The following is a 56,229-nucleotide window of genomic DNA, read 5'->3' as shown; positions in this document are numbered from 1 at the left end:
GAGGGAATCGGACTCCCCCTAATTCGAATACGTGATGTGAACACGGGACTCTCCGACACTTTCTTCTCCGGCGAATACGATGCACGGTGGCTTGTCGAGCCGGGCGACATTCTCATCGGGATGGATGGAGACTTTCGCGCCAACCGCTGGAAGCACTCTCGCGCTCTGTTGAACCAGCGAGTTTGCCGCCTCCAGGACTTCTCCGAAGAATTACTACCCGCCTTTGCCTTCTACCAAATACAAGGCGAACTTGACCGGATTCAATCTTCGATCGGGAGCTCGACCGTAAAGCACCTTTCGTCGCGAGAACTTGAGCGCACGCCAGTTCCGGTGCCGCCGGTCGAGGTGCAGCGGGAGATCGTGCGGATCCTGGACCAGTTCACGGAGCTGGAAGTGGAGCTGGAAGCGGAGCTGGAAGCACGACGACGTCAATATTATCACTACCAGACAGTAGTATTCTCACTTTCCGATCAAGCGCCCTACGTTCCACTGGGGGACGTTATTTCCGGCCTCCGGACTGGCCTAAACCCCCGGCAGAACTTTCGACTGAACACTCCAGACGCTAGGAACTACTACATCACGGTCCGCGAACTTGGCGGCTTCGATGTAGTCCCTACAGCAAAAACCGATCGGGTAAATGACGACGCGCTAGCGACCATTCAGAATCGGTCAAGACTCAAAGCGGGTGATGTACTGTTCTCCGGAACAGGGACAATCGGGCGGACGGCTCTTGTGCCGGACGGGGAGATCGGTTGGAACGTGAAGGAAGGCGTATACGTTTTGACACCCGTTCCCGATAAAATCAGTGCCCGCTTCTTGATTCATCTTCTGCGTACGCCCTCGAACAGAGAGCGGATCATGGCCGCCGCCGATGGATCGACTGTAGCGAGCGTCTCTATGGCGTCTCTCCGGAACATTTCCATCCCCTTGCCGGAACTGAGCGTGCAGGCCCATATTGTCGCCGTCCTCGACAAGTTCGAAGCGCTTGTGAATGGCCTGAACGTCGGCCTCCCCGCCGAGCTCGCCGCCCGCCGGAAGCAGTACGAGTACTACCGCGACAAGCTCCTGACGTTCGAGGAGGCCCCGGCGTGAGTGACGCGGCGGCGCAGAAGTATGACCCGATCGCTGTCTCGGCCGAAAGCACGGTTGTTGCTGAGTACCTGGCGGATGCGAAGCAGGCGGCGGCGTACCAGTCGGAGGCCGCGCTCGAGGCGGAGCTGGTCTGCCTGTTGCAGTCGCAGGCATACGAGTACCTGCCGATCACGTCGGAAGAGCAGCTCATCGACAACCTCCGTACCCAGTTGGAGGCGTTAAACGGGATTGTGTTCTCGGATGGCGAGTGGTCGCGGTTCTTTGACACGTGTGTCGCGGGGAAGACCGACGGGATCGTGGAGAAGACGGTCCGTGTGCAGGAAGATCATGTGCAGGTGTTGCGGCGGGACGATGGTTCGACGAAGAACGTGATGCTGCTGGATAAGCAGCACATCCACAACAACCGCCTGCAGGTCATCAACCAGTATGAGGTCGACCAGGCCGACTCGGCCTTCGAGGGCGGTGCGGGGGCGCGCTACGCCAACCGGTACGACGTCACTGTCCTGGTGAACGGGTTGCCGATGGTGCACATCGAGCTGAAGCGCCGCGGTGTCGATATCCGGGAGGCGTTCAACCAGATCGACCGGTACCAGCGGGACAGCTTCTGGGCCGGCAGTGGGCTGTTTGAGTACGTGCAGCTGTTCGTGATCAGTAACGGGACGCTGACGAAGTACTACTCGAACACCACCCGCAGTCAGCACCTCAAGGACGGGCAGAAGCCGGGGCGAGGTCGGAAGACGTCGAACTCGTTCGAGTTCACGTCCTGGTGGGCCGACGCGCAGAACAAGCCCATCCAGGACCTGACCTCCTTCGCGCGAACCTTCTTCGCCAAGCACACCCTGCTGAACATCCTGACCCGATACTGCGTCCTGACCGCTGACCGGCTGCTGCTGGTGATGCGGCCGTACCAGATCGTCGCCACGGAACGGATCCTGCAACGCATCGGCATCGCCACCACCTACAAGCAGCTCGGCACCACCGCTGCCGGCGGGTACGTGTGGCACACGACGGGGTCAGGGAAGACGTTGACGTCGTTCAAAACCGCGCAGCTTGCCTCGCAGTTGCCGGGGGTGGATCGGGTGGTGTTCGTGGTGGACAGGAAGGACCTCGACTACCAGACGATGCGGGAGTACGACCGGTTCCAGAAGGGCGCCGCGAACTCCAACACCTCCACCGCTGTCTTGAAGTCCCAGCTTGAGGACCCGGCCGCGCGGATCATCATCACCACGATCCAGAAGCTGTCGAACTTCATCGTCGGCAACAAGACCCACCCGGTGTATGACTCGCACACGGTGCTGATCTTCGACGAGTGCCACCGGTCCCAGTTCGGGGACATGCACACCCAGATCACGAAGGCGTTCAAGAAGTACAACCTGTTCGGGTTCACCGGCACCCCGATCTTCGCCGCGAACTCCGGTAGCGGTGGGAACCCGCTGCTGAAGACCACGGAGCAGGCGTTCGGGGAGAAGCTGCACACGTACACGATCGTCGACGCGATCACCGACCGGAACGTGCTGCCGTTCCGCATCGACTACGTCAACACCCTCCGCGTCGGTTCGGTGGTCGACAAGCAGGTGTCCTCCATTGACACTGAACGGGTTCTCCTCGCTCCGGAGCGAGTGTCCGACGTCGTCGGGTACACGCTGGAGCACTTCGACCAGAAGACCCGCCGCGAAGCCGGGTACGAGCACTCCGTCGTCACGAACGTCGCTGACGCGACCCGCACCCGCCGGCAAGCGGAAGCAGTGCGCCAGCGTAAGCGCGTCCGGGGGTTCAACGCGCTGTTCGCGACCGCGTCGATCGACGCCGCCCGCAGCTACTACGCGGAGTTCCAACGCCAACAGCAGGACCTGCTGCCGGCGAAGCGGTTGAAGATCGGGCTGATCTACTCCTACGGCGCGAACGACGCCGTCGGCGACAGCGCTGATGACGGGCTACTGGATGATGAGGCGTTCGACACGGATGCGCTCTCCGGCGACGCGCGGGGCTTCCTTGAGGACGCGGTCCGGGACTACAACAGGTTGTTCGGCACCAGCTACGACACCAGCGCGGACAAGTTCCAGAACTACTACAAGGACCTCTCCCAGCGGTTGAAGAACCGGGACCTGGACCTCGTGATCGTGGTCAACATGTTCCTCACCGGCTTCGACGCCACCACCCTCAATACTCTCTTCGTTGACAAGAACCTCCGCGCCCACGGCCTCATCCAGGCGTACTCCCGCACGAACCGGATCCTGAACTCGGTGAAGACGTACGGCAATGTCGTCGCGTTCCGGGACCTCGAGGACGCCACCAACGAGGCGTTGGAACTGTTCGGCAACAAGGACGCCCGTGGCGTCGTGCTCCTCAAGCCCTACGCGGACTACTACGGCCAGTACGCCGAGCAGACGCAGGAGCTCCTGACAGGGTTCCCGCTCGGGCGGCCGATCGTTGGGGAGGGTGCGGAGAAGGCGTTCATTCAGCTGTTCGGGCAGATCCTCCGGCTGGAAAACATCCTGGCCTCGTTCGACGACTTCGCCGGGCATCAGATCCTCACCGACCGGCAACGGCAGGACTACCGCAGCGTCTACCTCGACCTGCACGCCCAGTACCGGCAGACCGCCGCGGCGGACAAGGAGATCATCAACGACGACGTCGTGTTCGAGATCGAGCTGATCAAGCAGGTTGAGATCAACGTCGACTACATCCTGATGCTCGTTGGGAAGTTCCGGCAGGAACACGGGGACGGCGACGACCGTGAGCTCCGCGCCGAGATCACCCGCGCCATCGACGCCAGCCCGACCCTGCGGAACAAGAAGGACCTCATCGAGGACTTCGTTGATTCCGTCTCCGTCGACGGCGCCATCGACGACGAGTGGCAGCGCTACGTCGCCGCGAAACGCGACGCCGAACTCACCCAGATCATCGACGAGGAACGACTCCGTCCCGATGCTGCTCACGCGTTCGTCGATCAGGCGCTACGCGAAGGAGCCCTCCGCACCGCGGGAACCGCGATCACGACCGTGCTCCCGCCGGTATCCCGGTTCGCCGGCAGCAACGGCCACGGGGCGACCAAGCAACGCGTGATCAACAAGCTGACAGCCTTCTTCGACCGGTTTTTCGGACTCAGCACCGACACGTGATCAGAGCCGCTTCTCGTCGCGAGGCGCCGTCCATTTCAGACGACCCGGTCGTGCGGTATCACCGCCGCCTAGTTTCGCCAATTAGCAGACAGCCGATCTCGTCTCAGACGCTCGGGTCCGGAAAATCTCGACTCTTGACGAGTATCGGCTTCTTGCATCATCTCGCCGATTACCGTTGTCTACTGCACGATAGTTAGAATTTGCCTGCTGCAGCGGCGCGCACGTTCGACAAATCTGCTGTAGCGTGAAGCCAATGGCGCTAGAGAATCCATGCCCCTTTCACTTTTGTCAAGTTTGATCTGCCATTGATGCCGGGGCCCTTCAGCCAGCCGAATCATCGCGCTGTTGCTTAAACTCGAGGAACGATCGATCCACTTTCACCCGACTGGTTAGCGCCCAGCTCCGTTTCACCTTCTCGAGCACCCCCGACACGACGAAAGGCAGCTGCTGACGGTGAGCAGCAATTGCGTCGTCATAGTCCGCGCCAGACAGCTCAACCGTCACGCGCTTCCAGGATCCGTCGACATCAGCGCGAACGACAATCTCGCCTCTCTCCGCGTCATCGCCCCCGACTCGTTCCCCTCGCCGTAGCTCGACGACAGGGCCGGTGAGGGTGACTTCTCGCGGTGGCTCCTCACGAACCAGGCGGTCTTCGACTTTGTCAAGGAGCAGCACGGTCTCCCTCGAAAGCTTGATCTCGCTGTCTAAGTTCTCGCGCTGCGGCTCGATAGGCGCCCACTCGAAGGAGAGGTCGATCGACCGCAGACCCTCATTATTCCCCATAGAACGCAGCGCCTTAACCATGGGCAGCCGCATTCCGGCGCTGATAGCGTCATCTAAAGCGGGCGCGTCAGGCGCAGACTCGGCAATTTGTTTAGTGACATTGAGGCTGCGGGCAAGGGTGGTCATAACTTGTCGAGTGAAGCTAACAGGAAGACTATTGTTTTCTGATTGTTCGCCCGATTTCTGCAGCGCTTCAACTTCAGCACCCACATCATCGAGTCGAGCGGCAACGGTGATAATGAAACTTCCGTGCTTCGTGTGCCCCATGCGTACGTCGTCGTTGAGAAAATCGTTCACCGTCGCTGACGTGCGGCCACGGCCGGAAGCGAAAGGATTGTCAGCCGTGATCGCGGCTGAGCGAATCATGTCATCAATACTGTCGAGGAGCCCGGTCGCTTGTCGAAGCGGTATCGTCCCGTCTGCCATGTGTTGGTCGATGCGAACGAAAAAAAGGTCGGCACGGACCGCTGCAATTTGCTCGGCAAGGTCCGATACTCGCCAATCGTATGTGTCGCTGATTCGACTTATTGCTTGCTGCAATCGCAGGGTGTAATCTTCGAGTTGAGAGTTCCGTGGCAAAAGAACATGGGCGACTTGCTGACCCTCCGCACCGGGTTCACTCCACACTTGGGCGTATCCGAGGTTGGATTGAATAGTCCAGTTTTTGCTCGCAAGGAATTGAGCAACGCGTGAGTCGTCTAGGACTGCAGCGTATTCACCGAGCTCATCGGTCAGTGAGCGCGCCACTTGCTGGCCTCCTCCATCAGCTCGAGCAGAGTCGCAGGGGTCAACTTATTCACCTTCGGGACGTGCACGGTCTGGCTCTCCTGCGCTGCAATCGGGGCTGGCAGGTCGTGTCCCCAGAGGTAGTACATGTGGCTTCGAGCAAGGAGCCCGTCCATCGTCGCTTCGAGCCAGTAGCCGGCGTCTGCGTCCGTCACCAGGACGCAAAACAGGAACGGCGTGGCGCGCATGGTCTTGCGCATCTTCGAGATGTGGTGCGTGCTTAGCGACCAAGCAACCGTGTCTGCACGGTCCACCGCCTGTTGGCCGGTGCATTTGAGCTGGACGTCAATGCCGGTGTCAGACAGGTCGGGGTATTCAACCCGAGATTTGAGTGTTACATCCCGCACGTCGTAGTCCTGCCCCCAAGTTCCGACGTCCAGTCCCGTAGAGCTGGCGAGGAGGTGCAGGAACGCCTTACTGAGCTCTTCCTTCATCCCACCGAGTGGCATCGAACCGGGAGGGAGCTCATGCGATCGCACTCGCTCCGTCGCTGCCCCAACCCCCGCGTTGCCCATTGGATCATCCAACCATGGTCTTCGCCGTTCGCAGCGGTAATCAGCGTTGAGCGCTGAAATCAACGTCACGTTCCCGCGCGGCGCGGACTGCACTTCCGGTCCGTGCGGGTGCGTTGAAGACCAGTCGCGCTCGCACCTCGAGGTTGCAGGCTCCACGTCCACACAACACACACACCTCGTGCCACGGACGTGGTCGCCGGCCTTCGAAGGCAGAGATTGGCCGCGATCCGACTGCGTAACCTCCAGGCGGCATTGGCGGCGCTGCGCTCGGGTGTGCCTGGGGTACGGACTTCGCAGCGGTCGCGGTGTGGTTCCAGGGTCCCTCTGGGGCCGAGCCGCAGATCTCACCGCTGCTCCAGGTATGGTGCGGCGCCGATAGAGCAGCGCCGGTCGTGGAGCACTTTTAGACCGCAATCCGCTACGGGTCAGTGTCAAACCGGCACCGCAGCGTGGCCGAACACTACCCCCGGCACAGTCCAACGCAGTTCTGCCGCCGGCCTCGGAGGGAATCGGGTCAGGTACTTCGCTGCGGAGAAAAGCCCGGCCGCGTCAGCCGCAGTGGCGAGCGGTCTTCGCCAGATCTGCACCAGATCTGCACCAGAGCGGCTCCGGTAAACAAGAAAACCCCCGCCTGAACGGGGGTTTTCTGTGGCGGTACCGGTGGGATTTGAACCCACGGTGGAGTTGCCCCCACACATGTTTTCGAGACATGATCCTTCGGCCGCTCGGACACGGTACCGGGGAAGAGTTTACACGATCCGGGAGGCCCCCGGCGACACCCTGCACGCCTCCCCCTCCACAGGCGCGCACCTCCGGCGCCTCGTCCCCAGACCGCCACGACGGTGACCTCGATCCGAGGGTCCGCGCGTACCGTCTCCGGCATGAGAACGCGCACCCTCGTCGCCCTACTGTCCTCCGTCGCCGGCGCCGCCGTCGTCAGCGGAGCGGCGGGCTTCGGTGCGCGGGCAGGGATCCGCGGGCAGCGGGCCGCGTCGCAGCGCGTGGTCGACATGCTCCCGGTGCACGCCGACTGGTGGCGCGAACGACTGCACCACGAGGGCCAGCTGACGTACGTGGCGATCGGCGATTCGGCGGCGCAGGGCGTCGGCGCGACGGCTCCCGGCCGCGGGTACGTGGGGCTGCTCGCTCGTCGGATCCGGCACCGCTCCCGGATGACCGTGCGGGTCGTCAACCTCAGCGTGTCCGGGTCCACGACGTGGGGCGCGAAGAAGGACCAGCTCCCCAAGCTCCAGCACTTCACGCCCGACGTCTGCACGGTGTCGATCGGCGCGAACGACATCTCCGACTTCCACCCGGACAAGTTCGAGCGGAACATCCGGGCGATCTACGGCGCGGTCCCCTCGCACGCCATCGTCGCGGAGCTGCCGTGCATGTTCGTGCCCGACCGAGAGCGCAAGGTCGCGGTCGCGAACGAGATCGTGCACCGCGTCGCCGGCGAACTGGGGCTGACCGTGGCACCGCTGCACGAGATCACCAAGCGCGTCGGGCTCCGTCGGACCTTCTTCAACACGTACGGCGACCTCTTCCACCCGAACGACCGCGGGTACGAGATCTGGGCGAGCGCCTTCGAGCCCGCCGTCGATGCCCGGGTGGACACGGTCGCGGCGATCCGCCGGTACCTCTCCGCCCGTGAAGCCGAAGACCTCGGTCGTCAGGCCGGCGACGTCGCCCACGCCCGAGCCGAACAGGACACCGACGGCGCGGAGGCACTCGACACGGCGAACCGTCCGAGCTCGCTCGACCGGCTGCGCCACCGCGTCACCGGCTCGCTCCCGCTGCCCGGGCGGACCGGCGACGGTGAGCCGACCGATGTCGGCGGAGCGGCCTAACCTCGTCCCATGGCCCGCCCCCAGTCGTCCTACCGCTGCACCGAGTGCGGCTGGACCAGCATCAAGTGGGTCGGTCGCTGCGGTGAGTGCCAGTCGTGGGGAACGGTGGAGGACGCCTCCGCCGCGACGGCGAGCACCCGTGGCACCGCGTCGATCGCCGTCACCGGCAACCGCATCGCACGTCCGATCACCGAAGCCCGCAGCGGGTCCTTCCAGCGCTGGCAGACCGGCATCGGCGAGTTCGACCGGGTCCTCGGCGGCGGCATCGTCCCGGGTGCCGCGGTCCTGCTGAGCGGCGAGCCCGGTGTGGGCAAGTCGACGCTACTGCTCGAGGTGGCCTCCCGCGCTGCGGCGATGGGCAAGCGTGTCCTGTACGTCAGCGCGGAAGAGTCGGTCGACCAGGTCCGGCTCCGAGCCGAACGCACCGGGGCCATGCACGACGACCTGTTCCTGGCGAGCGAGGTCGACCTCGGCGTCATCCTCGGGCAGATCGAGCAGGTGCAACCGGACCTGCTCATCGCCGACTCCGTGCAGACGATCTCCTCCGCCTCGATCGACGGCATCGCGGGCGGCACGTCCCAGGTCCGCGAAGTCGCCTCCACGCTCATCCGGGTGGCCAAGCAGAAGGCGCTCCCGGTCCTCATCGTCGGCCACGTCACGAAGGACGGCACGATCGCCGGCCCGCGACTGCTCGAACACCTGGTCGACGTCGTCTGCCACTTCGAGGGCGACCGGCAGACCGCACTCCGCTTCGTCCGGGCGCTGAAGAACCGGTTCGGCCCCACCGACGAGGTGGGCTGCTTCGACATGGCCGGCGACGGCATCCACGAGGTCCCGGACCCCAGCGGCCTGTTCATGTCCCGCAACGCAGCCCCGGTGTCGGGCACGTGCATCACCGTCGCGATGGAAGGGCGCCGAGCCCTCCCGGTGGAGATCCAGGCGCTCGTCGTGCCGAGCTCCGCGCCGCAGCCGCGCCGGGTGGTCAACGGGGTGGACGCGTCGCGGGTGGCGATGCTCCTCGCGGTGTTGGAACGCCGCGCAGGCATCAAGCTGTCGGACGCCGACGTCTACGTCTCGACGGTCGGCGGCATGAAGCTCACGGAGCCGGGCGCGGACCTGGCCATCGTGCTCGCCCTCGCCAGTGCCGCACGTGACCGCCCCTACCCGCACACCCTCGCCGCGATCGGGGAGATCAGCCTGGCGGGCGAGATCCGTGCGGCGACCGGGGCGAAGCAGCGGGCGAACGAGGCCGGACGCCTCGGCTTCACGACCGTCCTCGGCGCCGACGCCGAGCACCTGCGCGAAGCGCTGCGGGTCGCGTTCTCGATGACGCAGTCACCACGAGAGCGTGAGCTCGACGCCGCGTTCTGAGAGCGGCGACCGTGTCCAGGGACCTGGACACAGCCTCCTGGCCGGTCAGGCGCGCAGCGCGGCCAACAGGTCCGCCGGCTCCGACTGCATCGTGTGGGGTCCGGCGATGTCGAAGAACACGCCCTCGAGCGAGTCGAGGTGTGCCGCCAGGAACTCCTCGAGTCGGGCGGCGTCGTAGACCATGACCTGCCGGAGCTTCTCGCCCGGCACCATCGCGGTGTACGCGTCAGCCGACGAGAACAGCAGCAGGATGCGCTTGTCCGAGTCCTCACGACCGAACACCCGGACCTGCATGTCCTTCTTTCCGGTGACGAGCCGCGGGACGATCACGATGTCGTTGCGCAGCGCGTACGCCACCGCAGCGACGTCCTGCTTCGCGAGGGCTTCCTCGAGCTGTTCACTCCGGAAGCGCTGTTCCTTCTCTGCCATCGCCCCTAGTCAAGCAGCACGCGAGTGCGCGCGGATCCGGTCAGGCCGTCGGGCGGCGGAGGACGGGACCGCTTCAGTGCACCCGGCCGGCCTGCACGGCATGCGTGCGGATGCGGAGGTCGGCGGCGAACTGGGTGGTCTCCGGACCGAGTTCGTCGTCGGGTGCCGACTGCACGAGGACGCCGATCGCCGGGGCGAGGATGAAGCTCGACGTCGCCGCCATGCCGTAGTCGTCGACCGAGGGGACGTCCACCCGGTCAGCGAGTCCGGACTGCGCCAGCGCGGTTGCGTAGTCGAGAACGGCGTACGCCGCCTCGTCGCTCGTCATGACCGAGGCGACCCCGTAGATGAGGTACTTCATGGCCCAGCCTTCCGTCGATGTCCTGGACGCTACGCCGCGGTCGCCGTGCCCGAGTCGCATGTCGTCCTGTAGACGCACTCAGCGGGCGCGCTTCGGGGCGATGTCCCAGGCAACATCACTACTTTCTCCCCAATCGCAGTCGCGGGAACTTCCGTTGCACGGCCGAAGGGCTGTTCCTGATGGGAAGCAGCTCTCATGCCAGCACCATCGCCCACCCTCTACCGCCCGACCGCTCCCCGGACTCCCGGAGCACCGACCCCGACGTCGACGTACAAGGACCTGCTCGAACGGGTCCGGACCGAAGGCCTGCTCGAACGCCGGACCGGCTTCTACTGGGCGGTCTTCGCCTCGCTCGTCGTCGCCACCGCAGCCACCCTCGGCGTGTCGGCTCTGCTCGGCGCGTCGTGGTTCCAGCTCATCCCCGCCGGGGTCCTCGGTGTCCTCTTCACGCAGTTCGCGTTCCTGTCACACGAGGCCGCTCACCGGCAGATCTTCGCCTCGCGCAAGTGGAACGACCACGCCGGACGCTGGATCGGTGTCTTCGTCGTCGGCCTGTCCTACTCGTGGTGGATGAACAAGCACAACCGCCACCACGGCAACCCGAACACCATCGGCAAGGACCCGGACATCGCCCCCGACGGCGTGGTCTTCATCGAGGAGGACGCCCAGCAGCGCCGCGGGTTCCTCCGGAAGCTCGCGATGGTCCAGGGGTGGGCGTTCTTCCCGCTCCTGACCCTCGAGGGCGCCAACCTGCACTGGCTCTCGGTCCGCGCCGTCGTCACCGGGAAGGCCGCGAAGGGCACCCCGCAGGAGCGTCGCCTGGAGGCCGTGCTGCTCGTCGCACGCTTCGGTCTGCTCGCCTGGTTCGTCTTCGCCGTGATGCCGCTGGGCCTCGGTTTCGCGTTCCTCGCGGTCCAGATGGCCGTCTTCGGTGTCATGATGGGAGGGTCGTTCGCGCCCAACCACAAGGGCATGCCGGTGATCGCCGAGGGAGCCAAGATAGATTTCTTCTCGCGTCAGGTCCGAACTTCCCGTAACATCACTGGTGGCGTGTGGGTGGACCACCTGCTCGGTGGTCTCAACCACCAGGCAGAACACCACCTGTTCCCGAGCATGGCGCGGCCCAACCTGCGTCGTGCGAAGGCCCTCGTGCGTGAGCACTGCGAACAGCACGAGGTCCCGTACACGGAGACTTCACTCTTCCGCTCCTACGGGATCGTCGTCCGGTACCTCAACCGGGTCGGTCTCGCAGCGCGCGACCCGTTCACCTGCCCGATGGTCAGTGCCTACAGATTGCACTGAACCTCTGATCTCCGTCACCCCGCACGATGCCGGGTGCCGCACAAAGCTCGTCGGCTTCGCCGTCGAAACCCGCGGTGGTGGAATTCTCTCGCCGCGCACGTAAGAAAGTAAGGAACGCCGAAATGGCTACTGGGACTGTCAAGTGGTTCAACAACGAAAAGGGCTTCGGCTTCATTGCGCCGGACGACGGCAGCGCTGACGTCTTCGCCCACTTCTCCGCGATCGGTGGCAACGGCTACAAGTCGCTCGAGGAGAACCAGAAGGTCGAATTCGAGATCACCGAGGGCCGCAAGGGCCCGCAGGCGGAGAACATCACCGTCATCGGCTGACACCGGTCTTCGCGAGCGCCGGGCCTGAGGAGCGATCCTCGGCCCGGCGCTTCGTCGTTCCCGGGGACGGTTCATCGCTCCGGGAGCGCGTCGTCGTCACCGGGGAGCGCACCCTCGTTCCGAGGGAGCCGAGCGTCTCAGCTCAGGACGAACTGCACCGACTCCGCCGAGCTGATCTCCCCGACCGCGACCTGCAGGTGGTAGCTGGCTCCCCCGGCCGTCACCGCGGCGCGTGCGGCGTCGCAGGTCGTCGTGGAGGACCGGGTGCGGTCCCAGGCGATGGCGGGCGTGGTGAGCTCCTGGCCGGCCTTCAGGGTGACGTCCTGGTCGGTGCCGCCGGTCTGGCAGTCCTTCGACGACCAGTACTGCTCCGTCCCCGAGGTGATGGTGAGCACCTGCTGCGCCGACCCGAGGTCCATGTGGCACGAGTTCGACCCCGTGTTCTTGATCGACATCGCGACCTGCGGGTCCTCGCCGGCTGCGTAGACGCGCTTGTCGAGCACCGGGGTGAGTTCGATCTGGTCGGTGTCACAGACCGCGCCGTCCTTCCGGGCAGCGGTAGACGGGGTCGGCGAGGGCTTCGGCGCGCCCGAGGCGACATCCGACGCGCCCGCGCCACCGGACCCGGCCGAGCCGCCGGACCCGGCGGACGGCTCGACTCCTGCCGAGGACGCTCCGGCACCCGGCGTCGGACCGGCCGCAGGGGCACCGTCGCCACGACCGACGACGATGAGCACGACGACGACCACGACGAGCACGAGGACCCCGAGCACCAGGGCGCGGCGACGCCAGTAGGTCCCCGGGCGCTCGGGGCCGACGGGGTGGCGGAACGACGACATGCGCACAGGGTAGACACCCGTGCGAGCCCGGAGGAGGACCCTCGCCGGGCGGTCGGTCAACCCGTCAGAGGATCTTCAGCATGCGGGTGTTGCCGAGGGTGTTCGGCTTCACGCGGGCGAGGTCGAGGAACTCCGCGACCCCTTCGTCGGACGACCGCACGAGTTCGGCGTACACCTCGGGCGGGACGACGGTCTCCCCGATCTCGAGGTACCCGTGCTTGGCGAAGAAGTCGACCTCGAACGTCAGGCAGAAGATCCGGGCGACACCGAGCTCGCGGGCGTCGTGTTCGAGCGCCTCGAGCATCCGGTGGCCGACGCGCTTGTGGATCCAGTCCTGGTCGAGGGCCAGGGTGCGGACCTCGGCGATGTCGTCCCAGAACACCGCGAGGGCGCCGCAGCCGATCGGCACGCCGTCCGGTCCTTCGGCGATCCGGAACTGCTGGATCGAGCCGTACAGGACGACGTTCTCCTTGCCGAGCAGGATCCGCCGGTCGACGTACGGTGCGATGAGCCGCTGGATGTGCGGCACGTCGGACGCGAGTGCCGGGCGCACCAGGATCCCGTGGTCGTCCCGTTCGGAGAAGGCGTGCCGTCCGTGCTCAGTCATCCGTACAACCCTACGTCGCCACCGTCACACGGCGTCACGGGGGACATGCACCGGGACGCTGCACAGGCGCACCGGCCTACCGTCCGAGGCACACCAGCACGACGAGCAGGAGGAGCAACCATGCCCCAGATCATCGAGACCGTCGACGTCAGCGTCCCCGTCCGCGCCGCCTACGACCAGTGGACCCGCTTCGAGGAGTTCCCCACGTTCCTCGACGAGGTCGAGAAGATCGTCCAGGTCGACGACACCACGACCGACTGGACCGTGAAGGTCGCCGGCCAGGAGCGGTCGTTCCGCGCCCTCATCACCGAGCAGCACCCGGACGAGCGCGTCGCGTGGACCGTCAAGGACGGCGACACCGAGCACGCCGGCGTGGTCACGTTCCACAAGCTCGGCGACACGGAGACCCGTGTCACCGTGCAGATCGACTGGGAGCCCTCGGGCATCCTCGAGAAGCTCGGCTCCGCGGTGGGCGTCGGCGGCCACGCCGTCAAGAAGGACCTGCAGAACTACAAGGAGCGCGTCGAAGCGGCCCCCACGGCCGACGGCTGGCGCGGTGACGTCCAGGCCTGATCCGCCTGAGCACCACAGACGGGAGGCCCGGTACCAGCTGGTACCGGGCCTCCCGTCTGTGGTGTGGCTGGCTGACTAGCCCTCGATCTCGCCGGTGGGCGCCTCGGGCGCCTTCTCGAGCGAGGGAGCGCCGGCGAGGACCTCTTCGCGGCCCGGCTGACGCCCGGTCTCGAAGGTGAACGCACCGTCGACGAAGTCGACCTTCACGTGGTCGCCCGCCGTGAGCTCACCCTGCAGGATGTGCTCGGACAGCTGGTCCTCGACCTCGTGCTGCATCGCGCGGCGCAGCGGTCGAGCACCGAGGGACGGGTCGAACCCGACCTTGATGAGCTGCTCCTTGGCCGACAGCGACAGCTCGACGGTCATGTCGCGGTCGAGCAGGCGGTCGGACAGACGCTTCACGAACAGGTCCACGATCTGCAGCAGCTCGGGCTGCGACAGCTGCGGGAACACGATCGTGTCGTCGACGCGGTTCAGGAACTCGGGCTTGAAGTGCTTCTTGAGCTCCTCGTTCACCTTGCCGCGCATGCGGTCGTACCCGACGGACGAGTTGCCCTCGACCTGGAAGCCCACCGGGCCACCCGCGATGCCCTGCGAACCGAGGTTCGTGGTCATGATGATGACGGTGTTCTTGAAGTCGACCACGCGGCCCTGACCATCGGTCAGACGACCCTCTTCGAGGACCTGCAGCAGCGAGTTGAAGATGTCCGGGTGGGCCTTCTCGATCTCGTCGAACAGGACCACGGAGAACGGCTTGCGGCGCACCTTCTCGGTGAGCTGGCCGCCCTCCTCGAACCCGACGAACCCGGGAGGGGCACCGAACAGACGCGAGACGGTGTGCTTCTCGCCGAACTCCGACATGTCGAGGGAGATCAGTGCGCCCTCGTCGTCGAACAGGAACTCGGCCAGGGCCTTGGCGAGCTCGGTCTTCCCGACGCCCGTGGGGCCGGCGAAGATGAACGAGCCGGAGGGACGGTTCGGGTCCTTCAGACCGGCACGGGTGCGGCGGATGGTCTTGGAGAGGGCCGAGATGGCCTCTTCCTGACCGATGACGCGCTGGTGCAGGGCCTTCTCCATGAAGACGAGACGCGAGGTCTCCTCTTCGGTGAGCTTGAACACCGGGATGCCCGTGGCCTGCGCCAGGACCTCGGCGATGATGCCCTCGTCGACGGTGCCGGACGCGGCGACGTCACCGGCACGCCACTGCTTCTCGAGGCGGAGACGCTCGCCGAGGAGCTTCTTCTCCTCGTCGCGCAGGCTCGCGGCCTTCTCGAAGTCCTGCTCCTCGATGGCAGCTTCCTTCGACCCGCGGACCGTCGAGATCTTCTCGTCGAACTCGCGGAGCTCCGGCGGCGCGGACAGGATCGACAGACGCAGGCGGGCGCCGGCCTCGTCGATCAGGTCGATGGCCTTGTCGGGCAGGAAGCGGTCCTGCACGTAGCGGTCCGCCAGGTTCGCCGCGGAGACGATGGCCCCGTCGGTGATGGACACCTTGTGGAACGCCTCGTACTTGTCGCGGAGGCCCTTGAGGATGTTGATGGTGTGGGGCAGCGACGGCTCGTTGACCTGCACCGACTGGAAGCGACGCTCGAGTGCGGCGTCCTTCTCGAAGTGCTTGCGGTACTCGTCGAGCGTGGTGGCACCGATGGTCTGGAGCTCACCGCGGGCGAGGAGCGGCTTGAGGATCGAGGCCGCGTCGATCGCGCCCTCGGCAGCACCGGCACCGACCAGCGTGTGGATCTCGTCGATGAAGACGATGATGTCGCCGCGGGTGCGGATCTCCTTCGTGACCTTCTTCAGGCGCTCCTCGAAGTCACCGCGGTAGCGGGACCCGGCGATGAGCGACCCGAGGTCGAGGGAGTAGAGCTGCTTGTCCTTCAGCGTCTCGGGCACGTCGCCCTTGACGATCGCCTGGGCGAGGCCCTCGACGACGGCGGTCTTGCCGACGCCGGGCTCACCGATCAGGACGGGGTTGTTCTTGGAGCGACGGGAGAGGATCTGCATGACCCGCTCCATCTCCTTCTCGCGCCCGATGACGGGGTCGAGCTTGCCGTCGCGCGCGGCCTGGGTGAGGTTCCGACCGAACTGGTCGAGGACCTGCGAACCCTGCTGCGCGTTCTGCTGCTGCTCGCCGCCGACCGCGACCGCTTCCTTGCCCTGGTAGCCGGACAGGAGCTGGATGACCTGCTGGCGGACCCGGTTGAGGTCGGCGCCGAGCTTCACGAGGACCTGGGCTGCGACACCCTCGCCCTCGCGGATGAGGCCGAGCAGGATGTGCTCGGTCCCGATGTAGTTGTGGCCGAGCTGCAGCGCTTCGCGCAGGGACAGCTCGAGGACCTTCTTGGCGCGCGGCGTGAACGGGATGTGCCCGGTCGGCTGCTGCTGGCCCTGCCCGATGATGTCCTGGACCTGCTCGCGGACGGCATCGAGGGAGATACCGAGCGACTCCAGCGCCTTGGCGGCGACGCCCTCGCCCTCGTGGATGAGGCCGAGGAGGATGTGCTCCGTACCGATGTAGTTGTGGTTGAGCATCTTCGCTTCTTCTTGAGCGAGGACGACAACACGACGGGCCCGGTCGGTGAATCTCTCGAACATGTGCTCTCCCTTGGCCCCGAACGAACCGGGGCCGACAGCCGGACTCGTGTGAGTCCGGTCACGTACATCGAGACTAACCAGCGCTCCCCGTCAGGGCTGCCCCTGTTCGCCGTGGGCGTGACCCCGTTGCGTGTGCCGCACAGCACGGTCTGGAGGCGCCTCCCGGCTCCCCGGGGCACGTCCCGTCCGACGGCCGATCCGCCCCGCTCCGAGGGGCCCACCGGTACCATCCGGTGCATGGAGCAGCCCGTCGTCGGCCTCGTCGTCCACCCGTCGAAGAACGTGCAGGAGTCCGTCGAGGTCCTGGACCGCTGGAACGCGTCCGGGGCCGGGCGTCTGGTCGCCCGCCGCATCGACGCCGCGCGGCTCGGCAGCGCGATCGACGCCGTGGACGACGACGAGTTCACGGACACCGTCGACCTGGTCGTGGCGCTCGGCGGCGACGGCACGATGCTCGGTGCCATGCGCCTGGTCGCACGACGGCCCGTCCCGGTGCTCGGCGTGAACTACGGCAACGTCGGGTTCCTGGTCGAGATCGAGCCGCCCGAGCTCGAGTCCGCCCTCGAACGCCTCTCGGCCGGCGAGTACCAGCTCGAGCCGCACCACGCGCTGGAGGCCCGGCTGTCGTGGGGCGGGTCCCGCACGGACTACCTCGCCTTCAACGACATCACGATCGTCCGGCGCCCGGGAGCCGGCCAGGTCTCCGCAGACCTCAGCGTCGGCGGACTCGGGTACGGGTACTACCGCGCGGACGCCATCGTCGCCTCGACACCGGCGGGCTCCACCGCGTACAACTACGCCGCCGGTGGCCCCGTGCTCTCCCCCGCGCTCTCCGGCTCCGTCGTCACACCGGTCGCCCCGATGGCCGGCATCGACCGGTCCGTGGTGCTGGCCGCCCGGGAGCGCTACCACTTCGACATCGCCGAGGGCACCCGGAGCGCCGCGCTGGAGGTGGACGGGCTCGTCGTCGGCGAGGTCGCGACCGGCGCGCAGCTCGAGGTCCGGCTCCGGAAGGACGCCGGCAGCGTGGTCCGGCTCGACGCCGAGCGGCACGGCCGCACCGGGCGGCTCAAGCTCGGCCTCCTGGACCTGCCGCTCCGCCCGGACCAGCTCATCGAGCTGATCCCGCACGACCTGCGGCAGAAGCTGCACCGCGAGACCGAGGAGTGACGCGATCCGTGCCTCCCGGCCCGGCATGACGCACCGACGGGAGGCGCGTGGGACGACGGAAGGCCCGCCCGGTTCGCACCGGACGGGCCTTCGCTCCCATCACCCCACGGACCGTCGTCCCACGGACGGCCTCGGATCCCCGCACCGGTCCCCGGAGGGACCAGCCGAAGTCTCCCGACCTACTCGGTCAGGTACAGCTGCATGTCCTGCGAGACGGCCTTCGCGAAGAGGCGCAGCTTGGCACGCGACTCGACGCGGCTGACCGCCTGGCGCGTGGTGTGCACGATCTTCGAGATCTCGTCGAGCGTCATCGGCTTGTCGTCGTCCAGGCCGTAGCGCATGCGGATCACGTTGGCTTCGTCGCTCGGCAGTTCGGCGACGATGGAGCGGATGTCGCGGTGCAGCAGCGTGGTCTCGGTGAGCTCGTTGGGGCTCGCCGCGTCCTCGTCCTCGATGAAGTCACCGAGTTCGCTGTCGTCGGAGTCGCCCACGACCGTGTGGATCGAGACCGGCTCGTGCGAGCGGCCCTTGAGGTCGACGAGTTCCTCGACGCTCATGCTCAGCTCGGCGGCCACTTCCTCCGGCATCGGCGCACGGCCGAGGTCGACGGTGAGGTCACGCTCGGTGCGTGAGATCTTGTTGATCAGCTCGACGGTGTGCACCGGGATGCGGATCGTGCGTGCCTTGTCGGCGAGACCACGCGAGATCGCCTGGCGGATCCACCAGGTGGCGTAGGTCGAGAACTTGTAGCCCTGGGTGAAGTCGAACTTCTCGACCGCACGGACCAGACCGAGGTTGCCCTCCTGGATGACGTCCATGAACGGCAGGCCGCGCTGCGAGTAGCGCTTGGCGATGCTGACGACCAGGCGGAGGTTCGAGGTGATCATGCGCTCCTTGGCACGCTCACCGTCGCGGACGAGCCAGCGGAGTTCGCGCTCGAGCGACTTGTCGAGACCCGACTCGGTGTGGAGCTTCTCCTCGGCGAACAGCCCGACCTCGATGCGGCGGGCGATGTCGGCCTCTTCCTCAGCGGTCAGCAGGGCGAGACGGCCGATGTGACGGAGGTAGTCGCCGACCTGGTCGACGGATGCGCCGCGGACGCCGGCGAGCTGCTCGTCGGCCTCGACCTCGGCGACGGCGTCGAGCGTGGTGGCCTCGGCGGAGGTGGTCTTGGTCGCTGCCTTCTTGGTGCGGCGCGAGGTGGTGCTGGGTGCGGCCGTTGCGATCGCCATGGTGACTCTCCCTGCCTGTGACGGTGATGGTCCTTCGTGGGCTGAGACCGAGTTTGGCGGGCCGGAGGTGTACCCCACAAACCACCGCGATCGATTCTCAGGCTTCTCCGTGCTTCGTCATCGGGGGACACCGGGTCGGGGTACACCTGGTTCCGACCGTCGTCGCTCTCGATCCGCGCTGTGCTGCCGATCGGCCGGGAATCACACCGGTGTGACTCGACCGCCCGGCCGAGGGGGACACGTGTACCCCGGGGTGCAACGCCTTCCGGACAACGGAAAAGGGGTACGTCGCACCGGATCCGATGATCCGGCTGACGTACCCCGAAGGAGTACCCGTGAGGGGGTCATGACCCCGGTGTCACCAGGACGGCTCGAGCCATCCGTCGCGGTTCTTCGAGACCTCGAGGTCCGGGTCGCGGTCGAACTCGTCGTACTCGCTCTCGATGTCACCGACGAGGCTGCGGGAGGCTGTGGGATGCAGGATGGACATGCCGACGATGCTCACACCGTCGGACGTCGGCGGGGTGAACGCCGGATGACCGTCAGGACACGAGGCGTCAGGACACGGGTCGTCAGGACTCGGGGTCGTCAGGACACGAGGGCGTCAGCGCCCGGTGCGACGACGCGGACCGGTGCGACTACTCGGCGCTCGTCGGCGCGGTGGTCGTGATGCCGCGTTCGCGCTCGAACCGGGCACGCTCTTCGGCCTCGATCTTCGTGTACGCCGCACGCTCGGTCCGGTCCGCACGGATGATCGCGCGCATGATGAACCAGAAGATGACACCGAGCAGGACCGTCGGGGTCAGGGCGAAGACGACTCCGGAGACGATTCCATGCGGCATGGTCCCATCGTACGTCGCCGTGCCGACCGGGAGGGACCGAGCTCGCAGGCTCCCTCGGGGCTGGCGTCGCGCGCCGCTGGCGCGTCGCTCTGAGCTCCAGCGCCCTACTTCACCAGGGGGAAGAGGATCGTCTCGCGGATGCCCAGGCCGGTGATCGCCATGAGCAGGCGGTCGACGCCCATGCCCATGCCACCCGACGGCGGCATCGCGTGCTCGAGGGCCCGCAGGAACTCCTCGTCGACGCGCATCGCCTCGGGGTCCCCGCCGGCGGCGAGGGTGGCCTGCTCGACGAACCGCTCACGCTGCACGACCGGGTCGACGAGCTCCGAGTACGCCGTCGCGAGTTCGAAGCCGCGGACGTAGAGGTCCCACTTCTCGACGACGCCCGGACGGGTCCGGTGCTGCCGGGTCAGCGGTGAGGTGTCGACCGGGAAGTTCATGACGAACGTCGGGGCGTACAGCTCGTCGCCGTTGAAGTGCTCCCAGAGCTCCTCGACGTACTTGCCGTGCGTGGCGTGTGCGACCTCGACACCCTCGGCGTCGGCGAGTGCCTGCAGCTCGGACAGCGGTGTCTCGGGGGTGATCTCGTGGCCGGACGCTTCGGACAGCGACTCGTACATGTCGAGTCGTGCCCACTCGCCGCCGAGGTCGTAGTCGCTACCGTCGGGCAGGGTGACGACGAGCGAGCCGCCGGTCACCGCGCGGGCGGCGTTCTGCACCAGCTCCTGGGTCAGGCTGGCCATCTGCTCGTAGTCGCCGTACGCCTGGTACGCCTCGACCATCGCGAACTCGGGCGAGTGCGACGAGTCGGCTCCCTCGTTGCGGAAGTTGCGGTTGATCTCGAAGACCCGGTCGATGCCACCGACGACGGCGCGCTTGAGGAACAGCTCGGGAGCGATGCGCAGGAAGAGTTCGGTGTCGAACGCGTTCGAGTGCGTGACGAAGGGCCGGGCCGAGGCGCCACCGTGCTGGGTCTGCAGCATCGGCGTCTCGACCTCGAGGTACTCGTGCGACGTGAAGGTGTCGCGGAGCGAGCTCATCACGGCCGCACGGGCACGGACGGTCTTGCGGGCGTCCTCACGCACGATGAGGTCGAGGTACCGCTGGCGGACCCGGGTCTCCTCGTTGAGCTCGTTGTGCAGGTTCGGCAGCGGCAGGATCGCCTTCGCCGCGATGGCCCAGTCGTCGACCATGATGCTCAGCTCGCCGCGACGGGAGGAGATGACCCGGCCGTGCACGAACACGTGGTCGCCGAGGTCGACGAACTCCTTCCACCGGGCCAACGACTCGTCGCCGACCTCGGCCAGGGAGACCATCGCCTGGATACGTGACCCGTCGCCGGACTGCAGCGACGCGAAGCAGAGCTTGCCGGTGTTGCGCGAGAACACGATGCGGCCGGCGACGCCGACGACGTCCTGCGTCTCCTCGCCGGTCTCGAGGTGCGCGTACTGCGCGCGGACCGCGGGGATCGTCGTGGTGATCGGGAGTTCGGCCGGGTAGGCCTCGATCCCGGACTCCAGCAGGCGCGCGCGCTTGTCCAGCCGGACCTGACGCTGCTCGCTGGTCTCCTGCTCGGCCAGTGCGGCGGCGTCGTCGACCGCGGTCTCGGTGGTGGCGGGGGCGGTCTCGTCGGTCATGCGGTGCGGCTCCGGAGGTCGTGGGGGATCGCGTCGATGCTACCCGTCCGGCCGGACCCGGTCGGGACGCCGGACGGACGGTGTGCACCGCGGGACGGGCGGTGCGGCCCGGGTCAGATCGTGGACTGGCCGTCGGCCGCCGTCAGCGCGTTGTCGACCGCCGAGCGGACGAGCGCGCCGAGCACCCGCCCCGGGTGCTCCACCCCGATGCCGGACAGGGTGCCGGCGGACTGGTCGACGATCGCCGTCGAGAAGCTGACCGCCGCCCGGACCGCGTCGGCGTAGGCCGGTCGGTCGCGCTCGGCCACGACGAACGGCTCCGCGCCCATCTCGACGACGAGCGCCTGCGCGATGGGCAGCACCGGCGCGGGTGCGGTGACGGCGCAGTAGGCGTCGCGCAGACGGGTCAGGTCGACGCTCGTGCCGGTGAAGGCCATCGCCGGGTGGATCGCGAGCGGGATCGCCCCGGCACGCATCGCCGGTGCGAGGACGTCGACCCCGTGGTCCGGGCTCGTGTGCACGACGAGCTGCCCGGGCTGCCAGATCCCCGCGTCCGACAGACCCTGCACGAGCGACGGCAGCTGGTCGTCCGGCACGGCGAGGAGCACGAGTTCGCTCCGCTCGACGAGCTCCGGGGTGCCGAGGACCGGTGCGCCGGGGAGCATCGCCTCGGCACGGTCGCGGCTGGCTTCGGAGACGGCGGTGATCCCGACGACGGCGTGCTCGGCGTTCGCGAGCGCGGCGCCCAGCACGGGTCCGACCCGTCCGGCGCCGACGATGCCGATGCCGAGGCGTCCGGCCCTCACCGCACCGCTCCGGGTGCCGGGACGCCGGTCCAGACGGGAGGCCCGTCCTGCGTCAGCCACGCCGGTGCGGCGGGCGCCTGCGCGTGGCGACCCGGTGTGCCGGAGGTCGGTCGGGCCTCCTGGCCGTCACGCCAGCGGTGGGAGGTGTCGGTGGCGGCCGCCTCGACGGCACGCTCGGTGGTGCCGGACCAGAGCCGCTGCGCGTCCCCGGCGTCGAGCGCACCGACGCGGGCGGAGACCGGACCACTGACGGTGTGCACGTGCACCGAGGCCAGGCGCAGCGCCCGCTCCAGCGGGCCCTGGGTGACCTTGACGCTCTGGACACGCGGCAGGGGCACGACCACGAGCGAGCGCCAGACGGCCCCGAGCCGGAGCAGCACCGCACCGGGCACGAACCGGTAGCCGTTGCGGGAGGCCGACAGCGGACGCAGCCAGCGACCCCGTCGGGGTGAGTGCACGAAGCCGCCGCGGTCGCCGCTCGTGGTGAGGCTGTCGTCGACCACGCCGACGGCCTCGGCCGAACCCTCGCGCATCCGTTCCATCGACGCCTCCGGGCCGACGACCGCGGACCCGACGAGCTCGGGGAGGATGATCTCGAGGACCTGCCGGACCTCGGCCGCGGTGCCCACGGGCAGCACGATCGACGAGACCTGCTGGTTCGTGGACGCTCCGTTGCCGGCGTTCGTCGCCCGGTTGATGCGGATGTCCCACCAGCCGAACGGACGCCACAGCAGCGGCTGCGCGACGCTCACCGCGTGGATGCGGCCCGGGGGCAGCGTCTCGTTCGACGTCGAGAACAGACCGAAGCCGATGCGGATGCCGTCGCGGGTGTCGGCGATCGTGTACCGGAGCGACTTCGAGAACTTGCGGATGTAGTAGCCGCCGGCACCGATCACGGCCGGGAACAGCGACACGAGCAGGAAGTACTGCCCGGTCAGGCTGATGCTCACGATGATCGCGACGACGAGCAGCAGGATCACGACGGTCGTTCCGGACAGCAGCATCGACGCGATCAGCCGGCCCGGGTGCACCCGGACGACCCGGGTGGCGTGCACGGCCTCGGGGTCGAGCTCGGGCGCCAGGAACTCGTCCACCCGGCCCTGCAGGACCCCGCCGCTCGCGCCGGCGAACCGGGGCTGGTCGGTGTCCTTCGCGCCCGAGGCGAGCACCAGGATGCGCTGCCGCAGGTCGTCGGCGGCCTTCGCCCCCAGGTAGGCGAGCTGCACGTTGGCGTCGTTGCCGGCCTGCGCGATCTCGAGCTTGGCGGTGCCGAAGAGGCGCGGGATCAGCGGCCGCGAGATGTTGATGCCCTGGATGCGGTCGAGTCGGGCCTTGCGGTGCGTGCGGAAGACCACACCGGAGCGGACCTCGACGATCTCGCCCGTGACCCGGAACTCGTGCATCCGCCAGGACAGGTAGAACAGTCCGATCAACACCAGGAGCAGCACCGCGATGCCGAGCAGCACCCAGCCGACGACACCGTGCTCGTACACGTAGCGGACCGGGTCGCCGTCTTCCTGCGGGCCGCCCTCACCCGGGATGAACACCTCGACGATCTGGTCGCGGAGGTTGTTGAGGACGTAGCCCAGGATCACGACGAGGAAGATGCCGCCCTTGAGCAGCGGTGTCAGCGGGTGCAGCCGGTGCCACTCGCCGTCGGTCAGGGGTGCGGCGGCAGCGGCGTCGCCCTTCCGCGGTGGTGCGGGCATCGAGGCGTCCGGTCGGAACGTCACGTGCGACCTACAGCCCGGCGCGACGGGACTCGGCGAGCTCGACGAGTCGGTCGCGGAGCTCGTCGGCCTGACCGGCCGGGATTCCGGGGATGCGGATGTTCGAGGACGCGGCCGCGGTCACGAACTTCAGCTCGCTCATGCCGAGCACCCGGTCGAGCGGGCCCCGGTTGACGTCCACGAGCTGCAGTCGGCCGTACGGCACGGCGGTGAAGCGCTGCCACATCAGACCACGGCGGAGCACCAGGTCGTCGTCGCGGAGGGCGTAACCGATCGAACGGATGCGGCGCGGGGTCAGCGCTGCCGTGACGATCGCGATGGCGGCGACGACCGCGGCGATGACGAACCAGACGAGCCCGGCCGTCCCACCCGTCCCGCCGCTGGCGACGCCGATCAGCACGAGGCCCGCGGTGACCACGCCACCGATGACGATCGTCGCGATGAGGTCGGTCCAGAGGAGCTTCGCCGAGACCCGCGTCCACGTGATGCCGTGCAGGCCGAGGCCGGGTTCGTCGAGTCGACGGGCTTCGCCGGGCCCGCTGTCGGCCAGCCCGCTGTCAGCCGGCCTGCTGTCGAGCCTGCCGGGTTCGTCCAGTTCGGGCGGCATCGGGTCTCCTGGTCTGCGCTGCTCGGTCGGTCTGCGCTGCTCGGTCCTCGTCGACCGACCGGGGCCGGTCACGCCGTGGTGGTGCCCCGCCCGTCGTGGTCGTCCTCGTCCGGCGGCGGCGCGATGCACATCCGCTCGGCGACGAGGGCGCACACGGTGAGCACGATCCCGCCGCCGAACGCCACCGCGTTCGGCAGGGTCGAGCCTAGCGAAGGCAGGACGGACCGCGACAGGAGGTACACCAGCAGCCCCAGCGCGAACGCACCGAACAGCGCCCCGCAGATGCTCGACGCCTTCGCGAGGAACACCACCCGGGTCGCGTACATCGGGTCGACCCGGCGTCCGTCGTTCCGACCGCGGGTCTGCCGACGGATCGGGGCGGCCATGAACAGCAGTGCGATGCCGATGAACACCAGCGTCAGGCCGAGGGGCACCGACATGAGGAGTGTCGGGGACTGCCGGGCCGTCAGCGCGGTGTCGAGGGCGAAACCGGCGACGGCCGCGACGAGTGCGACGCCGATCAGGGTGGAGGCGCGGGTCGGCTTCACGGGGTCGCCCCGGCCCCGGCGTCGCGCTGGTCGAACAGGCGCGGCTCGTCGACCCGCTCCGTGTCGTCGCCGAGCGCCGCCAGCAGGGTCGCGACCGGTCCGTGACCCGGGAGCACGGCCTCCGGGTCGGCGTCCACCCAGGGCGCCAGGACGAACGCACGCTCGTGGGCGCGCGGGTGCGGGACCGTCAGCGTCTCGGTGTCGATGCGGCGGTCGTCGACGGCGATCACGTCGAGGTCGAGCGTGCGGTCGCCCCAGCGGACCTCGCGGGTGCGGCCGTGCTCGTCCTCGATGCCGTGCAGGGCGTCGAGGAGCTCCTGCGGCTCCAGCTCGGTCTCGACGACCACGACGCCGTTCCGGTACCGCGGCTTCGTCGTGTCGAGGCCGTCGAGCGTGAGGGCGACCGACTCGACCTCACGGCTCGAGGACACCGGTCGGACCCCGGGCAGCGCGGCGACGGCGGCCGCAGCGGCGCGGAGGGTGCTCCCCCGGTCGCCGAGGTTCGCGCCGAGCGCGATGACGGCGCGCGTCACTCTTCTTCCTCGAGCGGGTCGCTCTCGTCGGCTGCCGCGTCGTCCGGGTGCGCCGGGGACTCGCGGCGGATCGTGATCGAGACGTCCGTGAACGGCACGGTGATCGGCGCCTGCGGCTTGTGCACCGTGACCTCGGTCGCCAGGGCGGCGCGGTGCGTCAGGACGGCGGCCGCGATGCGTTCGGCCAGGGTCTCGATGAGGTCGACCGGGTCGCGTTCGATCTCCGCGACGACCTGCTCGGCGAGCACGCCGTAGTGCACGGTCTCGGCCAGGTCGTCCGAGTCGGAGGCCGCGGTCGCGTCGACCTCGACGGCCACGTCGACGACGAAGTCCTGTCCGTCGGCACGTTCGTGGTCGAAGACTCCGTGGTGTCCGCGTGCGCGGACTCCGACGAGGCGGATGGTGTCCCTCATGATCGAGCTGCCCTCCAGGCGTCCCAGACGTCGAGTACGGCGCGGGTCGGCGCCGGGTCGTGCACGCGGACGCCCCAGGCGCCCCGTTCGGCCGCGAGCAGGCTGATCGCCGCCGTGGCCAGGTCCCGATCGGCCGGTGGTGCGCCGGCCGTGCTGCCGACGCCGTCCAGGAACCGTTTCCGTGAGGCGGCGACCAGGACGGGCAGGCCGATCGAGGCGAAGCGTTCGTAGCCCGCCAGGATCTCCCAGTTCTGCCGTCCCCGCTTCGCGAACCCCAGGCCCGGGTCGATGACGACCTGCTCCTGGCGCACCCCGAGGACGATGAGTTCGGCGACGCGGAGTTCGACCTCGCGCCGCACCTCCTCGACCGCGTGGGTGTACTCGGCGTTGCGGTACATCCGGTCGCTGTGGCCGCGCCAGTGCATCACGACGAACCCCGCGCCGGTCTCGGCGACGACCCGTGACATGTCCGGGTCGACGAGTCCGCCGGAGACGTCGTTGACGATCACGGCGCCGAGCTCGACCGCGCGTTCGGCCGTGCTGGCGTTCATCGTGTCGACGCTCACCGCGATCCCCTCGGACGCCAGCTGCTGCACGACCGGCAGCACGCGCTGCTGTTCGACGTCCACGGGGACCCGTTCGGCGCCGGGCCGGGTGGACTCCCCGCCGACGTCGACCAGGTCCGCCCCGGTCGCGACCAGGTGCCGCGCGTGGTCGAGTGCCGCGTCGACGGCCAGGTGCAGGCCGCCGTCACTGAACGAGTCGGGGGTGACGTTGAGGATCCCCATCACACGGGTGCCCTCGGGGGTGGAGCGACCGCGGCGACGGCCGGTCACGATCTCCGGCACCGGGGCGGGTGCTCGGAGGTCGATCGCGACCGTCGCCGGCGCTGCTGCTGCTTCGCGGGCCCGGCTCACCTCGGCGAGCCGACGCGACCGTCTCGTCGGCAGGTCGGTCATGCCGGCCTACGCGGGGGCGATACCGGGGTTGCCGAACGGGCGGTGACGACGCGGCTTGGAGGCGTCGATCCCGACGGGCTCCTCGGCGATCGCGGCGGCCTTGCCCGGCACCTCGATCGCCGGCAGGTCGCTCACCGGACGCTTGTCGCTCGAGAGCCACTGCGGGCGCTCGGGCAGCTTGCGGACGTCCTTGAAGATCTCCACGAGCTCCGGGGCGTCCAGCGTCTCCTTCTCGAGGAGCTCACCGGCCAGGCGGTCGAGGATGTCGCGGTTGGCGTTGAGGACCTGGTAGGCCTCGTCGTGCGCGGCCTCGAGCAGGGCGCGGGTCTCGGCGTCGACGGTCTCGGCGATGTTCTCCGAGTAGTCACGGCTGGTGCCGCCGCTCATGTCACGCCCGACGAACGGCTCGCTCGAGCCGGAGCCGAGCTTGACGGACCCGACGGCCTGGCTCATGCCGTACTCGGTGACCATCTTGCGGGCGGTGCCGGTGGCCTTCTCGATGTCGTTCGACGCACCCGTGGTCGGGTCGTGGAACACGATCTCCTCGGCGACACGGCCACCCATGGCGTACGTCAGCTGGTCGAGCAGTTCGTTGCGCGTGACCGAGTACTTGTCCTCGAGCGGGAGCACCATCGTGTAGCCCAGGGCACGACCACGCGGCAGGATCGTGATCTTCGTGACCGGGTCGGTGTGGCGCATCGCTGCCGCCGCGAGGGCGTGGCCGCCCTCGTGGTACGCCGTGATGAGGCGTTCCTGGTCGGACATGATCCGGGTACGGCGCTGCGGGCCGGCCATCACGCGGTCGACGGCCTCGTCCAGGGCGCGGTTGTCGATGAGCTGCGCGTTCGACCGGGCGGTCAGCAGCGCTGCTTCGTTGAGGACGTTGGCCAGGTCGGCACCGGTGAAGCCCGGCGTCTTGCGGGCGAGGAGCTCGAGGTCGACGCTCGCGGCGAGCGGCTTGCCCTTCGCGTGCACCTCGAGGATCTGCTTGCGGCCCTGCAGGCCCGGCGCGTCGACGCCGATCTGCCGGTCGAAGCGGCCCGGGCGGAGCAGGGCGGGGTCGAGCACGTCGGGACGGTTCGTCGCGGCGATGAGGATGACGTTCGTCTTGCCGTCGAAGCCGTCCATCTCGACGAGGAGCTGGTTCAGCGTCTGCTCACGCTCGTCGTTGCCGCCGCCGATGCCGGCACCACGGTGACGACCCACGGCGTCGATCTCGTCGATGAAGACGATGGCGGGCGAGTTCTGCTTGGCCTGGTCGAAGAGGTCGCGGACACGGCTGGCGCCGACACCGACGAACATCTCGACGAAGTCCGAACCCGAGATCGAGTAGAACGGCACACCGGCTTCACCCGCGACCGCGCGGGCGAGCAGGGTCTTACCGGTTCCGGGAGGGCCGTAGAGGAGCACGCCCTTCGGGATCCGGGCGCCGACGGCCTGGAACTTCGCGGGCTCCTTGAGGAACTCCTTGATCTCGTGCAGTTCCTCGATGGCCTCGTCCGCACCGGCGACGTCCGCGAAGGAGACCTGCGGGTTCTCCTTGTTGTTCATCTTCGCCTTGGACTTGCCGAACTGCATGACCTTCGAGCCGCCGCCCTGGGCGCTCGAGAGCAGGAACCAGAACAGCGCGCCGATGAGCAGGAACGGCAGCAGCGTCAGCAGGAGCGACACGAGGACGTTCGACTGCTGGACGTGGTCGTTGTAGCCCTTGGGCAGGTCGGCCTGCGAGACCGCCTCGACGACCTCGGTGCCCCGGGGGGTCGAGTAGTAGAACTGCTCGGTCCCGCCGTCGTTGCGGAGGGTGAGGTCGACCCGCTGCTCGGTGGAGTTGACGACGGCCGATGAGACCTTGCCGTCCGAGAGCTGCTCGAGGCCCTTCTGGGTGGAGATCTCCTGGGTGCCGGACTGGGCGATGAACGTCCATCCGACGAAGATCCCCACGACTGCGAGCAGTATCCAGATGTACGGCCCGCGGAGGATGCGCTTGAAGTCCATGTGATCCGGGCCCGACGGCCCGACACCTTTCTGCTGCCTGAAGTGCGTGCCGCTCAGCATACGGCCGTCACTCTGTGGCGAGAATGGGTGTCCTCTGCGGGCGAACTCCACGGATCACGAGCGACGCCCTGTGGACGACGCCCCCGATCGCCGGGCGTCGGGTCGGATCAGGAGTAGACGTGCGGCGCGAGCACGCCGATGCCGCGCAGGTTGCGGTAGCGCTCGTCGTAGTCCAGGCCGAACCCGACGACGAAGGCGTCCGGGATCTCGAAGCCGGCGTACTTCACGTCGACCTCGACCTTGGCGGCCTCGGGCTTGCGCAGCAGGGCGACGATCTCGACGCTCGCGGCACCGCGGGACTCCAGGTTCTGCTGGAGCCACGACAGCGTCAGACCGGAGTCGATGATGTCCTCGACGATGATCACGTCGCGGCCGTGCAGGTCGGTGTCGAGGTCCTTGAGGATCCGCACGACACCGGAGGACTTCGTGCCGGAGCCGTAGGACGACACCGCCATCCAGTCCATCTTCGCCTGCATCTTGAGGTGGCGGGAGAAGTCGGCCATGACCATGACCGCGCCCTTCAGCACGCCGACCAGGAGCGGGTCGCGCCCGGCGTAGTCCCGGTCCACCGCTGCGGCGAGTTCGGCGATCTTGTCGTCGATCTGCTCGGGGGTGAAGAGCACTTCGGAGAGGTCGGCCTGCACGTCGGAGAGTTCCACCGGTCCAGCCTAACCGCCCGCGTGCGGCTCCCTGGCGGCGAACGACACCCGCTCCCCCGTCCGCGTGGCCCGGACACCGGGCAGGTCGATCGGGCCCTGCCCCCGCCAGTCGGTGACGAGCCGGCAGACCTCGAGGGTCTGCAGTCGGGACAGCGTCACCCCGAACTCGCTCTCGACCGCCAGACGGACGAGTCGCTGCCGGAGTGCCGGCGGGTTCGCGGCGAGCTGCGGCACGGACAGCGAGATGCCGGCCTCGGAGTGCTCGGCGAGGTCCTCGGCCATCTCCTCGGCGAAGTGGTCGAGTGCGGCCGAGTCCTCGCGGAGCTGGTCGGCGGTCCGGGCCAGGGCCTCCGGGACGCCCGGACCCAGCTCGCGCTCGAGGACCGGCATCAGCGCGTTCCGCACCCGGACCCGCGTGTAGGTCGGGTCGTCGTTCTGGGGGTCGTCCCACGGGGCGAGCCCGGAGGCCGCGCAGGCCTGCCGCGTGGTCGCCCGACGGAGCGCGAGCATCGGCCGCGCCAGCGCGGGACCGGGACGGTCCGGTCGCACCAGCGGGGCCATGCCCGTCAGGCTGTCCGGTCCGCTCCCGCGGAGCAGCCCGAGCAGGACCGTCTCGGCCTGGTCGTCGAGCGTGTGGCCGAGGAGCACGAGACGCGCCCCCGTGGCGGAGGCGACCGACGTGATCGAGGCGTAGCGGGCCTCCCGGGCGGCGGCCTCGGGTCCGCCGACGGTACCGACGTCGACGCGGTCCACGACGACCGGGGCGAGGCCCAGCTCGGCGGCCTGCCGGGAGGCACGTGCTGCGACCGCCTCGGATCCCGCCTGGAGCGCGTGGTCGACCACGACCGCGCCGGCGCGCAGCCCCTGCTTCGGCGCCTCGAACGCGGTCGCCGCCGCGAGGGCCAGCGAGTCGGCCCCACCGCTCAGCGCGACGAGGACGAGGTCACCCAGGGCGACGACCTGTTCGTCGAGTGCGCGGGCGAGCAGGGTGCGGACCGCCAGACGGACGGCGGCGACGGCGGGGTCCAGCCGGGGACGCTCGGTGTTCACCCGGTAACGTTAGCCGGGCCGTCCCGACGGCCGACAGACCACCACCGGAAGAACCAAGGAGTGCACATGGCCGCGTACGACGTCGTCGTCGAGATCCCCAAGGGCAGCCGCAACAAGTACGAGGTCGACCACGAGACCGGTCGCGTGTACCTGGACCGCGTGCTCTTCACCTCGTTCGTCTACCCGACGGACTACGGCTTCTTCGAGAAGACCCTGGCCGACGACGGTGACCCCGTCGACGCGCTGCTGCTCCTCGAGTACCCGACCTTCCCCGGCGTGGGAGTCAAGGTCCGTCCGGTCGGCGTCTTCAAGATGAGCGACGAGGCCGGCATCGACGCCAAGGTGCTCGTCGTCCCGGCGAAGGACCCGCGTTGGGCCCACATCCAGGACATCTCGGACGTCGACGACCAGACGAAGGCCGAGATCGCGCACTTCTTCGAGCGCTACAAGGACCTCGAGCCGAACAAGTGGGTCAAGGCCGAGGGCTGGGGCGACGCCGCCGAGGCCGAGGCGATCGTGCAGGCCGGCCAGGCCGCGTACGTGCCCGCCGGTCACTGACGCTCGTCTGCTGACGCAGGACGGCCCGGTCCCCTCGGGGGCCGGGCCGTCCTGCTGTGTCCGGGGCCCCAGGTGTGTCCGGGGCTACCGGTGTGTCCGGGGCTACATGTGTGTCCGGGGCTACAGGGCGCCGCTCGGACGGGCGACGTACGGCAGGAGCTGGCTCGGCGTCCAGACCGCGCGCTCGACGACGCCGACGCCCGGACGTGCGGCCTCGACCATCATCCCGTTGCCGGTGTAGATCGAGTCGTGGTACCCGCCGGAGGCGGCACCGTTGCTCGAGTAGAACAGGATGTCGCCCGGCTGGCGCTGCGACAGCGGCACGAGTCGTCCGATCGATCCGAAGTAGTTGTACTGCCAGACGACGTTGTGGCCGCCGGTCGTGATGCCCTGCGAGTTGTACGCCATCATGACCAGGCCGGAGCAGTCCCACACGTTCGGCCCGGCGCCGCCCAGGACGTACGCCTTGCCGAGCTGCCCGCGGGCGTACGAGATCGCGCCGGCGGCCTTCGACGGGCTGCTGACGACCGGGGCGGGTGCCGGGGCCGGCGCCGGTGCGGGGGCGGGCTTCGGTGCGGCGGGCTGCGGTGCGGGTGCCGCGGGCTGGGGCGCAGGAGCTGCCGGCTGCGGGGCGGACGGCCGGGGCGCTGCCGGCTTCGGTGCCGCCGGGGTCACGTTCGTGGGGGTCGTCGTGGTGGGGTTCGACGTGGACGGGTTCGACGTGGACGGCTTGGTGCCGGACGGCTTCGTGCCGGACGGCTTCGTCGCCGTCGAGCCGCCGGAGCCGGACTGGTCCCCGTTGCCGTTGCCGTTCGTCGTCGGACGGGCTGCGTCACGCTTCGCCTGCGCGGCGAGCTGGATCTCCGCCTGCTTCGCCTGCTCGGCCGACCAGTACGCCTGCTCGGTGCTGACCGTCGTGCCCTTGAGGAAGGCGAGCTGCTTCAGGACCTCGTCCTGCTTCGCCTGCCCGGACTCCAGCGCCGACTGCGCGTTCGCGGCCACGTCGTTCGCCTTGTCGAGCGCGTCCTTCGTGGCGGTCGTCGCGGCCGTCAGGGCCTTCGTCGCCTGACGCTGCTGCGCGGCGAGCGACTCCACGGTGCGCTGGTCCGACTGCGCCTGCTCGAGCACGGTCGCCGACCGCTCGGACAGGTGCGTCATCGTGCCGACCTGGTACAGCAGGTCCTTCGCGTCACGGGAGTCGACGAGCATCGAGGTCGACAGGTCACCGCCGCCGGAGCGGGACAGTTCCACGACGAGGGCCGCGACCTGACCGGCCGACTTCTCCGCCGCCGCCTTCGCACGCTTCGACTGCCCGGTCAGGCCGTCGAGGGTGGCTTTCGCCTCCTGCTGCTGGGACGCTGCGAGCGAGTACTCCTGCCCGGCCTCCTGCACGGTCGCACCGGTGCGGTCGACCGTCGTCTGCAGCGCGGACATGCGTGCCGTCAGGGCGTCCACGGTCCGCTGCTTCGCCGCCTGGTCGTCCTTCGCCGCCTGCACGTCCTTCCACGACGGAGCGGACGGTGCCGCCTGTGCCGGGAGGGCCACCACGAGCGAGAGCCCGAGGCTGAGCATCGAGACGGTCGCGAGACCGCAGACGAGGGAACGTGCAGGCTTCTTCATGCGGGTCAGTGCCTCCTGGCAGTGCTCGAGCTCATACCGAGATCCCCCGCGCTGCCATGAAGGGGACGGGATCGACGGCGGCGCCGTTCACCCGGGTCTCGAAGTGCAGGTGGCAACCGGTCGACCAGCCGGTCGAACCGACCTGGGCGATCTGCTGTCCGGCCTCGACGTGCTGTCCGGCGGCGACCATGATGCCGCCGTCGACGACGTGCCCGTAGGCCGTCGAGATGCCGCCGCCGTTGTCGAGGATGACCTCGTTGCCGTACCCGCCGCCGTTGCCGGCGAAGGTCACGGTGCCGGCGGCTGCGGCGTAGATCGGCGAGTAGCAGGCCGGGGCGAGGTCCACACCGGCGTGCAGTGTGTAGACGTGCGTGTACGGGTCGACCCGGAGGCCGTAGGGGCTCGACTGGAACCCGGCGGCCGGACGGACCCAGCCGGACGCCGTCGCCGCGCCGCCTCCTGCGCCACCGCTCGGCGCAGCGCCGCTCGCGGCGGGGACCCCCGCGGTCGCGGCCGGCGGGAGCGCAGCGGCGGCAGCCGCGGCAGCCGCCGCGCGTTCGCGGGCGAGGCGGGCCTGACGGGCCTTCTCGATGCGGACGCCCTTCTCGTACCCGGCCTGTGTCGTCTTCGTCTTCGACGTCAGGAGGGCGAGTTGGGCCTCCAGGCGGTCCTGGTTGGCGGCCTGTGCCGCGACGGCAGCCTTCGCCTGGTCGGCCGCGGACTGCGCGGCGCGCATCTTCGCCTGGGCGGCGTCGGCCAGCTTGCCGAGTGCGTCCTCGGCCACCTTCGACTTGTCGGCGAGGGCCTGCGCGGTACCGCGGTCCTGGCTCGCCTCGGAGTAGATGCCGTCAGCCTGCTCGGTGAGCTTCGACATCGCGCCGAGTTCGTAGAGCAGGTCGCCCGAGGCGGAGGGCTTGGTGAGGAGGTCCGTCGTGACGTCGTCCGAGCTGGCCCGACCGAGCTGCGCGGCGAGCTGGCCGGCCTGCGCTTCGGACGCGGCAGCGGTCTTCTCGGCATCGTCCGCCTGGGACTGGAGCTTCCGCTGCTCGAGCGCCTTGCGGTCGTAGTCCGTCTGCGCGTCCTGGTAGGCCGTGCCGGCTGCTGCGGCAGCCCGCTCCTTCGCGGCGGACTGCGACTGCAGCTGCGCGATGAGGCCCCGGATCTCGCTGACCTTCGCGGCCTGGTCCGACTGGGACTGCTTGGCGGCCTGCACGTCGTCCCAGCTCGGGTAGCTCGCGGCGGACGCGGCGCCGGACGGCACGAGGGCGACCAGTGCCCCGGCTGCGAGCACGACGGCGACCCCGGCGGCCAGCATGCGGCGGCGGGGGCGAGCAGGGAGGGAGGAGGGAGTCGACATGAGTCTCGTTTTCGTCACAGTCCGGCGTGGCGCACGTCACACTGTCAACAGACGCAACAGTAACAACATGGGTCAGCCCAGGAACACCCCGTTCGAGGGTGAGAGGTCAGCATCGATGCTCGCATCCCTGTCGTCCGCCCCGTGGGACCCCGCTCCGGCGGCTCCCTGAGGGTCCATGGAGGGAGCGCGACACGCCCACCTGCATCGTTCGGCGGGCTCGATTTGGCAAGAGGGCCGACCATCCGTATGCTTGTCCATCGGTAGCGCGATGCACTGCTTGCGGCCCCATCGTTTAGTGGCCTAGGACACCGCCCTTTCACGGCGGCAGCACGGGTTCGAATCCCGTTGGGGTCACTCCTCATCGGGGGACAGCAAGCAGAACAGAACGACACCGAGCACGATCAGCACCACAAGCAATTCCATATGGCCCTGTAGCGCAGTTGGTTAGCGTGCCGCCCTGTCACGGCGGAGGTCGCGGGTTCAAGTCCCGTCAGGGTCGCCACGGCTGGGTAGCTCAGTTGGTAGAGCGTTCGACTGAAAATCGAAAGGTCCGCGGATCGACACCGCGTCCAGCCACGGTGAAGAGCCCCTTACTTCGGTAAGGGGCTCTTTTGCGTTGATGGGCGGTTCGGCTTCCGCAGAACACCGGTGTTCGTCGGTGACACCGCGCGATGCGGGTGTGTTTCAGACGAACACCGGTGTTCCGCGAGCCGGGCCAGCCGGCCGGGAGGCTCGTCCCGGCCGGGCAGCGCGGCCTACGCCTCGCGGGTCTTCGGGCTGCTGTCGTTCGTCTTCGCCGGGTCGCGCTCGACGACCGCACCGAGGGCGTCGTCGATGCGGGACATCAGCTCGGCCGGGATCTGCACCCCGGCAGCGCCGGCGTTGTCGTGCACCTGCTCCGGACGCGAGGCACCGATGATCGCGGACGCCACGTTCTCGTTCTGCAGCACCCATGCCACGGCGAGCTGCGCCATCGACAGGTCGAGTTCGTCCGCGACCGGCTTGAGCTCCTGCACGGCGGTGAGCACCTGGTCGTTCATGAAGCGCTCGATCATCTTCGCGCCGCCCTTGTCGTCGGTCGCGCGGGACCCCTCGGGCAGCGGCTGACCGGGCTGGTACTTGCCGGTGAGCACACCCTGGGCGATCGGCGACCAGACGATCTGCGAGATGCCGAGTTCCTTCGAGGTCGGGACGACCTCTTCCTCGATGACCCGCCAGAGCGCGGAGTACTGCGGCTGGTTCGAGATGAGCTGGAAGCCCAGGTCCTTCGCCAGTGCGGCACCGGCGCGGAGCTGGTCGGCGGTCCACTCCGAGACGCCCACGTACAGGACCTTGCCCTGACGGACGATGTCGGCGAACGCCTGCATGGTCTCTTCGAGCGGGGTCTCGTGGTCGTAGCGGTGCGCCTGGTACAGGTCGACGTAGTCGGTCTGCAGACGACCGAGCGAGCCGTCGATCGACTCGAGGATGTGCTTGCGCGAGAGCCCGGTGTCGTTGTGGCCCTTCGGCCCGGTCGGCCCGAAGACCTTCGTCGCGATCTCGAGGGACTGACGGCGCTCGCCCTTCAGCGCTTCGCCGAGGACGGTCTCGGCGCCGGTGTTCGCGTACACGTCGGCGGTGTCGAACGTCGAGATGCCGACCTCGAGTGCGGCCTTGACGCAGGCGATCGCCGCGTCGTTCTCGACCTGGGAGGCGTGGGTGAGCCAGTTGCCGTAGGTGATCTCGGAGACCTTGAGGCCCGAGTTGCCGAGGTAGCGGTACTCCATGTGTCTGTCACTCCTGTCGTGGCCGCGTCGATGCGGCACGCCCGTGACGGTAGTCCTGCGGTCAGTGACCCCGATCCAGCGGGAGCTGCTCCGAGAACGACGTAACCCCGGCGATGTGGCCGTGGCCAGGGATCGTTCCGGGGTCTTCAGGAGAAGTCTACTGCTCGGTTGGATCAGCCCGGTGGCCGCGGAGTGGGCGTCCGCAACGACTTGTCTCCCGGCCCTGCTCGACGCCCGCCCCAGCCCGTGAGGTGCAGGATCGCAAGTGGCGCGGTGCGCGGACGCACCGCCGGGAGCAAGGGAGCATCCATGACCGGATCCAGCGTGCTGTTCATCGGCGGGAGCGGCATCATCAGCGCCGCCTGCGTGCGCGAGGCGGTGGACCAGGGCTTCGACGTCGCGGTGCTCAACCGGGGCACGACGGAGAAGCGGGCGCTCCCGGATGCGGTGACGCGCCTCCAGGCCGACGTCGCGGACCGGGATGCCCTGGCGGCCGCGATCGGCGACCGCACGTTCGACGTGGTCATCGACTTCGTCGCGTTCACGCCGGACCAGGTGCAGGCCGACATCGACTTCTTCGCCGGCAAGACCCGCCAGTACGTGTTCATCAGCTCCGCGTCGGCGTACCAGACCCCGCCGACGCACCTGCCGGTGACCGAGTCGACGCCGCTGAAGAACCCGTACTGGCAGTACTCGCGGGACAAGATCGCGTGCGAGGACCTGCTCGTCGCCGCGTACCGGCAGGACGACTTCCCGATCACGATCATCCGGCCGTCGCACACCTACGACGAGACGCTGCTGCCGTTCGACGGCGGGTGGACGGTCGTCGCGCGGCTGCGTGCCGGCAAGCCGGTGGTCGTGCCGGGTGACGGTACCTCGCTCTGGACGCTCACGCACGCGCGGGACTTCGCGGTCGCGTTCGTCGGGGTGCTCGACCGGGCCGAGGCGATCGGCGAGGCGTTCCACATCACCGGCCAGGAGTCGCCGACGTGGGACCGCATCCACCAGGAGGTCGCGGCCGCCGCAGGTGCCCCGGAACCGCGGATCGTGCACGTGCCGGCAGACGCGATCATGGCCGCGGACCCGGAGTGGGGCGCGGGTGTGGTCGGGGACAAGGCGAACAGCATGGTGTTCGACAACAGCAAGGTCCGGACGCTCGTACCCGGGTGGGCGGCACGCACCTCGTTCCGCGAGGGGGCCCGCGAACTGGTCGCCTGGTACGACGCACACCCGGAGGCGCAGGTCGTCGACGAGGAGAAGGACGCGCTGATGGACCGGCTGGCCGAGGCGTACGCGCCGGGTCGCGTCTAGCGCCGCCTGTCGGACGGGAGGCGCGGGGCGGGCCCGCACCGTGCCTCCCGTCCGCCCGTGGCGGGTCGACCCCGAAGACACCGGTGTTTCCGCATCACACCGCCGGATCCCGCGATGTGATGCGGAAGCACCGGTGTTCCGCGGACGGGCTAGGCGAGCGCGTGGAGGACCGCGCCGAGGGCCTGCATCGCGGTGGCGATCTCCTCGTCGGTCACGACGAGCGGCGGAGCGAAGCGGATCGTCGACCCGTGCGTGTCCTTCACGAGGACCCCGCGCGCCGCGAGTTCCTTCGCGACCTCCTTGCCGGTGCCGAGCGCGGGGTCGATGTCGATCCCGGCCCAGAGTCCGGCGACGCGGTGCGCGATGACGCCCTGGCCGAGGAGTTCGTCGAGGAAACCGCGGAGGACCGGTTCACCGTCGAGCGCCCGCTGCTGGAAGGTGCCCTCGGCGAGCATCGCGACGACCTCGCTGCCGACGGCTGCCGCGAGCGGGTTGCCGCCGAAGGTCGAACCGTGTTCCCCGGGGCGCAGGACCCCGAGCACGTCGGCGCGACCGACCACGGCGGACACCGGGACGATGCCGCCACCGAGTGCCTTGCCGAGCGTGATGAGGTCGGGCGTCACGCCGACGCGCTCGACCGCGAGGGTGTGGCCGGTGCGTCCGAGGCCGGACTGGATCTCGTCGGCGATGAACAGCGCGCCGAACTCGTCGCAGACCTCGCGGACCGCGGGCAGGTACTCGGCCGGCGGGATGACCACGCCGCCCTCACCCTGGATCGGCTCGAGCAGGACGGCCACGACGGTGTCGTCCATCGCGTCCCGGAGCGCCGACGCGTCGCCGTAGGGGACGGTGCGGAACCCGGGCGTGTACGGCCCGAAGTCGTTCCGGGCGTCGGGGTCGTCCGAGAACGAGATGATCGTCGTCGTCCTGCCGTGGAAGTTCCCGCTCGCGACGATGATCGTCGCCCGCTCGGCCGGCACGCCCTTCACGCGGTAGCCCCAGGCGCGCGCCACCTTGATCGCGGACTCGACGGCCTCGGCACCGGTGTTCATCGGCAGCATCATCTCGGTGCCGGTGAGCGCGGTCAGGCCGGCCGCGAACGGACCGAGGCGGTCGTTGACGAACGCCCGGCTCGTCAGGGTCACCCGGTCGAGCTGGTCGCGGGCCGCGGTCAGGAGGCGCGGGTTGCCGTGTCCGAAGTTGACCGCCGAGTAGGCGGCGAGTCCGTCCAGGTAGGTGCGTCCGTCGACGTCGGTGACGGTCGCACCGTGGCCGGACGCGATGACCACCGGCAGCGGGCTGTAGTTGTGGGCGAGGGCGCGGTCCTCCACGGCGAGCGCCGCGGCCGTGTTCACCCCGAGCGCGCCGGCCATCAGGACCGTGCCACGGAGGTGCCGGTGCCGATCGGGTGCAGGTCGAGCGTGCAGCACTTCACGCCGCCGCCGCCGAGGAGCAGCTCGGACAGGTCGACGCCGATCGGGTTGTAGCCCTTCTCGCGCAGCTGCTCGGCGAACGTGGTGGCGCGTGCGGCGATCACGACGTTGTAGCCGTCGGAGTACGAGTTGAGGCCGAGGATCGCGGCGTCCTCCTCGGTCGCGATGATCGCGTCCGGGAAGCGCTCGCGGAGGATCGCCAGGGACGGCTCGTCGAAGGCGCTCTCGAGGTACGCGATGTTCGACTTGCCCTCGGCGTCGGGCACCGGGTCGAGGGCCGCGATGGCGGTGTCCAGGTGGTAGAAGCTCGGGTTGATGAGTTTGAGGGTGACGACCTCGCGGCCGTACACGCGGGCGAGCTCTTCGTGCGAGGTGCTGTCGGAGCGGAACCCGGTGCCGGCGTAGATGGTGTCGCCGATGAGCAGGAAGTCGCCCTCGCCCTCGTTCGTCTCCTCGGGCTCGGCGACGGTCAGGCCGGCCTGGCGGAACCAGTCCATGTACGCCGGGCCCTCGGGCTGACGCTCCGGGTACTGGAACTTCGCGCCGTACGCGACACCGTCGAGCACGAAGCCGCCGTTGGCCGCGTAGACCATGTCCGGCAGCCCCTCGATGGGCTCGATCTGGTGGATCGCGAAGCCGAGCTGCTCGTAGACGTCGACGAGGCTCTGCCACTGCGCGACGGCCTTCGAGGTGTCGGTCGGCTCCTCCGGGTGCATCCAGGGGTTGATCCGGTAGCTGACCGTGTAGTGAGTCGGCTTGCACATCAGGACGGTGCGGTGCGTGGCCGTGCGCTGCAGGGCGGTGGTGGGCTGGGGTGCGGTGTTCGACACGGGGTCCTCCAGGACCGGGGCCCGAGCCTGCCAGGAACCACCACGGTGAGTGCTCCCACGAGATGCAGGCTCACTCGCGGGAGGCGGACCAGGTCGACGCCTGATCGAGAGTCAACCACACCAGCGCCGGGCGGAACAGCACCGACACAAGCACCGACGCCTGCAGCGATCCTCGCACAGGAGGGCCGTCCGGGGGCACGGCTCGCCACGCACGTTTCCTGCGTCGGTCGGTGTCTGCTCGCAACGACCACGCGTAGGATCAGCACAATGGATTCGCTCGACCACCGCATCCTCGACCAGCTGCGGGAGAACGCCCGCGCCGGCTACGGCGACATCGGCTCGGTCGTCGGGCTCTCCGCCTCCGCCGTGAAGCGCCGCGTCGACCGGCTCGTCGCCGACGGCGTGATCCAGGGCTTCACGATCAAGGTCGACCCGGCCGTCGATGACCGCGGCACCGAGGCGTGGGTCGAGCTCTACTGTCGCGGCACCGTCTCCCCCGACGAACTGCGCACCCTGCTCGACGCCGTGCCCGAGGTCGTCGATGCCGGCACGGTCACCGGCAGCGCCGACGCCGTCGTGCACATGCGTTCGCGGGACCTGCCCGCGCTCGAGGAGGCACTGGACCGCGTCCGCCTCGCTCCGCAGGTGGACCACACCCGCTCCGCGATCGTGCTGTCGAAGCTCGTCAGCCGCGGCTCCGACTGACCCCCTCCTCCCCCGCAAAACGCAAGGTGAGCGTCATCGCGCAGCGGTACCGCCTTGCGCGCCGCCGCCGGGGTTGCGTTTCGCGGGAGGGTAGGTTCGCGTGCATGGGACGTGGGGTGACGGTCGGGAGGCGCGGCGGGCCTCCCGGGTCGGTGGCCGCCCGGCGGCTGGTCACCGCCGCGACCGCCTCGTACGTCGTCAACTGTCTGTGGGGCACCGCGGTCGCGGTGCGCCTCATCCGCACCCGCAGGCTGCGGATCGTGCACCACGGCCTGTTCGTGGCGACCGCCGCCCTCACCGGGGCGGCCGCGACGACCCCGCTCTGGACGCGGTCCCGGTCGGCGCTGTTCCTGCTGCCCGCGCTCGTCCCCCTGGCACTGGCTCCACGGACGAACCCGCGCACCGGAGCACACTGGAAGACCGCGGTCGCCGCGGCGCCGTCCTACCTGGGGGCGGTCCTCGCCCGACGCTGACCGCTCGACGCCGAGGCGGAAGGACACCAGTGGAACTCATCGAGGCCATCCGACGCCGACGCACCACGAACGGGGCGTTCCTGCCGGACCCGGTGTCCGAGGAGCACCAGCGTCTGCTGGTCGAACTGGCCGGACGGGCGCCGTCGCAGCTGAACAGCCAACCGTGGCGGTTCGTCCTGATCGAGGAGCGCGAGACGATCGACCGGGTCGCGGACATCAGCGGCCGGGCGATGACCACGACGATGTCCCGGGGCACGTTCTTCGAGCGGTACCGGCCGTACTTCCGGTTCTCGCAGGCCGAGATGGACGAGCGTCGGGACGGCATGCTGTTCGACAAGCTGCCGAAGCCGCTGCGGCCGTTCACGAACCAGGTCTTCACGAAGCGAGGGCAGTTCCTCATGAACGCCCTCCGGGTCCCGCAGACCCTCGGCGAGGAGAACCGGAAGCTCGTCGCCGGCTCCCCGCTGCTGCTCGGGGTGATGCTCGACCGCGACGAGTACCGGAAGGAGGCCCGCAACGCCTTCTACTCGGTGTTCAGCATGGGTGCGGCGATGGAGAACGTCTGGCTGATGACGACGGAGCTCGGCCTCGGGATCCAGTTCGTGTCCTTCCCGATGGAGATCGAGGAGTCGTGGCACGAGGTCGAACAGCTGCTCGAGGTGCCGCCGGAGCTGGAGCTGATGGCCGTGTACCGGATCGGGTACCTGCCGCCGGAACGACGACGGCCCGCGATCGACTGGGTGTCGAACGAGCGGAAGCGGCCCTCGCAGTACGTGTTCCGTGGCACCTGCGCGACCCCGCAGCAGGGGTGGGACGACCAGCCGGTGGTGGGGCCGGGCGCCACGGGGCAGCCCGCAGGGGGTGTGGGCACAGCGGGACCGAGCACGATGGACGGGACCACGACGACGGACGGGACCACCTGATGACCGCGACGCTGCCCGACGGGGGTGCGCTCGACCTGCAGGCCGTGACGCCCACCGCGCCCGCCCTGCCGGGGCGACCCTGGATCGAACAGGCCTGGCGTGACGTCGTCTTCGTGCACTGGCGGGTGGACGTGTCCGCGGTGGCGCCGCTGCTGCCGTCCGGTACGCGACCCGACACGATGGCGCCGGACGGTACCGACGACGACGTGACCACGTGGGTGGGCCTCATCGCGTTCAGCTTCGAGGACACGCGCTTCCCGCCGTTCGGCCCGCTCGGCCGCACCGGGAACGTCGGCGACTTCCTCGAGGTCAACGTCCGCGTCTACACCCGCGACGACACCGGCCGCCGTGGGGTGGTGTTCCTGTCGCTCGACGCGGGGAAGTTCCTGCCCGCCGTCGCCGCACGGGTCGTCACCGGCACGCCGTACCACTGGGCGCGGGTCGCCCGTCGGCAGCGTGGCGACCGGATGGCCTACGCCGTCCACCGGCACGGGTCGCGCCTGCGGTCGCAGGTGGAGGTCCAGGTCGGCGAGCCGATCAGCGAACCGACCCCGCTCGAGTCGTTCCTCACCGCGCGGTGGGGCATGCACGTGGGGCGTGCCGGGCGGACCTCGTGGTGGCCGAACGAGCACGACTCGTGGGTGGTGCACCGGGCGTCGCTCACCCGGCTGCGGGACGACCTGATCGGGGCGGCGGGGCTGCCCGTGGCGCTCACCGAGCTGGAGCCGGACTCGGTGCTGTACTCGCCCGGTGTCGTCACCCGGTTCGCGGGCCCGCGCGCCTGACGGCCGGCGGCCGGCGGCCGGCGGCCGACGGCCGGCGGGGCCGAGGCTCGGGCTCGGCTGGCCGCGGCCGGCGGGGCACCGCGCGGGGGACAGCGGCTGACCGCTGCGGCACCGGCACCGCGTAGAAGGGGTGCATGACTCGTGTGGCTGTGGTGACCGGTGGATCGGCTGGACTGGGACGGGCGACGGTCCGCGAACTCGCGTCCCGCGGCTGGGACGTGGCCGTCCTCGCGCGCGGTGCGGACGGCGTGCACGCTGCCGTCGCCGAGATCGAAGCCGCCGGTCGTCGCGGCCTGGCCCTCGTCGCGGACGTCTCCGACCGCCAGGCCGTGGAGGACGCCGCCGACCGGGTCGAAGCCGAGCTCGGCCCCATCGACCTGTGGGTGAACGGCGTCATGGTCGGGGTGTTCGGCAGATTCCTCGACACCGCGCCGGAGGACTTCGAGCGCGCGACGCAGGTCGACTACCTCGGGGTCGTGAACGGCACGCGTGCAGCACTGTCGCGCATGGTGTCGCGGGACTCCGGGCACGTGATCCAGGTCGGTTCGGCGCTGGGGTCGCGCGGCATCCCGCTGCAGGGCGCCTACTGCGGGTCGAAGCACGCCATCGTCGGGTTCACCGAGTCGGTCGTGTCGGAGCTCATCGAGCAGGGCAGCAAGGTCCGGATCAGTCGGGTCGACATGCCCGCGCTCAACACGATCCAGTTCGGCTGGGTGAAGTCGACGCTCCCCCACCACGCGCAGCCCGTCGCGCCGATCTACCAGCCCGAGGTCGGCGCCCGCGCGATCGCGGCCACCGCGGAGCACCCCCGCCGTCGGACCTGGGTCGGTGAGTCCACGGTGTACACGATCCTCGGCAACCGGATCAGCGGCCGGTTCGCGGACTGGTACGCCGCGAAGACCCTGGTCGGCGGGCAGCAGATCCCGGAGAAGGACGGCGAAGAGATCGGCGTCAACCTGTACGAGCCGGTCCCCGGGGACCACGGCGCGCACGGTGCGTTCGACGAGCAGGCCCACGAGTGGTCGCCGCAGACCTGGTGGGTGGAGCACCGTCGCCTGGGCAACGGGATCATCGGCGCAGCGCTCGGCGTCGCCGGGCTCGCGGTCGCCACGGCCGCCGGGCGCCGACGATGAGCCGCCCCTCGCGGCAGCAGCGGGCACTCGCGGTCGAGCTGCTGCGTGCCGCCATCGGTGTCGTCCACCTGGTCGGCTCCCGCCGTGCGCTGGGCCGTCCCGCGGTGCTCGCCCGGGTCCTCGGCGTCCGTCAGGTCACGCAGGCCGGGCTCGTCCTCCGTGTCGGCACGCCGGACGCCCACACCGTCAGCGCCCTCGTCGACGCGACCCACGGCGTGACCATGGTGCCGCTGGCCCTGCTCGACCGGCAGTCCCGCCGGTTCGCCGTCCGCCAGCTCTGGATCGCGACGCTCCTCACCGTGCTCGAGGTCGCCCTCGTCGGGCGGGGCGGGAAGCGCTGACCGACAGCGCCCGGGACACCGAACGCCCCCGCTGACCTGACGGTCGGCGGGGGCGTCCGTCGCGCTGCTGCTACTCGACCTCGGAGGCCGGGTCCTCGGCTTCGACACCGGTCTCGTCGAGACGGTCGCGCAGGTGGTCGGCCATCACGCCGGCACCCTCGTCACCGTGGTCGTGCTGGACCTGCTCCACGAGACCGTGCAGCTTCTCCTCGTTCGTCGCGTCGGTCGCACCGTCCATGATCGGCTCGGACTGGACCCCGTTGTCACGCTCTGCTGCACTCATGACACGAACGCTACGCCGAGCCCGGGGCCGCCTCACGGGCGCGCCCCAGGTGACGCGGGGAACGGACGGGAGGCCCTGCGCACGGGAGCGGCGCATCGGACGCGGGTGGGGCCTCCCGTCCGGGACGCCAGTCCGAGCTCAGAGGCGGAGGCGGGCGAACTCGGGGTCGACGTCGCCGTGCCGGTGCGCGGTGACGACCACGGTCTGCTCGCGGAGGTAGTGCGCCATCTCGACGACGCCGGCCTCGACGACCGGGGCGTCGTGGATGGTGGTGTCGATGCCCGCGCCGAGCGCTTCCTCGAGGGCGAGGGGGTCGCCGCCGAGCAGACGGATCCGTGAGCCCGGGCCACCGAAGGCCGTGTGCGGACGGGGTTCGAAGCCCTGCGACAGCACGATGTCGATGGCGTCCTGCGGTTCCGCGGCGCCACCCGACCACTGCTCGTGGAGGAGCGCTCCGGACGCCGCCCGGGTGAGGAACTCGTCGTCGGTCTCCACCAGGTGGTCGACGACGTCGAGCGGGGACCGACCGCTCGCGAGCAGCTGGGTGAGTGGACCGGGGAGTGCCCGGGCCGTGCTCAGCAGGACGTGGGCCCGCGCGGCGGTCGCGGCGGCGAGGGTCCGGATGAGGTCACCGGTGCCGACGCCCTCGGACTGACGGACGACGACCGACTGCGGCCGGTACCGGAGGACGTTCCGTTCGACGCCGAGGTCCGCGGTGTCCCGGGACCGGCCGAAGCGGGACTCCCGCGCCTGGGCGTCGCTGGTGGCGCCGGCGCGGACCTGGTCGAACTCCTCGAAGGACAGCCCGCTGCGGGACGCCTCGATGAGTGCCGTGACCCGGGGCGGCAGGCCGTGCAGCTGGATGCTCTTGTGCACGGCCCGGGGGACGGGCTCCCAGTGCCCGAGCATCGCGACCGAGTCGGGTCCGCCGCGCTTCGCCACCGCGCCGACCGAGGAGCTCCCCCACCCACCGACGGGCTGTCGGACGACGGTGGTGTCGGTCGTGGCGCGGTTCACGACGAGCGTGCCCGCTTCGACACGGTTGGTCCAGAGCGCGACCTCGTCGACGTCGAGCGTGTGCAGGGCCTCGACCAGGCCGTGGTCGCTGCCGTTCTGGATCGCGATCGCCTGCTCGAGCGTCTCGACCTGGACGACCCCGAGGACGGGCACGCCGACGGTGGAGCGTGTGGTGGCGCTGCCGGCCCGGACGCCGACCCTGACCCCGGGCGACCAGAGCCGCCCGGACTCGTCGAGCAGCCGCGGCTCCACGAGCCAGGACTCCCCCGGACCGAGCTCGGTGAGGGCGGAGCGGGCTGCCCCGGTCGGTTCGACGACGAGCGGCCCGAGCTGTGCGGACGGGTCGGTGGGCCAGGCGACGCGGAGTGCGCGGGTGGCGTCGGCGAGCTGGCGGAGGAACCGGCTGTCGTCACCGTCCTCGCCCATGGACCCGACGAGCACCACGAGCGAGACGGCCGTGCTGGCCTGCCCGGACTGGGCGAACGCCGAGGCGACGACGTCACGGACGGCCTGGTCGACGTCGGCCGCTGGGGTGACGACGGCCGCGGAGACCGCCCCGGTCTCGGCGAGCAGGGGCAGGCCGGCACGCCACCAGCGGAACGAGCGGGCGGTGTCCGGCGAACCGGTGAGCAGGACGCGGTCGACGGCCGGGTGCGCGACGAGGTCCCGGCCGAGTTCGCTGACGTCGAGGTCGACGAGCTGGAGCATCGAGTGCGGGACGCCGGCGTGCCAGAGGACGTCGGCGAGCACCGCACCGGTGCGCTTCGCGAGCGGGGACGGCTTGAGGACGACGCCACTGCCGGCGGCGAGCGCCGAGAGCACCCCGTCGGCCGGTGTCGTCACCGGGGAGTTCCACGGTGCGACGACGACCGTCAGTCGTGGTGGGACGAAGGCGGCGCCCGCGACGTCGACCAGGTGGCGTGCCCGGTCGGCCGCGTGGTGGGCGGCGTCGACGGCTCCACTGACCTGCCGGTCGGCCTCCGTCAGGGTCATCGCGGTCTCGGCCACGACGACCTCGACCAGGTCCGCTCGACGGGTCTCGAGCTCGTGTGCGACGAGGTCCAGGAGTTCGGCGCGGTCCTGCGGGTCCTGCCGGCCCCAGTTGACGCCGGCCTGGGCGGTGCGGGCGATCGTCCGCTCGAGTCGGGGGCGGTCCGTGACACGGGCGCCGCGGACGGTGGCGGTGCCGAGCGGTGAGCGGGGGACGCGGCGGAGCAGGTCGGCTGCCCACTGCCGGTTCGCGTCGACGCCGGCGTCGGTGTCCGTCGCGGGCGGGTGCTCGGTCCGGACATCCGGCGCACCGAGGGCGACGCGACGGTCCTGGGTGCGGAGCGTGGTCGGGGCCGGGTCGTCGAGGGCGGCCACGGCGGTGGTCAGCCGCGCGCGCTCCCGGTCGAGGAGGGCGGCCCGGTCGGCGTCGTCCAGGCCACCGGCGGACAGGGCGGCCGACGCCGAACCCGCCACGGCCGCTCCCTCACGGAGCCGTCGCGCGAGGTACGGGATCGCGGCGTCGAACTCGTCGGGGTGCACGACCGGGGTGAGGAGGGTGACCGTGCCGACGTCGGCGCGGACGGCGTCGAGGACCGTGCCCGTCATGCCGAGGAGCACCTCGACCTCGAGCGCGTCGGTCACCCCCCGACGCTCGGCGAGGACTCGAGCGGCGGCGACCAGGACGGGGTCCAGCCCGGCGAGCGCGATCTGCACGGCGTCGGTGTGCTCCGGCGTGAGTGCGGCGTCGAGCAGCCGCAGCAGTGCCGCGTCGATCTCCGGGCGGGTGGCGAAGAGGGCTGAGGGGCGGCCGTGCACGAGGGCGTCGGCCCGTTCCTCGGCCAGGTGGGCGCCGTCGACGAGCCGGACCCGGACGGGTGCGCCGCCACGGGACCGGCGGGCGGCCGCCCACTCGGTGAGGGCCGACAGGACGCCGAGGCTGTCGGGCAGCGAGGCGGGCAGCGTGATGCCGGCGGTCGTGTGGGCGAACTCGTCCTGGTCGAGCAGGGTGCGGAACACGGCGACGGTCAGGTCGAGGTCGTGCGGGCCGTCGACGAGCAGCGAGAGGGTGCTGCCGCCGGCGAGGGCCGCGCGGAACACTGGGACGAGACGGTCGACCGCCTGGTCGGTGGCGTCGTCGAGCGCCCACGGCGAGGTCGGCGGGACGACGTCCGCCACCGCGAAGGACACCGCCGGCACGTCGTCACGGCCGAGCAGGTCGGTGATCCAGGCCAGTCGGCGGTCGCTCTCGGCGGGTCCGAGCACGGTCGGGCCGAGGGGCACGACGTCGAGACGGGTGCCCGGGCCGGCGAGCTTGCCGAGCGCCGCACCGAGGCGGGCCGGCGGGGCGTCGACCACCAGGTGCCCGGCGAGCCGACGGAGCACCCGCCGCGCGGAGGGGATGACCGCCCAGGGCGCCATGGTCGCGAAGCCGCCGCCGACGGTCACGGCACCGCGGAGGTACCAGGCGAGGAAGTCGGGGACGTCGCGGCTGGCCTTCTCGAGGTTGCGGGCGGCGACCTTCGGGTCGTCCGGACGGATCACCTTGTCGACGAATCCGCGGGCGAAGTCGAGACCGCGTTCGTCGCGCAGGACCTCGGCGAGCCGCGCCGCTCGGGCGTCGGGCTTCACCCCGCGGGAGGCGTCCAGCCACCGTCCGACGAGGGCGAACGCGTCGTCGGTGCAGTCCTGGAGGCGTGCGGGCGGCATGGTCTCGATCGTAGGCCGCTCCCCCGACGTCTCCTCGGAGGCGCCCGTGTGCCGTCCCGGAGTCAGCCGAACGGATGATCCCCGGTCCGACGAGGTCCGCTCACGGATACGCTGGCGAGATGGTGGAGCACGGCGCTGACGGCCACGACTGGCCCACGTGGGACGCGTTCCACGACGTCTGGCGCGGGCTCGACCGGGCGCTCGACGTCGCCGTCCAGCGGGACGCCGGCATCTCGATCCCCGAGTTCGAGATCCTCATCGGCCTGCACCGGGACCCCGAGCACCGGCTGCGCGTCCGCGACATGGCCGCCGGGATCGGGTGGGAGAAGTCCCGCGTCAGCCACCAGGTCACGCGCATGGTGGCCAGGGGCCTCGTCGCCCGCGCCGACTGCCCCTCGGACGGTCGCGGCAGCTGGATCGTGATGACGCCGGACGGTCGGCGCGCGGTCCTGGCCGGCATCCGCGCGCACACCGCGGCGCTGGAACAGCTGTTCTGGAGGCCCGTGGCCGGTGACGCGGACACGCTGCGGGCCGTCTCGCACCGCGTCCTCGACGCGCTCGGCCCGGTGGACACCGGCGCCGAGGTCGTCCACGGGGACGCCTGACCTGACAGTCGCCGCACGGGCCGTGGGAGGATGCGATGGACCGACTGCGCGGGGGAGGCCAGATGGACGGCAACGACTCGGGATCGGCACGCGCGGCACTCGTCGCCGCGCTCGACGTCGTCGGGCTCGCGCCCTCCGAGCGTCTCGACCGGATCGTCCGCATCGCCCGCGAGGTCTTCGACGTCCCGTTCTCCTACGTCAACCTGCTCGACGACACGCTCCTGCACACGCTGACACCCAACGTCGCGGGTGAGCCGACGTCCGGGCCGCTCGAGTGGTCGTTCTGCCAGCTGACCGTCCAGCGTCCGGGGCCGACGGTCGTCCCCGACACGCTCGCCGACGCCCGGACCGCGGTGCTGCCCGGGGTGACGAGCCGGGGGATCCGCTTCTACGCCGGTGTCCCCCTGACCATGCCGGGCGAGCTGACGATCGGCAGCCTGTGCCTGATGGACGTCCGGCCGCGGCAGTTCACCCCGCAGGACGAGGCCGCGCTGATCGACCTCGGCCGCTGGACCGAGCAGACCCTGGCGAAGGGGCTGCAGCACGACCGACTGCTCGAGGTCGTCGAGGCCCTCGCGCCGCCACCCGTGCACGTCCCCGGCTACGCGTTGGCCGGGCTCAGCGTGCCGTACGGGGACCTCAGCGGCGACGTCCACGACTGGACGGTCGCCGACGACGCCGTGACCGTCACGCTCGCGGACATCATGGGCAAGGAGCAGCCCGCGGCGCTGCTGGCCGCCGGACTCCGGGCAGCGCTCCGGCAGCACGAGGACCTGCCCCCGGTCGCGGCCGTGGGCGCCGTCGAACCGCGGATCAGCGAGGACCTGAGCCGCGCCTCCGCCTTCGCGACCCTCTTCCACGCACGCCTGACACCGAGCACCGGGCGGCTCGACTTCGTGGACGCCGGACACGGGCTCGTCGTGCACCTGCACGCGGACGGCACGTCGGAGATCCGCCGGTCGCGGGACCTGCCGCTCGGTCTGCACCCGGAGGGCGTCCCGTTCCGACTGGGGACCCTGGTGCTCGAGCCGGGCGACGCCCTCATCGTGGCGAGCGACGGGGTGCTGGACCTGGGCGACGGGACGATCGACACCCTGACGGACATCGGGCGGACGTTCCGGCGAGCGCCGAACACGGCGGCGTTCCTCGAGACGGTGCGGCTGCGGGCGGCGGAGCACGCCGAGGACGACGTCACGGTGACGGTCCTGGCACGCGACGACGGCTGAGCCGACCGACGTGCAGGTGCTGGTGCCTGCGGACAGGCACCAGCACCAACGCCCGTGCTCCTGACCCGAACAGGTACAACGAACTGGCCTCAGACTGCCGTGGACGGCCGACACCCACGGCACACTGACTCCGTCGATCGCTCGGACTGTCCACCCTGCGCGGTGGGTGTCCCCGAAACGAAGCGCCTGTCCGGTCAGCGCGGCCCGTCGTCGAGCGTCCCCGCCAGCGCCCGCGCCACGAACGCGGCCGTCGCGTCCGCCCCGGCGTGGTCGTCGGCCGTGATGGTCACGACCGCCCCGCGGGCCTCGTCGAACAGCAGCATCTGCCCGTACGCACCGTGCAGCCGCCACAGCTGCGCGGGCCCGTCCCACCCGGCGAGCGCGTACCGCTCGTACGCCGGGTTCGATCCGGCGACGACCCAGTCGGTGTGCAGTGCGTCGACCCACCGGGACGCGACGAGCTGCCGTCCGTCCGCCTGCCCCCGGTCGCGGACCAGTCGACCGAGGCGTGCGAGTTCGGCAGTGTCGAGCCACAGCCCGCCGCCACCTGCGACGAAGCCGTTCGGGCAGCGCTCCCACACCACGTCCTCGATGCCGAGGGGGCTGAACAACCGGTCCTGCACGAACCGGCCGACGTCGCCGACGCGGGTCTCGAGGACGCGCATCGCCGTGTAGGTGCTGGCGTTCGCGTACTGGAACACCCGTCCGCGGGAAGGTCGCCGGAGGAACTCGACGGCCAGGTCCGGCCAGTCGGTCAGCAGCGTCGGGGACCACGGCAGGTCGATGCCGCTCGTCATGCTGAGCAGGTGTCGGAGGGTGACGGCGTCCGTGCCGTCGCCGGACGTCCAGCCTGGCAGGGCCGCCGACACCGGGTCGTCGAGGGCGACGAGCCCGTCGTCCGCCGCGATGCCGACGGCGAGGACGCAGACGCCCTTCGCCACGGACTGCACGTCGCGGCGGGCGTCGGGCCCCCAGTGGTGCTCCGCGACGTCATCGCCGATGCGGACGTGCAGGCCGTGGGCGACGAAGCCGGTGCGGGCGACCTCGTCGACGACGGCGTCCCGGACGGTCTGCGCTCGTGTCACCCGACCATCCTGCCGCGCCCACCCGTCACAGGCGGTACCCGTCGGGGCCCGTACGTGTCAGAGGTCGGTCCGCGCCAGCGTCCCCGTCTCGCCTCGCAGCCGCACCTCGACGCTCGCGATGTCGGCGCGCGGCACGTCGGTCGTGGCGGACAGGCCGCGGGCCTCCCGCCCGGCCGCCGTCCAGGACGCGATCCGCTCGTCGGAGCCGTCGGTGCGGACGACGACGAGGTCGTACATCACCGACCCGTCCGCCGACCAGTCCCGGCCCCCGTAGGAGCAGCCCCAGTCGAAGCGGGTGCCCCAGGACTCCGCGCGCACCGCCAGGTCGACGTCGAACCCGGACTTCCCCGTGAGCGCGTACCGGTCCGCGGACGCGCCGGCCGAGACGGTCGGCGCGACCGCCTCGGTGCCGGGTGCGTCGGCGCGGAGGCCGACACCCAGCCCGGCGACGACGGCGACGACGACCGCGAAGCCCGCGCTGACCGCGACCACCGCGCGACGACGACGCCGACGACGCCGGACGCGGTGCGCGACCGAGGCGAGCGTGCTCTCGTGGCCGGTGAGGGGCCTCCCGTCCGGCTCCGCGATCTCCACCGCGGCGTCGGCCGGGAGGCGCCCCAGCAGCCCCGGCAGACCGGCCAGCTCGGCGACGGCCGAGCGACACCCGTCGCAGTGCTCCAGGTGGCGTTCGTACTCCAGGCGTTCGGCGGGCGGCAGCGACCCGAGGACGTAGGCCGCGTCCCACTCCGCGTAGCGGTCCTCGCTCATCGGGTGACGCCTCTCTCCTGCAGGGCGAGCCGCAGTGCTCGCAGCCCGTAGTGCAACCGCGACTTCACGGTGCCCTCGGGGATGTCGTGTCGCCGGGCGATCTCGGGCACGGTGTGGCCGAGCCAGTACGCGTCGACGACCACCCGGCGGTGTTCCGAGGACAACGATGCCAGGGCGTCGGCCACGACGATGCGGTCGAGGACCGCGTCCGTCCGGTCCGCCTCGATCCGGTCGACCGATTGGTCGGTGTGGTGCTCACGGCGGTTCCGGGCGGACCGGGCGTCGTCGACGACCAGGTTCCGGGCCACCGTGAACAACCAGGCGCGGGCGGCGTCCGGTTCGCGTACCAGCACGGTGGGCCGTTGCCAGGCGCGGACCATCGCCTCCTGGACGACGTCCTCGACGTGGCCGGCGTCACGGGTGAGGTGCCGCACGTACCGGAGCAGCGCGTCGCCGTGCTCGCGGTACAGCGCGCCGAGCAGCTCGTCCGGTCCCGATGCGGCCATCGTCACTTCGCGAGGTCGAGCGAGAACTCGACCGAGCCCTTCGGGTCCACCGTGACGAAGCCGAGCGACGGTGCCGTGACGCCGTAGTCCTGGAACGTGACCGGGACCTCGCCGGCGACCTGGACGTCCCCGTCCTCGCCGACCGCGACCTGCGCGTCGGCCTGCACGGTCTTCGTGACGCCGTGCATGGTGAGGTCGCCGCTGAGGGTGACGCTCTGGGTCGAGCCACCGAGGGCGCTCGAGACGTCCACCGGCTTCGTCACGTGGAACGTCGCGGTCGGGAACTTGTCGGTCTGCAGGGCCTTGTCACGGAAGTAGGCGTCGCGCGCGGCTTCCGGCGTGCTGATCGTGCCGACCTGCACGGTGACGGTGGCGTCGGAGAGCTCGCCGTCGGCGACGGTCACCGTGCCCGCGACCTGCTTCGTCCGTCCGACCACGGTGACATCCTGCCCCTGCAGGACCTCGTGCACGCGGTACCCGGCGTAGGAACCGGTGCCGGACTTCCACGTGCCGTCGGCGTCGGCGGCGTCGAGGGTGCCCGCGGCGCTCGAGGAGAGCGAGGGTGCGGCGGCGGCGGATCCGTTGACGGCGTCCGCGTAGAGGCGGGGACCGACGACGACGCCGACCCCTGCGACCACGACGACGCCCGCCGCGATGCCGATGATGACCTTGGTACGAGTACGCATTCCCATACCCAGGACACGAGACCGCCGGCAGGATCGTTCACGGTGCGGTCCGCTCATCGGGAACGCTCACCTGGGGGCCAGTAGTCTGAGCGATCGGACAGCCTGCCCCGATGCTGTCCGGACACCGCCCGGACGCTCGAGGAGACCACCCATGTCAGTCGGACTGCTCGCCGTCGTGGACGACATCCTCAGCGCGGCGCTCAAGGCCAGCGCGAAGACCGCGGGCGTCGTCATCGACGACGCCGCCGTCACCCCGCAGTACGTGCAGGGTCTCGCTCCCGCACGCGAACTGCCCGTGGTGGGCCGGATCGCCCTCGGCAGCCTGTTCAACAAGTTCGTGATCGTCATCCCGCTGGCGCTGCTGCTGTCGGCGTTCGCGCCCTGGGTGCTGCCGTGGCTGCTCGTCATCGGCGGCACCTACCTGTGCTTCGAGGGCGCCGAGAAGGTCACCGAGTGGTTCGGAGTGCACCACGAGGCGGCCTCGGACGAGGCCGCGAGCGAACCGAAGCTCGTGTTCGGCGCCATCCGCACCGACCTGATCCTCAGCACCGAGATCATGCTCATCGGCCTCGCGAGCCTGGACACCGACCTGGGCTTCTGGCCGACCCTCGGTGCGCTCGCGGTGATCGGCCTCGGCATGACGCTGCTGGTCTACGGCGCCGTCGCCCTGCTCGTGAAGATCGACGACATCGGTCTGCAGATGATGAAGAACCCGGTCCGTCGCACCCGTCGTGCCGGCGCCCGCATCGTCCGCGCGATGCCCGCCGTGTTCCGCGTGATCAGCATCGTCGGCACGGTCGCGATGCTCTGGGTCGGTGGACACCTGGTGATCGCGAACCTGGCCGAGACGTTCTGGGCCGGCCCGTACGAACTGCTGCACCACGTCGAGGTGGCGGTCGAGGGCGCCGGGCCCGTCGTGACGTGGATCGTCGACACCGCGATCTCGGCGGTCGCGGGGCTCGTGCTCGGCATGGTCGTCGTCGGGATCGTCCTGGGCATCGGACGGCTGCGGGGCCGCACGCACTGAGGGCGCGCGCGGTCGGCGGGTGCTCAGTACGAGCCGACGGCCTCGCTGTGCTGCCAGGCGCCGCACGGGGTCCCGTAGCGTCCGGCGATGTAGTCCAGCCCCCACGTGATCTGCGTCGCGGGGTTCGTCTGCCAGTCGGCGCCGGCGGAGGCCATCTTCGACCCCGGGTACGCCTGCGGGATGCCGTAGGCGCCGTTCGGGTTCGCGGCCGTCGTACGCCAGCCGGACTCGCGGTCCCAGAGGGACACGAGGCAGCCGAAGTCGTCGGCGCTCCACCCTCGGGCGGCGACCATGTCCGCCGCGATCGCCTGGGCACTGCCGGGGGTCGGGACCGGGGCGACGGGCGCGGGTGCCGGTGCCGCGGGGACCGGCACGACCGCACTGGCGGCGACGGACCGGACGGGCGGGGCCGGAATCGGGACCGGAGCGGCTGCGGCGACCGGCGGCGCCGACGGCACGGGCTTCGGCTTCGGCTTCGGCTTCGGCGGGGCCTGCACGGTGAAGCCGTCACGGTCGGTGACCAGTTCGATCGTGGTCGGGGCCACGAAGGTCTGCGCGGTCGGAGCCGGGGCGGCCACGGGGACGGCCGCGGTCGCCGGGTCGGCGAAGGCCGGGAGGGTGAGCTGCGTCGCGAGCAGTGCGACGGGGGCCGCGAACGCCAGCGCGGTGGCCATCCGGCGTTCGGCGGACCGCCCGACGGGCCGGAGCGTCGCCGCTGCGGACGACCCGGCGGATCCGGAGGACCGGGACGGCAGCGGCGGCCGCGGCAACGGGCGAGGGGCCGACCCCGAACGCTGCGACCCGGTGGGGACCGTGCGGGCCGACGGGACGGGACGGTCGACGGTCACTCGCACGATCGGTGGCACTGCGGCGTGTCGGCCCATGCCGGTGAGCGCAGCCCCTCGGCGTGTCGCGATGGGGTCGGATGACCTGCGGCGCGTCGGACCGCTCAGAACACGTGGGCGACGACGTCGTCCAGCAGTCCGTCGGTCGGGATGTTCGCCTGCTGGATCCGGATGCCGATGCCCCCGCCGGTGAAGTACGTGTCGCCGTCGGTCACGGGGTACTGCTGGTCCTGCGACGTCTTCTGGCAGCTGCGCCCCTGGTCGGCGTCGACGCAGTCGTACCCGCTCAGCGCGTCGAGCACACCGGTTGCCGCCGCCGCGTCCACCGCGTCGACCTGGATCGACAGGTACGAGATGTCGGTGCGCGGGTCCTTCCAGACGCAGTACAGGCGCTTGCCGTCGGGCTGGAGGGCGTCCGTGAAGCCGCCCTTCGGGATCGTGATCGGGTCACCGACGACGGACGGGTCGTTGAGCGGCGCGGCGGCGAAGGAGTCGTCCCACTTCCCGGCGGTGATGAGGTCCGTGCACGTCGACGGCACGGAGCCCTCGGCGGCGGCGGTGCTCGTCGGCGTCGGCGCGGGCGTCGCGGTGTCGGTCGGGTCCGCCGGGGCGGCGGGTGCCGACGTGGCGACGGCGTCCGTCGCGGACGGGGTCCGGTCGGCCACCGACGCGCCGTCCTGCGCGCACCCGGTGAGGGCGAGTCCGACGGCCAGGGCGGCCGTCACGGCGAACGTGGTGCTGCGACGCATGGTGCGGGTCTCCTCGTGAGCGGTGTCGAACGGACCGGCCACGCGGTCGTGGTGTCCCCGTCGAGAACGGTACCGAGCAGTCCTCGCGTCCGTGCCGCGGCATCGGCCCGGCGCGCCGAACGTTGCTCGATCGAGATGCACGGCCGCGGACCAGCGGCCGGCGACGAGGCCCGAGGGGTGGGACGAGGTGGCGGATCAGGAGCCACCCCGTCCCACGGACGCCCGGTCAGGGACCAGGACGTGACGCCGACGGTAGCACTCGGACGCGTTCGGCACACTGCAACGTGGCAATGCCGGTGCCGGAGAAATCGGTGTCGACCGCGGAACGCACGTCCTGCGTTCCGGGCGTCCTCCTGGCACAATGGGGGTGCCCCGGGGCCGGATCAGGGTCCTGGGAAGAGAGGGCGGGGGCCTCACCATCCTCCGCCCTCTGTACCCTCCCGACGGGCAGCAGCGGACGGCGGGGGCGGTTCAGCGCATCAGCGTCTGCCGGGGCGTCTCGCCGTAGGTCTGCCGGTACAGCGCCGTGAAGCGTCCGGCGTTGCTGAAGCCCCACTCGGCCGCGACGGCCGCGACGGTGTCACCGCGCGTCGGGTCGCCCGCGAGCAGCGCTGCCCGCGCGCCGTCGATCCGCGCCAGCCGGACGTACTCCATCGGCGTCTGACCGCGCTCCCGACGGAAGGCCAGCGACAGCCCCCGCGGCGA

The 56,229-nt window shown here is 70.1% G+C and carries 54 protein-coding genes and 4 tRNA genes (2 of these 58 cut by a window edge); 22 read left to right on the top strand and 36 right to left on the bottom strand.

All coding sequences use genetic code 11. From position 1 onward, the window contains the following. Positions 1–1,092, top strand: the 3' portion of a protein-coding gene (locus tag E9228_RS11775) for a restriction endonuclease subunit S (RefSeq protein ID WP_166780721.1). The gene continues 111 nt to the left of window position 1, outside the view; 1,092 of the gene's 1,203 nt are visible here — the last part of the coding sequence; the start codon falls outside the window, past its left edge; it ends in the stop codon at positions 1,090–1,092. Further along, complete coding sequence (locus E9228_RS11770) at positions 1,089–4,214, top strand: type I restriction endonuclease subunit R, EcoR124 family (RefSeq protein WP_166780720.1); 3,126 nt, start codon at positions 1,089–1,091, stop codon at positions 4,212–4,214. The genes E9228_RS11775 and E9228_RS11770 overlap by 4 nt, the downstream gene beginning before the upstream one ends. Positions 4,215–4,535: 321 nt before the next feature. Here E9228_RS11770 and E9228_RS11765 read toward each other — a convergent pair whose 3' ends face one another. The 3 genes from E9228_RS11765 to E9228_RS11755 all read right to left on the bottom strand — a co-directional run bounded on the left by E9228_RS11765 (position 4,536) and on the right by E9228_RS11755 (position 7,037). After that, positions 4,536–5,744: a hypothetical protein gene (locus E9228_RS11765; protein WP_166780719.1), complete on the bottom strand. Its 1,209-nt coding sequence runs from the start codon at positions 5,742–5,744 to the stop codon at positions 4,536–4,538. Continuing rightward, the gene (locus tag E9228_RS11760; protein WP_166780718.1) at positions 5,729–6,217 is read right to left on the bottom strand and encodes a DUF4365 domain-containing protein; all 489 of its coding nucleotides are present in this window, start codon (positions 6,215–6,217) and stop codon (positions 5,729–5,731) included. Before E9228_RS11760 ends, E9228_RS11765 begins: the two co-directional genes overlap by 16 nt. 730 nt (positions 6,218–6,947) lie before the next feature. Then, positions 6,948–7,037 (bottom strand) — tRNA-Ser (locus E9228_RS11755). Positions 7,038–7,179: 142 nt separating this feature from the next. Here E9228_RS11755 and E9228_RS11750 point away from each other — a divergent pair. Next, the gene (locus E9228_RS11750) at positions 7,180–8,148 is read left to right on the top strand and encodes an SGNH/GDSL hydrolase family protein (protein ID WP_166780717.1); all 969 of its coding nucleotides are present in this window, start codon (positions 7,180–7,182) and stop codon (positions 8,146–8,148) included. A gap of 9 nt (positions 8,149–8,157) precedes the next feature. Further along, positions 8,158–9,519: a DNA repair protein RadA gene (gene radA / locus E9228_RS11745; RefSeq protein ID WP_166780716.1), complete on the top strand. Its 1,362-nt coding sequence runs from the start codon at positions 8,158–8,160 to the stop codon at positions 9,517–9,519. 45 nt (positions 9,520–9,564) lie between these two features. On the opposite strand, the gene E9228_RS11740 is transcribed toward radA, so the two are convergent. After that, a complete protein-coding gene (locus E9228_RS11740; RefSeq protein WP_110904437.1) occupies positions 9,565–9,948 on the bottom strand; it encodes an SseB family protein in 384 nt (127 codons plus the stop codon). A gap of 73 nt (positions 9,949–10,021) precedes the next feature. After that, the gene (locus E9228_RS11735) at positions 10,022–10,309 is read right to left on the bottom strand and encodes a hypothetical protein (protein ID WP_111045024.1); all 288 of its coding nucleotides are present in this window, start codon (positions 10,307–10,309) and stop codon (positions 10,022–10,024) included. A 195-nt stretch (positions 10,310–10,504) separates the two neighbouring features. Between E9228_RS11735 and E9228_RS11730 the strand changes: the two genes are divergently transcribed. Beyond that, entirely contained in the window at positions 10,505–11,611 is a 1,107-nt protein-coding gene (locus tag E9228_RS11730; RefSeq protein WP_166780715.1) for a fatty acid desaturase family protein, read from the top strand. 122 nt (positions 11,612–11,733) lie between these two features. Then, complete coding sequence (gene cspE, locus E9228_RS11725) at positions 11,734–11,940, top strand: transcription antiterminator/RNA stability regulator CspE (protein WP_065963953.1); 207 nt, start codon at positions 11,734–11,736, stop codon at positions 11,938–11,940. A gap of 137 nt (positions 11,941–12,077) precedes the next feature. Here the strand turns inward: cspE and E9228_RS11720 are convergent, their stop codons facing one another. Both E9228_RS11720 and E9228_RS11715 read right to left on the bottom strand, forming a co-directional pair. Further along, complete coding sequence (locus E9228_RS11720; protein WP_166780714.1) at positions 12,078–12,779, bottom strand: hypothetical protein; 702 nt, start codon at positions 12,777–12,779, stop codon at positions 12,078–12,080. Positions 12,780–12,843: 64 nt separating this feature from the next. Further along, a complete protein-coding gene (locus tag E9228_RS11715; RefSeq protein ID WP_181421642.1) occupies positions 12,844–13,386 on the bottom strand; it encodes an amino-acid N-acetyltransferase in 543 nt (180 codons plus the stop codon). A 120-nt stretch (positions 13,387–13,506) separates the two neighbouring features. Between E9228_RS11715 and E9228_RS11710 the strand changes: the two genes are divergently transcribed. After that, positions 13,507–13,959 carry an SRPBCC family protein gene (locus tag E9228_RS11710; protein ID WP_166780713.1) on the top strand — a complete coding sequence of 151 codons (453 nt, stop codon included), beginning with the start codon at positions 13,507–13,509 and terminating at the stop codon, positions 13,957–13,959. Positions 13,960–14,034: 75 nt separating this feature from the next. On the opposite strand, the gene E9228_RS11705 is transcribed toward E9228_RS11710, so the two are convergent. Next, entirely contained in the window at positions 14,035–16,554 is a 2,520-nt protein-coding gene (locus E9228_RS11705; RefSeq protein ID WP_166780712.1) for an ATP-dependent Clp protease ATP-binding subunit, read from the bottom strand. Between the two features lie 237 nt (positions 16,555–16,791). Between E9228_RS11705 and E9228_RS11700 the strand changes: the two genes are divergently transcribed. Beyond that, positions 16,792–17,724 (top strand): NAD(+)/NADH kinase, encoded by a 933-nt coding sequence (locus E9228_RS11700; RefSeq protein ID WP_166780711.1) that lies wholly within the window; start codon positions 16,792–16,794, stop codon positions 17,722–17,724. A 179-nt stretch (positions 17,725–17,903) separates the two neighbouring features. Here the strand turns inward: E9228_RS11700 and E9228_RS11695 are convergent, their stop codons facing one another. The 14 genes from E9228_RS11695 to tilS form a co-directional block, all read right to left on the bottom strand. Continuing rightward, entirely contained in the window at positions 17,904–18,956 is a 1,053-nt protein-coding gene (locus E9228_RS11695; RefSeq protein ID WP_166780710.1) for a sigma-70 family RNA polymerase sigma factor, read from the bottom strand. A 358-nt stretch (positions 18,957–19,314) separates the two neighbouring features. Beyond that, positions 19,315–19,446: a hypothetical protein gene (locus tag E9228_RS17365; RefSeq protein WP_258366217.1), complete on the bottom strand. Its 132-nt coding sequence runs from the start codon at positions 19,444–19,446 to the stop codon at positions 19,315–19,317. A gap of 148 nt (positions 19,447–19,594) precedes the next feature. Next, positions 19,595–19,798 carry a hypothetical protein gene (locus E9228_RS11690; protein ID WP_166780709.1) on the bottom strand — a complete coding sequence of 68 codons (204 nt, stop codon included), beginning with the start codon at positions 19,796–19,798 and terminating at the stop codon, positions 19,595–19,597. Positions 19,799–19,902: 104 nt separating this feature from the next. Next, the gene (gene lysS, locus E9228_RS11685) at positions 19,903–21,435 is read right to left on the bottom strand and encodes a lysine--tRNA ligase (RefSeq protein WP_166780708.1); all 1,533 of its coding nucleotides are present in this window, start codon (positions 21,433–21,435) and stop codon (positions 19,903–19,905) included. 113 nt (positions 21,436–21,548) lie between these two features. Then, positions 21,549–22,241 (bottom strand): Rossmann-like and DUF2520 domain-containing protein, encoded by a 693-nt coding sequence (locus E9228_RS11680; RefSeq protein WP_341849870.1) that lies wholly within the window; start codon positions 22,239–22,241, stop codon positions 21,549–21,551. Next, entirely contained in the window at positions 22,238–23,950 is a 1,713-nt protein-coding gene (locus tag E9228_RS11675; protein WP_166780707.1) for a PH domain-containing protein, read from the bottom strand. Before E9228_RS11675 ends, E9228_RS11680 begins: the two co-directional genes overlap by 4 nt. Positions 23,951–23,981: 31 nt before the next feature. Continuing rightward, positions 23,982–24,578 (bottom strand): PH domain-containing protein, encoded by a 597-nt coding sequence (locus tag E9228_RS11670; protein ID WP_166780706.1) that lies wholly within the window; start codon positions 24,576–24,578, stop codon positions 23,982–23,984. Positions 24,579–24,646: 68 nt separating this feature from the next. Beyond that, positions 24,647–25,126 (bottom strand): DUF3180 family protein, encoded by a 480-nt coding sequence (locus E9228_RS11665; RefSeq protein WP_166780705.1) that lies wholly within the window; start codon positions 25,124–25,126, stop codon positions 24,647–24,649. Then, positions 25,123–25,659: a 2-amino-4-hydroxy-6-hydroxymethyldihydropteridine diphosphokinase gene (gene folK, locus E9228_RS11660; RefSeq protein ID WP_166780704.1), complete on the bottom strand. Its 537-nt coding sequence runs from the start codon at positions 25,657–25,659 to the stop codon at positions 25,123–25,125. The genes E9228_RS11665 and folK overlap by 4 nt, the downstream gene beginning before the upstream one ends. After that, the gene (gene folB / locus E9228_RS11655) at positions 25,656–26,072 is read right to left on the bottom strand and encodes a dihydroneopterin aldolase (RefSeq protein ID WP_166780703.1); all 417 of its coding nucleotides are present in this window, start codon (positions 26,070–26,072) and stop codon (positions 25,656–25,658) included. Before folB ends, folK begins: the two co-directional genes overlap by 4 nt. Beyond that, a complete protein-coding gene (folP, locus tag E9228_RS11650) occupies positions 26,069–27,031 on the bottom strand; it encodes a dihydropteroate synthase (RefSeq protein ID WP_166780702.1) in 963 nt (320 codons plus the stop codon). The genes folB and folP overlap by 4 nt, the downstream gene beginning before the upstream one ends. 6 nt (positions 27,032–27,037) lie before the next feature. Continuing rightward, a complete protein-coding gene (gene ftsH / locus E9228_RS11645) occupies positions 27,038–29,026 on the bottom strand; it encodes an ATP-dependent zinc metalloprotease FtsH (protein ID WP_166780701.1) in 1,989 nt (662 codons plus the stop codon). Positions 29,027–29,193: 167 nt separating this feature from the next. Then, complete coding sequence (gene hpt / locus E9228_RS11640; RefSeq protein ID WP_166780700.1) at positions 29,194–29,745, bottom strand: hypoxanthine phosphoribosyltransferase; 552 nt, start codon at positions 29,743–29,745, stop codon at positions 29,194–29,196. A 9-nt stretch (positions 29,746–29,754) separates the two neighbouring features. Then, a complete protein-coding gene (gene tilS, locus E9228_RS11635) occupies positions 29,755–30,795 on the bottom strand; it encodes a tRNA lysidine(34) synthetase TilS (RefSeq protein WP_166780699.1) in 1,041 nt (346 codons plus the stop codon). A gap of 66 nt (positions 30,796–30,861) precedes the next feature. Here tilS and E9228_RS11630 point away from each other — a divergent pair, with 66 nt between their 5' ends. Beyond that, positions 30,862–31,353, top strand: a complete 492-nt coding sequence (locus tag E9228_RS11630; RefSeq protein WP_166780698.1) for an inorganic diphosphatase — start codon at positions 30,862–30,864, stop codon at positions 31,351–31,353. A 120-nt stretch (positions 31,354–31,473) separates the two neighbouring features. Here the strand turns inward: E9228_RS11630 and E9228_RS11625 are convergent, their stop codons facing one another. Further along, a complete protein-coding gene (locus E9228_RS11625; RefSeq protein ID WP_166780697.1) occupies positions 31,474–32,973 on the bottom strand; it encodes a C40 family peptidase in 1,500 nt (499 codons plus the stop codon). A 31-nt stretch (positions 32,974–33,004) separates the two neighbouring features. Then, on the bottom strand, positions 33,005–34,330 hold the full coding sequence (locus tag E9228_RS11620) for a M23 family metallopeptidase (RefSeq protein WP_166780696.1): 1,326 nt from the start codon (positions 34,328–34,330) through the stop codon (positions 33,005–33,007). Positions 34,331–34,611: 281 nt separating this feature from the next. On the opposite strand from E9228_RS11620, the gene E9228_RS11615 reads away from it, so the two are divergent. From E9228_RS11615 to E9228_RS11605, 3 genes are all read left to right on the top strand, one after another. After that, positions 34,612–34,684, top strand: a tRNA-Glu gene (locus E9228_RS11615). A gap of 71 nt (positions 34,685–34,755) precedes the next feature. Continuing rightward, positions 34,756–34,832 (top strand) — tRNA-Asp (locus tag E9228_RS11610). A 1-nt stretch (position 34,833) separates the two neighbouring features. Beyond that, positions 34,834–34,906: transfer RNA gene (locus tag E9228_RS11605), tRNA-Phe, on the top strand. 179 nt (positions 34,907–35,085) lie between these two features. On the opposite strand, the gene E9228_RS11600 is transcribed toward E9228_RS11605, so the two are convergent. Continuing rightward, entirely contained in the window at positions 35,086–36,096 is a 1,011-nt protein-coding gene (locus tag E9228_RS11600; RefSeq protein WP_166780695.1) for an aldo/keto reductase family protein, read from the bottom strand. 309 nt (positions 36,097–36,405) lie between these two features. Here E9228_RS11600 and E9228_RS11595 point away from each other — a divergent pair, with 309 nt between their 5' ends. Then, positions 36,406–37,407: an SDR family oxidoreductase gene (locus E9228_RS11595; RefSeq protein WP_166780694.1), complete on the top strand. Its 1,002-nt coding sequence runs from the start codon at positions 36,406–36,408 to the stop codon at positions 37,405–37,407. 149 nt (positions 37,408–37,556) lie between these two features. Here the strand turns inward: E9228_RS11595 and rocD are convergent, their stop codons facing one another. Beyond that, positions 37,557–38,780, bottom strand: coding sequence for an ornithine--oxo-acid transaminase (gene rocD, locus E9228_RS11590; protein WP_166780693.1), 1,224 nt, complete (start codon positions 38,778–38,780; stop codon positions 37,557–37,559). After that, positions 38,780–39,670 carry a dimethylargininase gene (gene ddaH / locus E9228_RS11585; RefSeq protein WP_341849869.1) on the bottom strand — a complete coding sequence of 297 codons (891 nt, stop codon included), beginning with the start codon at positions 39,668–39,670 and terminating at the stop codon, positions 38,780–38,782. The genes rocD and ddaH overlap by 1 nt, the downstream gene beginning before the upstream one ends. A 267-nt stretch (positions 39,671–39,937) precedes the next feature. Between ddaH and E9228_RS11580 the strand changes: the two genes are divergently transcribed. From E9228_RS11580 to E9228_RS11555, 6 genes are all read left to right on the top strand, one after another. Beyond that, positions 39,938–40,375, top strand: coding sequence for an Lrp/AsnC family transcriptional regulator (locus E9228_RS11580; protein WP_111076413.1), 438 nt, complete (start codon positions 39,938–39,940; stop codon positions 40,373–40,375). Between the two features lie 104 nt (positions 40,376–40,479). Next, positions 40,480–40,848: a hypothetical protein gene (locus E9228_RS11575; protein WP_166780692.1), complete on the top strand. Its 369-nt coding sequence runs from the start codon at positions 40,480–40,482 to the stop codon at positions 40,846–40,848. 29 nt (positions 40,849–40,877) lie between these two features. Further along, positions 40,878–41,771 (top strand): nitroreductase family protein, encoded by an 894-nt coding sequence (locus tag E9228_RS11570; RefSeq protein ID WP_166780691.1) that lies wholly within the window; start codon positions 40,878–40,880, stop codon positions 41,769–41,771. Then, positions 41,771–42,556 (top strand): YqjF family protein, encoded by a 786-nt coding sequence (locus E9228_RS11565; protein ID WP_166780690.1) that lies wholly within the window; start codon positions 41,771–41,773, stop codon positions 42,554–42,556. Before E9228_RS11570 ends, E9228_RS11565 begins: the two co-directional genes overlap by 1 nt. 134 nt (positions 42,557–42,690) lie before the next feature. Beyond that, positions 42,691–43,689 carry an SDR family oxidoreductase gene (locus E9228_RS11560; protein ID WP_166780689.1) on the top strand — a complete coding sequence of 333 codons (999 nt, stop codon included), beginning with the start codon at positions 42,691–42,693 and terminating at the stop codon, positions 43,687–43,689. Continuing rightward, positions 43,686–44,030 (top strand): hypothetical protein, encoded by a 345-nt coding sequence (locus E9228_RS11555; protein WP_166780688.1) that lies wholly within the window; start codon positions 43,686–43,688, stop codon positions 44,028–44,030. The genes E9228_RS11560 and E9228_RS11555 overlap by 4 nt, the downstream gene beginning before the upstream one ends. Positions 44,031–44,100: 70 nt before the next feature. Here the strand turns inward: E9228_RS11555 and E9228_RS11550 are convergent, their stop codons facing one another. Together E9228_RS11550 and E9228_RS11545 are read right to left on the bottom strand one after the other, a co-directional pair. Next, complete coding sequence (locus tag E9228_RS11550; RefSeq protein ID WP_166780687.1) at positions 44,101–44,313, bottom strand: hypothetical protein; 213 nt, start codon at positions 44,311–44,313, stop codon at positions 44,101–44,103. A gap of 138 nt (positions 44,314–44,451) precedes the next feature. Further along, a complete protein-coding gene (locus E9228_RS11545) occupies positions 44,452–48,027 on the bottom strand; it encodes a proline dehydrogenase family protein (RefSeq protein ID WP_166780686.1) in 3,576 nt (1,191 codons plus the stop codon). A 119-nt stretch (positions 48,028–48,146) separates the two neighbouring features. Here E9228_RS11545 and E9228_RS11540 point away from each other — a divergent pair, with 119 nt between their 5' ends. Beyond that, entirely contained in the window at positions 48,147–48,632 is a 486-nt protein-coding gene (locus tag E9228_RS11540) for a MarR family winged helix-turn-helix transcriptional regulator (protein WP_166780685.1), read from the top strand. A 35-nt stretch (positions 48,633–48,667) separates the two neighbouring features. Continuing rightward, positions 48,668–49,858, top strand: coding sequence for a PP2C family protein-serine/threonine phosphatase (locus tag E9228_RS11535; RefSeq protein WP_166780684.1), 1,191 nt, complete (start codon positions 48,668–48,670; stop codon positions 49,856–49,858). 194 nt (positions 49,859–50,052) lie between these two features. Here E9228_RS11535 and E9228_RS11530 read toward each other — a convergent pair whose 3' ends face one another. From E9228_RS11530 to E9228_RS11515, 4 genes are read right to left on the bottom strand one after another with little or no spacing between them, the layout of a single operon-like run. After that, positions 50,053–50,943, bottom strand: a complete 891-nt coding sequence (locus E9228_RS11530) for a serine hydrolase (protein WP_166780683.1) — start codon at positions 50,941–50,943, stop codon at positions 50,053–50,055. 57 nt (positions 50,944–51,000) lie between these two features. Further along, positions 51,001–51,711, bottom strand: a complete 711-nt coding sequence (locus tag E9228_RS11525; protein WP_166780682.1) for an anti-sigma factor family protein — start codon at positions 51,709–51,711, stop codon at positions 51,001–51,003. Next, positions 51,708–52,217: a sigma-70 family RNA polymerase sigma factor gene (locus E9228_RS11520; RefSeq protein WP_166780681.1), complete on the bottom strand. Its 510-nt coding sequence runs from the start codon at positions 52,215–52,217 to the stop codon at positions 51,708–51,710. Before E9228_RS11520 ends, E9228_RS11525 begins: the two co-directional genes overlap by 4 nt. Positions 52,218–52,219: 2 nt before the next feature. Next, positions 52,220–52,903, bottom strand: a complete 684-nt coding sequence (locus tag E9228_RS11515; protein WP_166780680.1) for a YceI family protein — start codon at positions 52,901–52,903, stop codon at positions 52,220–52,222. Between the two features lie 151 nt (positions 52,904–53,054). Here E9228_RS11515 and E9228_RS11510 point away from each other — a divergent pair, with 151 nt between their 5' ends. After that, positions 53,055–53,930, top strand: a complete 876-nt coding sequence (locus tag E9228_RS11510) for a DUF808 domain-containing protein (protein ID WP_166780679.1) — start codon at positions 53,055–53,057, stop codon at positions 53,928–53,930. 23 nt (positions 53,931–53,953) lie between these two features. Here the strand turns inward: E9228_RS11510 and E9228_RS17115 are convergent, their stop codons facing one another. The 3 genes from E9228_RS17115 to E9228_RS11495 form a co-directional block, all read right to left on the bottom strand. Beyond that, positions 53,954–54,604: an aggregation-promoting factor C-terminal-like domain-containing protein gene (locus tag E9228_RS17115; protein ID WP_252727982.1), complete on the bottom strand. Its 651-nt coding sequence runs from the start codon at positions 54,602–54,604 to the stop codon at positions 53,954–53,956. A 275-nt stretch (positions 54,605–54,879) separates the two neighbouring features. Further along, complete coding sequence (locus E9228_RS11500; RefSeq protein WP_166780678.1) at positions 54,880–55,524, bottom strand: hypothetical protein; 645 nt, start codon at positions 55,522–55,524, stop codon at positions 54,880–54,882. A 471-nt stretch (positions 55,525–55,995) separates the two neighbouring features. Continuing rightward, positions 55,996–56,229: the final stretch of a helix-turn-helix transcriptional regulator gene (locus tag E9228_RS11495; protein ID WP_166780677.1), read on the bottom strand. The gene runs 705 nt beyond the window's last position; the window shows 234 of its 939 coding nt (coding positions 706–939); its start codon lies off the right edge, out of view; it ends in the stop codon at positions 55,996–55,998.

The organism is Curtobacterium salicis (assembly GCF_011759505.1).
Taxonomy (GTDB): Bacteria; Actinomycetota; Actinomycetes; order Actinomycetales; family Microbacteriaceae; genus Curtobacterium; species Curtobacterium salicis.
This window is presented reverse-complemented; position numbering and strand designations above follow the sequence as displayed.

Bases quoted from the DNA above. Each gene is read 5' to 3' on its own strand.
- E9228_RS11760 (WP_166780718.1), bottom strand. From the start codon at position 6,217: ATGAAGGAAGAGCTCAGTAAGGCGTTCCTGCACCTCCTCGCCAGCTCT.
- E9228_RS11750 (WP_166780717.1), top strand. From the start codon at position 7,180: ATGAGAACGCGCACCCTCGTCGCCCTACTGTCCTCCGTCGCCGGCGCC.
- radA (WP_166780716.1), top strand. From the start codon at position 8,158: ATGGCCCGCCCCCAGTCGTCCTACCGCTGCACCGAGTGCGGCTGGACC.
- E9228_RS11740 (WP_110904437.1), bottom strand. From the start codon at position 9,948: ATGGCAGAGAAGGAACAGCGCTTCCGGAGTGAACAGCTCGAGGAAGCC.
- E9228_RS11735 (WP_111045024.1), bottom strand. From the start codon at position 10,309: ATGAAGTACCTCATCTACGGGGTCGCCTCGGTCATGACGAGCGACGAG.
- E9228_RS11730 (WP_166780715.1), top strand. From the start codon at position 10,505: ATGCCAGCACCATCGCCCACCCTCTACCGCCCGACCGCTCCCCGGACT.
- cspE (WP_065963953.1), top strand. From the start codon at position 11,734: ATGGCTACTGGGACTGTCAAGTGGTTCAACAACGAAAAGGGCTTCGGC.
- E9228_RS11720 (WP_166780714.1), bottom strand. From the start codon at position 12,779: ATGTCGTCGTTCCGCCACCCCGTCGGCCCCGAGCGCCCGGGGACCTAC.
- E9228_RS11715 (WP_181421642.1), bottom strand. From the start codon at position 13,386: ATGACTGAGCACGGACGGCACGCCTTCTCCGAACGGGACGACCACGGG.
- E9228_RS11710 (WP_166780713.1), top strand. From the start codon at position 13,507: ATGCCCCAGATCATCGAGACCGTCGACGTCAGCGTCCCCGTCCGCGCC.
- E9228_RS11705 (WP_166780712.1), bottom strand. From the start codon at position 16,554: ATGTTCGAGAGATTCACCGACCGGGCCCGTCGTGTTGTCGTCCTCGCT.
- E9228_RS11700 (WP_166780711.1), top strand. From the start codon at position 16,792: ATGGAGCAGCCCGTCGTCGGCCTCGTCGTCCACCCGTCGAAGAACGTG.
- E9228_RS11695 (WP_166780710.1), bottom strand. From the start codon at position 18,956: ATGGCGATCGCAACGGCCGCACCCAGCACCACCTCGCGCCGCACCAAG.
- E9228_RS17365 (WP_258366217.1), bottom strand. From the start codon at position 19,446: ATGTCCATCCTGCATCCCACAGCCTCCCGCAGCCTCGTCGGTGACATC.
- E9228_RS11690 (WP_166780709.1), bottom strand. From the start codon at position 19,798: ATGCCGCATGGAATCGTCTCCGGAGTCGTCTTCGCCCTGACCCCGACG.
- lysS (WP_166780708.1), bottom strand. From the start codon at position 21,435: ATGACCGACGAGACCGCCCCCGCCACCACCGAGACCGCGGTCGACGAC.
- E9228_RS11675 (WP_166780707.1), bottom strand. From the start codon at position 23,950: ATGCCCGCACCACCGCGGAAGGGCGACGCCGCTGCCGCCGCACCCCTG.
- E9228_RS11670 (WP_166780706.1), bottom strand. From the start codon at position 24,578: ATGCCGCCCGAACTGGACGAACCCGGCAGGCTCGACAGCAGGCCGGCT.
- folB (WP_166780703.1), bottom strand. From the start codon at position 26,072: ATGAGGGACACCATCCGCCTCGTCGGAGTCCGCGCACGCGGACACCAC.
- folP (WP_166780702.1), bottom strand. From the start codon at position 27,031: ATGACCGACCTGCCGACGAGACGGTCGCGTCGGCTCGCCGAGGTGAGC.
- ftsH (WP_166780701.1), bottom strand. From the start codon at position 29,026: ATGGACTTCAAGCGCATCCTCCGCGGGCCGTACATCTGGATACTGCTC.
- E9228_RS11630 (WP_166780698.1), top strand. From the start codon at position 30,862: ATGGCCGCGTACGACGTCGTCGTCGAGATCCCCAAGGGCAGCCGCAAC.
- E9228_RS11625 (WP_166780697.1), bottom strand. From the start codon at position 32,973: ATGAAGAAGCCTGCACGTTCCCTCGTCTGCGGTCTCGCGACCGTCTCG.
- E9228_RS11620 (WP_166780696.1), bottom strand. From the start codon at position 34,330: ATGTCGACTCCCTCCTCCCTCCCTGCTCGCCCCCGCCGCCGCATGCTG.
- E9228_RS11600 (WP_166780695.1), bottom strand. From the start codon at position 36,096: ATGGAGTACCGCTACCTCGGCAACTCGGGCCTCAAGGTCTCCGAGATC.
- E9228_RS11595 (WP_166780694.1), top strand. From the start codon at position 36,406: ATGACCGGATCCAGCGTGCTGTTCATCGGCGGGAGCGGCATCATCAGC.
- rocD (WP_166780693.1), bottom strand. From the start codon at position 38,780: ATGGCCGGCGCGCTCGGGGTGAACACGGCCGCGGCGCTCGCCGTGGAG.
- E9228_RS11580 (WP_111076413.1), top strand. From the start codon at position 39,938: ATGGATTCGCTCGACCACCGCATCCTCGACCAGCTGCGGGAGAACGCC.
- E9228_RS11575 (WP_166780692.1), top strand. From the start codon at position 40,480: ATGGGACGTGGGGTGACGGTCGGGAGGCGCGGCGGGCCTCCCGGGTCG.
- E9228_RS11565 (WP_166780690.1), top strand. From the start codon at position 41,771: ATGACCGCGACGCTGCCCGACGGGGGTGCGCTCGACCTGCAGGCCGTG.
- E9228_RS11560 (WP_166780689.1), top strand. From the start codon at position 42,691: ATGACTCGTGTGGCTGTGGTGACCGGTGGATCGGCTGGACTGGGACGG.
- E9228_RS11555 (WP_166780688.1), top strand. From the start codon at position 43,686: ATGAGCCGCCCCTCGCGGCAGCAGCGGGCACTCGCGGTCGAGCTGCTG.
- E9228_RS11550 (WP_166780687.1), bottom strand. From the start codon at position 44,313: ATGAGTGCAGCAGAGCGTGACAACGGGGTCCAGTCCGAGCCGATCATG.
- E9228_RS11545 (WP_166780686.1), bottom strand. From the start codon at position 48,027: ATGCCGCCCGCACGCCTCCAGGACTGCACCGACGACGCGTTCGCCCTC.
- E9228_RS11540 (WP_166780685.1), top strand. From the start codon at position 48,147: ATGGTGGAGCACGGCGCTGACGGCCACGACTGGCCCACGTGGGACGCG.
- E9228_RS11535 (WP_166780684.1), top strand. From the start codon at position 48,668: ATGGACCGACTGCGCGGGGGAGGCCAGATGGACGGCAACGACTCGGGA.
- E9228_RS11525 (WP_166780682.1), bottom strand. From the start codon at position 51,711: ATGAGCGAGGACCGCTACGCGGAGTGGGACGCGGCCTACGTCCTCGGG.
- E9228_RS11520 (WP_166780681.1), bottom strand. From the start codon at position 52,217: ATGGCCGCATCGGGACCGGACGAGCTGCTCGGCGCGCTGTACCGCGAG.
- E9228_RS11515 (WP_166780680.1), bottom strand. From the start codon at position 52,903: ATGCGTACTCGTACCAAGGTCATCATCGGCATCGCGGCGGGCGTCGTC.
- E9228_RS11510 (WP_166780679.1), top strand. From the start codon at position 53,055: ATGTCAGTCGGACTGCTCGCCGTCGTGGACGACATCCTCAGCGCGGCG.
- E9228_RS17115 (WP_252727982.1), bottom strand. From the start codon at position 54,604: ATGGCCACCGCGCTGGCGTTCGCGGCCCCCGTCGCACTGCTCGCGACG.
- E9228_RS11500 (WP_166780678.1), bottom strand. From the start codon at position 55,524: ATGCGTCGCAGCACCACGTTCGCCGTGACGGCCGCCCTGGCCGTCGGA.